General features: G+C 69.6%; 42 protein-coding genes. 23 read left to right on the forward strand and 19 right to left on the reverse strand.

Annotated features, from left to right (window positions below):
- From VFX14_19560 to VFX14_19595, 8 genes are all read right to left on the reverse strand, one after another.
- A partial coding sequence (locus VFX14_19560; protein HEU5191892.1) for a COX15/CtaA family protein occupies positions 1–1,042 on the reverse strand: 1,042 nt, incomplete at its 3' end.
- A complete protein-coding gene (locus VFX14_19565; GenBank protein HEU5191893.1) occupies positions 1,032–1,910 on the reverse strand; it encodes a cytochrome c oxidase assembly protein in 879 nt (292 codons plus the stop codon). The genes VFX14_19565 and VFX14_19560, both read right to left, overlap by 11 nt.
- A 13-nt stretch (positions 1,911–1,923) precedes the next feature.
- On the reverse strand, positions 1,924–2,286 hold the full coding sequence (locus VFX14_19570; protein ID HEU5191894.1) for a cytochrome C oxidase subunit IV family protein: 363 nt from the start codon (positions 2,284–2,286) through the stop codon (positions 1,924–1,926).
- Between the two features lie 10 nt (positions 2,287–2,296).
- Positions 2,297–2,899, reverse strand: a complete 603-nt coding sequence (locus VFX14_19575) for a cytochrome c oxidase subunit 3 (GenBank protein HEU5191895.1) — start codon at positions 2,897–2,899, stop codon at positions 2,297–2,299.
- On the reverse strand, positions 2,899–4,755 hold the full coding sequence (gene ctaD, locus VFX14_19580; protein ID HEU5191896.1) for a cytochrome c oxidase subunit I: 1,857 nt from the start codon (positions 4,753–4,755) through the stop codon (positions 2,899–2,901). Before ctaD ends, VFX14_19575 begins: the two co-directional genes overlap by 1 nt.
- A 9-nt stretch (positions 4,756–4,764) precedes the next feature.
- Entirely contained in the window at positions 4,765–5,784 is a 1,020-nt protein-coding gene (gene coxB, locus VFX14_19585) for a cytochrome c oxidase subunit II (GenBank protein ID HEU5191897.1), read from the reverse strand.
- 8 nt (positions 5,785–5,792) lie between these two features.
- Positions 5,793–6,074, reverse strand: a complete 282-nt coding sequence (locus VFX14_19590; protein ID HEU5191898.1) for a hypothetical protein — start codon at positions 6,072–6,074, stop codon at positions 5,793–5,795.
- Between the two features lie 126 nt (positions 6,075–6,200).
- Entirely contained in the window at positions 6,201–7,430 is a 1,230-nt protein-coding gene (locus VFX14_19595; GenBank protein HEU5191899.1) for a Zn-dependent hydrolase, read from the reverse strand.
- Between the two features lie 125 nt (positions 7,431–7,555).
- On the opposite strand from VFX14_19595, the gene VFX14_19600 reads away from it, so the two are divergent.
- From VFX14_19600 to VFX14_19660, 13 genes are all read left to right on the forward strand, one after another.
- Positions 7,556–8,752, forward strand: a complete 1,197-nt coding sequence (locus tag VFX14_19600; GenBank protein ID HEU5191900.1) for an acyl-CoA dehydrogenase — start codon at positions 7,556–7,558, stop codon at positions 8,750–8,752.
- Between the two features lie 4 nt (positions 8,753–8,756).
- Positions 8,757–9,893 carry an acyl-CoA dehydrogenase gene (locus VFX14_19605; protein ID HEU5191901.1) on the forward strand — a complete coding sequence of 379 codons (1,137 nt, stop codon included), beginning with the start codon at positions 8,757–8,759 and terminating at the stop codon, positions 9,891–9,893.
- 8 nt (positions 9,894–9,901) lie between these two features.
- Positions 9,902–11,227 carry a response regulator gene (locus tag VFX14_19610; GenBank protein ID HEU5191902.1) on the forward strand — a complete coding sequence of 442 codons (1,326 nt, stop codon included), beginning with the start codon at positions 9,902–9,904 and terminating at the stop codon, positions 11,225–11,227.
- Entirely contained in the window at positions 11,224–12,048 is an 825-nt protein-coding gene (locus VFX14_19615) for a hypothetical protein (GenBank protein HEU5191903.1), read from the forward strand. Before VFX14_19610 ends, VFX14_19615 begins: the two co-directional genes overlap by 4 nt.
- Before the next feature lie 12 nt (positions 12,049–12,060).
- The gene (locus tag VFX14_19620) at positions 12,061–13,569 is read left to right on the forward strand and encodes a benzoate-CoA ligase family protein (protein ID HEU5191904.1); all 1,509 of its coding nucleotides are present in this window, start codon (positions 12,061–12,063) and stop codon (positions 13,567–13,569) included.
- Positions 13,570–13,596: 27 nt separating this feature from the next.
- Positions 13,597–14,031: a thioesterase family protein gene (locus VFX14_19625; GenBank protein ID HEU5191905.1), complete on the forward strand. Its 435-nt coding sequence runs from the start codon at positions 13,597–13,599 to the stop codon at positions 14,029–14,031.
- A gap of 51 nt (positions 14,032–14,082) precedes the next feature.
- Complete coding sequence (locus tag VFX14_19630; GenBank protein HEU5191906.1) at positions 14,083–14,922, forward strand: extradiol ring-cleavage dioxygenase; 840 nt, start codon at positions 14,083–14,085, stop codon at positions 14,920–14,922.
- 110 nt (positions 14,923–15,032) lie between these two features.
- Entirely contained in the window at positions 15,033–16,247 is a 1,215-nt protein-coding gene (locus VFX14_19635; GenBank protein ID HEU5191907.1) for an ABC transporter substrate-binding protein, read from the forward strand.
- 63 nt (positions 16,248–16,310) lie between these two features.
- Positions 16,311–17,180, forward strand: coding sequence for a branched-chain amino acid ABC transporter permease (locus tag VFX14_19640; protein HEU5191908.1), 870 nt, complete (start codon positions 16,311–16,313; stop codon positions 17,178–17,180).
- Positions 17,177–18,100 (forward strand): branched-chain amino acid ABC transporter permease, encoded by a 924-nt coding sequence (locus tag VFX14_19645; protein HEU5191909.1) that lies wholly within the window; start codon positions 17,177–17,179, stop codon positions 18,098–18,100. The genes VFX14_19640 and VFX14_19645 overlap by 4 nt, the downstream gene beginning before the upstream one ends.
- Entirely contained in the window at positions 18,097–18,846 is a 750-nt protein-coding gene (locus VFX14_19650) for an ABC transporter ATP-binding protein (protein ID HEU5191910.1), read from the forward strand. Before VFX14_19645 ends, VFX14_19650 begins: the two co-directional genes overlap by 4 nt.
- Positions 18,843–19,541, forward strand: a complete 699-nt coding sequence (locus VFX14_19655; GenBank protein ID HEU5191911.1) for an ABC transporter ATP-binding protein — start codon at positions 18,843–18,845, stop codon at positions 19,539–19,541. Before VFX14_19650 ends, VFX14_19655 begins: the two co-directional genes overlap by 4 nt.
- A gap of 24 nt (positions 19,542–19,565) precedes the next feature.
- Positions 19,566–20,417 (forward strand): MBL fold metallo-hydrolase, encoded by an 852-nt coding sequence (locus tag VFX14_19660; protein ID HEU5191912.1) that lies wholly within the window; start codon positions 19,566–19,568, stop codon positions 20,415–20,417.
- Between the two features lie 44 nt (positions 20,418–20,461).
- Here the strand turns inward: VFX14_19660 and VFX14_19665 are convergent, their stop codons facing one another.
- Positions 20,462–21,991 carry an ABC transporter substrate-binding protein gene (locus VFX14_19665; GenBank protein HEU5191913.1) on the reverse strand — a complete coding sequence of 510 codons (1,530 nt, stop codon included), beginning with the start codon at positions 21,989–21,991 and terminating at the stop codon, positions 20,462–20,464.
- A gap of 137 nt (positions 21,992–22,128) precedes the next feature.
- Between VFX14_19665 and VFX14_19670 the strand changes: the two genes are divergently transcribed.
- On the forward strand, positions 22,129–22,383 hold the full coding sequence (locus tag VFX14_19670) for an alcohol dehydrogenase catalytic domain-containing protein (protein HEU5191914.1): 255 nt from the start codon (positions 22,129–22,131) through the stop codon (positions 22,381–22,383).
- On the opposite strand, the gene fabG is transcribed toward VFX14_19670, so the two are convergent.
- On the reverse strand, positions 22,380–23,120 hold the full coding sequence (gene fabG / locus VFX14_19675) for a 3-oxoacyl-[acyl-carrier-protein] reductase (protein HEU5191915.1): 741 nt from the start codon (positions 23,118–23,120) through the stop codon (positions 22,380–22,382). The genes VFX14_19670 and fabG overlap by 4 nt on opposite strands.
- Before the next feature lie 70 nt (positions 23,121–23,190).
- Here fabG and VFX14_19680 point away from each other — a divergent pair, with 70 nt between their 5' ends.
- From VFX14_19680 to VFX14_19690, 3 genes are read left to right on the forward strand one after another with little or no spacing between them, the layout of a single operon-like run.
- A complete protein-coding gene (locus VFX14_19680) occupies positions 23,191–24,117 on the forward strand; it encodes a lysophospholipid acyltransferase family protein (GenBank protein HEU5191916.1) in 927 nt (308 codons plus the stop codon).
- Between the two features lie 15 nt (positions 24,118–24,132).
- Positions 24,133–24,408, forward strand: a complete 276-nt coding sequence (locus tag VFX14_19685; protein HEU5191917.1) for a phosphopantetheine-binding protein — start codon at positions 24,133–24,135, stop codon at positions 24,406–24,408.
- A 1-nt stretch (position 24,409) separates the two neighbouring features.
- The gene (locus VFX14_19690; GenBank protein ID HEU5191918.1) at positions 24,410–25,615 is read left to right on the forward strand and encodes a class I SAM-dependent methyltransferase; all 1,206 of its coding nucleotides are present in this window, start codon (positions 24,410–24,412) and stop codon (positions 25,613–25,615) included.
- Positions 25,616–25,636: 21 nt separating this feature from the next.
- Here VFX14_19690 and VFX14_19695 read toward each other — a convergent pair whose 3' ends face one another.
- From VFX14_19695 to VFX14_19705, 3 genes are read right to left on the reverse strand one after another with little or no spacing between them, the layout of a single operon-like run.
- Positions 25,637–26,893, reverse strand: coding sequence for a hypothetical protein (locus tag VFX14_19695; protein ID HEU5191919.1), 1,257 nt, complete (start codon positions 26,891–26,893; stop codon positions 25,637–25,639).
- A 10-nt stretch (positions 26,894–26,903) separates the two neighbouring features.
- Entirely contained in the window at positions 26,904–27,578 is a 675-nt protein-coding gene (locus VFX14_19700; protein HEU5191920.1) for a hypothetical protein, read from the reverse strand.
- A 43-nt stretch (positions 27,579–27,621) separates the two neighbouring features.
- Entirely contained in the window at positions 27,622–28,338 is a 717-nt protein-coding gene (locus VFX14_19705; protein ID HEU5191921.1) for a gamma-glutamyl-gamma-aminobutyrate hydrolase family protein, read from the reverse strand.
- Between VFX14_19705 and VFX14_19710 the strand changes: the two genes are divergently transcribed.
- The 3 genes from VFX14_19710 to VFX14_19720 are packed head-to-tail and all read left to right on the forward strand — an operon-like array spanning position 28,301 to position 30,961.
- Positions 28,301–30,121: a gamma-glutamyltransferase family protein gene (locus VFX14_19710; GenBank protein HEU5191922.1), complete on the forward strand. Its 1,821-nt coding sequence runs from the start codon at positions 28,301–28,303 to the stop codon at positions 30,119–30,121. The two genes, VFX14_19705 and VFX14_19710, sit on opposite strands and share 38 nt — an antisense overlap.
- A gap of 16 nt (positions 30,122–30,137) precedes the next feature.
- Positions 30,138–30,641 carry a cupin domain-containing protein gene (locus VFX14_19715; GenBank protein ID HEU5191923.1) on the forward strand — a complete coding sequence of 168 codons (504 nt, stop codon included), beginning with the start codon at positions 30,138–30,140 and terminating at the stop codon, positions 30,639–30,641.
- A complete protein-coding gene (locus tag VFX14_19720; GenBank protein ID HEU5191924.1) occupies positions 30,638–30,961 on the forward strand; it encodes a cupin domain-containing protein in 324 nt (107 codons plus the stop codon). The genes VFX14_19715 and VFX14_19720 overlap by 4 nt, the downstream gene beginning before the upstream one ends.
- Here the strand turns inward: VFX14_19720 and VFX14_19725 are convergent.
- From VFX14_19725 to VFX14_19740, 4 genes are all read right to left on the reverse strand, one after another.
- The gene (locus VFX14_19725) at positions 30,958–32,250 is read right to left on the reverse strand and encodes an MFS transporter (GenBank protein ID HEU5191925.1); all 1,293 of its coding nucleotides are present in this window, start codon (positions 32,248–32,250) and stop codon (positions 30,958–30,960) included. The two genes, VFX14_19720 and VFX14_19725, sit on opposite strands and share 4 nt — an antisense overlap.
- Before the next feature lie 142 nt (positions 32,251–32,392).
- The gene (gene clpB, locus VFX14_19730) at positions 32,393–34,987 is read right to left on the reverse strand and encodes an ATP-dependent chaperone ClpB (protein HEU5191926.1); all 2,595 of its coding nucleotides are present in this window, start codon (positions 34,985–34,987) and stop codon (positions 32,393–32,395) included.
- Position 34,988: 1 nt separating this feature from the next.
- Positions 34,989–36,059, reverse strand: a complete 1,071-nt coding sequence (locus VFX14_19735; protein HEU5191927.1) for a DnaJ C-terminal domain-containing protein — start codon at positions 36,057–36,059, stop codon at positions 34,989–34,991.
- 118 nt (positions 36,060–36,177) lie between these two features.
- Complete coding sequence (locus VFX14_19740) at positions 36,178–37,383, reverse strand: O-antigen ligase family protein (GenBank protein ID HEU5191928.1); 1,206 nt, start codon at positions 37,381–37,383, stop codon at positions 36,178–36,180.
- Positions 37,384–37,483: 100 nt separating this feature from the next.
- Here VFX14_19740 and VFX14_19745 point away from each other — a divergent pair, with 100 nt between their 5' ends.
- Together VFX14_19745 and VFX14_19750 are read left to right on the forward strand one after the other, a co-directional pair.
- Positions 37,484–38,593 (forward strand): glycosyltransferase family 1 protein, encoded by a 1,110-nt coding sequence (locus VFX14_19745; protein ID HEU5191929.1) that lies wholly within the window; start codon positions 37,484–37,486, stop codon positions 38,591–38,593.
- A gap of 10 nt (positions 38,594–38,603) precedes the next feature.
- Positions 38,604–39,371, forward strand: coding sequence for a methyltransferase domain-containing protein (locus tag VFX14_19750; GenBank protein ID HEU5191930.1), 768 nt, complete (start codon positions 38,604–38,606; stop codon positions 39,369–39,371).
- 16 nt (positions 39,372–39,387) lie between these two features.
- On the opposite strand, the gene VFX14_19755 is transcribed toward VFX14_19750, so the two are convergent.
- The gene (locus VFX14_19755) at positions 39,388–40,542 is read right to left on the reverse strand and encodes a DegT/DnrJ/EryC1/StrS family aminotransferase (protein ID HEU5191931.1); all 1,155 of its coding nucleotides are present in this window, start codon (positions 40,540–40,542) and stop codon (positions 39,388–39,390) included.
- Between the two features lie 194 nt (positions 40,543–40,736).
- Here VFX14_19755 and VFX14_19760 point away from each other — a divergent pair, with 194 nt between their 5' ends.
- On the forward strand, positions 40,737–42,902 hold the full coding sequence (locus VFX14_19760; GenBank protein ID HEU5191932.1) for an LmeA family phospholipid-binding protein: 2,166 nt from the start codon (positions 40,737–40,739) through the stop codon (positions 42,900–42,902).
- A gap of 14 nt (positions 42,903–42,916) precedes the next feature.
- Here VFX14_19760 and VFX14_19765 read toward each other — a convergent pair whose 3' ends face one another.
- Positions 42,917–43,054 (reverse strand): hypothetical protein, encoded by a 138-nt coding sequence (locus tag VFX14_19765; protein HEU5191933.1) that lies wholly within the window; start codon positions 43,052–43,054, stop codon positions 42,917–42,919.
- Positions 43,055–43,504: the final 450 nt, after the last annotated feature.

The raw sequence follows: 43,504 nt of genomic DNA on the forward strand, positions 1-43,504 counted from the left end.
GGCGCTCGCCGTCTGGATCGCCGTGCGCGCGACCGCGGGCTCGGCGGGCCGCGCTCCGGTGGAGTCGAGCGCCGCCGCGGCCTCCGCCCGCGCCGGGATCGCACGGTGAGCTCGCCCGCCTCCCCGCGCCCGCCCGCCACACCCCGGTGCGCAGGGTCAGCCACACGAGGAGGCCCCACAAGGCATAACCGCCCGCGGCGTGGGCGGCCCGCACCGGCACGGGCAGACGCATCAGGACCGCGGCCACGCCCAGCGCCACCTGCAGCACCGCGACGGCGCCGAGCGCCGCGCCCACGCCGGCGAGCGGCGTACGCCGGCTGGCCATCGCCACGTGCAGGAAGAGACCGAGCAGCAGCACGCCCAGCCAGCGATGCACCCAGTGGATGAGCGGCGGCCCGGCGCCGGGCAGCACGTCGCCGCTGCAGAGGGGAAAGTCCGGGCAGGCGAGGCCCGCGCCGCTGTGGCGCACGTAGCCGCCGAGGGCGACCTGGACGAGGAGCACGGGCAGCCCCACTCGGGCCAATCGGGCCAGGGCAGTGGCTTGGCGAGGTGCAGCCGAAGGCGAGCCGAGCGGATCAGTGGCTTGGCGAGGTGCAGCCGAAGGCGAGCCGAGCGGATCAGTGATTCCGCCCGCCGCAATCGTGAGAAGGCCCGCCATGATCGTCAGCGCGGTGAGGAGATGTACCGTGCTCACCGGCGCGGACAGGCCGAGCTTCACGGTGATCCCGCCGAGGACGATCTGCACGGCGAGCAGGGCGAGGAGGGTGAGGGCCACGCGGCGGAGCAGGCGCGATTCCGCCCGGCGCAGCGTGACGACCGCCGTCGCGACCAGGAGGGCGGAGAAGAGCGGGACGCCGAGGCGATGGCGGAACTCGATCCAGATCTCGGTGCCGCCCGGCGGGATGAAGCGGCCGTGGCAGAGCGGCCAGTCGGGGCAGCCGAGACCCGAGCCGGTAGCGCTCACCACGTTGCCGAGCATCATCACCAGCGCCAGCGCCGCGAGGGCGAGCCAGGCGAGACGGCGAGGCGCGCTACCGGCCATGCGGGGCATTGGGCGCGACCTTGGACCCCGCCTCCACGGGGTGCACCGCGACGTCGTCGCCTCCCGCTGCCTGCCAGCGGAAGAAGACGACGGTGAGGGCCAGGAGGAAGATGAGGCCTCCCGGAACCCACATGATGAGGCCGCCCAGGTGCTGGTCCGCCCGCGGCGTCAGGGCCTCGATCACGCGCGGCGCCCGGGAATAGTACGGATAGAGGATGCCGTCGGCCATGCTGATGAAGATCGACACCACCACCATCGGCAGGCCGACCACGAACATGTACAGCATCTGCACGGGGTAGGGCGCGCGCGGCAGCTCGGGCAGCGGCGAGAGCAGCGGCCACCAGAGAATCACCGAGGCGGCCATGATCATGAGGTGCTCGACGATGTGGACCGGGTGCTGCTCCATCGCCAGGTTGTAGAGGGGCGGCAAGTGCCACGCCACCAGCACGAGGTTGAAGGTGGCGAAGGCCCCCGAGGGCCGGGTGAGCCGGCGCCCCAGGGCGAGCACACCCGGTCGCCGCACGAGCGGGCGCACCATCCAGCCCGGCACCCCGTGCAGGAGCAACGGCGGCATGGCGAAGGCCAGCATCATGTGCTGGATCATGTGCGCGCTGAAGAGGTAGTAGTCCGAGAGATCGTGAATGGGCCCGGTGAGGGCCACGAAGAGCACGACGAGGGCGCCAGCGAACGCCACGGCCTGATGCGGGGCCAGCCGCGCGTCGGGATCGAGCCGTCGGCGGTAGAGCACGGCGCCCGCATACGCGGCGCCGAGCACCGCCAGGCCCGCGACCACCGTGGGGTCGGCGTTCCAGGCGGTCCAGTCGAATCCCCCGGGCGGGAGGGGCGGTGGCCCGCCCGGCCCGGGCACTCCATGCGCCATGCTAGTGCGGGCGCGGGAGCAGGATGAAGGCGCTGAACAGCGCCATGAGGGCGAGGATGATGCAGATCGCGATGAAGAGCGGCCCGATGAAGAAACTCCGCATGATGTTGTGGTCGTACTTCAGGTGCATGAAGAAGCCCACCACGAGCGCGAACTTGATCGCGGACATGACGAGAAGGGACGTGACGAGGAGGGCATTGGGGATGCCCGGCACGTAGAGCGTGGCGACCTCCATGGCGGTGATGATCGCGAGGACGGCCGCGACCACGATGTAGGTCTTGACGGTGGCGTGCCCCCCGCCTCCGTGGGTCTCGGCGTGGCCGCCGTGGCTTCCGGGCGCGGCGGCGGCATGCGTGTCGGCCATGTCGGCGCTCCTACGGGATGAGGTAGACGATGGTGAAGATCGCGACCCAGACGATGTCGACGAAGTGCCAGTACAGGCCCGCGATCTCGACCTTGGTGTAGTCCCGCGCGTCGAGCCGCCGCCGCTTGAGCTGCCACCAGAGGGCCATGAGCCAGATCACGCCGCCGCTGACGTGGGCGCCGTGGAATCCGGTGAGGGTGAAGAAGCTCGACCCGAAGAGATTGGTGCCGAGGGTGAGCCCGTCGTGGAGGGCGAACGTGGCGAACTCGTACACCTGGTTCCCCACGAAGTGCGCGCCGAGGAGCGCGGTGGCGAACAGCCAGCGGCCCGCCCACTTGAGATCGTTCTTCTGGAGCGCGGCGAGGGCCAGCACCATGGTGAGCGAGGAGGCGAGCAGCACCGCCGCGCTCTCCGAGGTGAGGGGGATGTTGAAGACGTCGTGCGGGCCGGGCCCGGCGAGGCTCTTGCCCTTGTAGGCCAGATAGGTCCCGATCAGGGACCCGAAGAACATGCAGTCCGAGCCCAGGAAGATCCACATGCCGACCTTGCGATTGTCCAGGCCGGTGGTGCCGATGTTCGGGTCGTGATGCGCGTGGGCATGCGCGTCGGCCACTAGTGCGCCTCCTGGGCGGGGCGATGGTACTCGAGCGCGAACTTGAACATGCAGTAGAGCGTGAGCAGACCGCCGACGACCAATTGGACGTAGCTGATCAGGAGACCCGAGAGCATGACGGTGAGCGCCAGCGCGAGGAGAATGGGCCAGTAGGACGGCGGCGGCATGTGGATGGCCGCGATGTCCTTGGCGGTGGGGGGCGCCGGCTTGGGCGTGGGAGCGCCCCCGTGCCCATCCCCGTGCTTCTGCAGCCAGAGCTCGTCACGGCCATGCACCGTCGGAATGGTGGCGAAGTTGTAGACGGGCGGCGGCGAGGGGATGGCCCACTCGAGCGTGCGGGCATCCCACGGGTCCGGGCCGGCGACGGGGCCGGAGCGGCGCGTCTTGATGACGTTGATGATGAACACGAGGATCGAGAGCGCGATGGTGAAGGCGCCGATGGTGGAGATGAGGTTCCAGAACCCCCAGTTGAGGTCGGCGGCGTAGGTGTAGATCCGCCGCGGCATCCCGATGAGGCCGAGATAGTGCTGGGGGAAGAAGGCCATGTTGAAGCCGATCATCATGAGCCAGAAGTGGATCTTGCCGAGCTTCTCGTCCAGGAGTCGCCCGGTCATCTTCGGCCACCAGTAGTAGAAGCCGGAGAAAATGCCGAAGATCGAGCCGCCGAACAGCACGTAGTGGAAGTGCGCCACCACGAAGTAGGAGTCGGTCTGCTGCAGGTCCACCGGCGGGGAAGCGTGCATGACGCCGCTGAGCCCGCCCATCGTGAACATGGCGATGAAGCCCAGGGAGAAGAGGAGCGCGCTCGTGAAGCGGATGGTGCCGCCCCAGAGCGTGCTGATCCAGTTGAGGATCTTCACCCCGGTGGGCACCGCGATCAGCATGGTGGCGATGGAGAAGGCGGAGTCGGCGACCGGCCCCATACCCACCGAGAACATGTGGTGGGACCACACCCCGAAGCCGAAGAAGCCGATCATGATCCCGGAGTAGATGACCACCGGCGCGCCGAAGAGCGGCTTGCGCGCGAAGGTCGGGAGCACCTCGGAGACGATGCCCATGGCGGGCAGGATGAGGATGTAGACCTCGGGGTGGCCGAAGATCCAGAAGAGGTGCTGCCACAGGAGCGGGTCGGCCCCGGCGGCGGGCGCGTAGAAGAGGGTGCCGAAGAAGCGGTCGAACATCAGGAGGATCAGCGCCACCGTGATGGCGGGGAACGCCAGCACCACCAGGAACTGCACGACCAGCGACATCCAGACGAACACCGGCATGCGCATGAGGGTCATGCCCGGCGCGCGCATGTTGATGATGGTCACGATGAAGTTGAAGCCGGCGAGCATCGACGCGATGCCGAGGATCTGTAGGCCCAGCATCCAGAAGTCGATGTGGTGGCCGGGCGAGAACTGCCGCGTGGTGAGGGTGGCGTAGCCGAACCAGCCGCCGTCGGGGGCCGATCCGAAGAGGAAGCTCGAATTGATGAAGAGGCCGCCGGACAGGAAGATCCAGTACGAGAGCGCGTTGAGCCGCGGGAAGGCCACGTCACGCGCCCCGATCTGGAGCGGGAGCATGTAATTGAAGAACGCGGCGCTGAGCGGCATGATCGCGAGGAACACCATGGTGGTGCCGTGCATGGTGAACAGCTCGTTGAAGGTCTGCGCGCTCACGAGGTCGTTGTCGGGACGGGCGAGCTGGGCGCGCATGATCAGCGCCTCGATCCCGCCCATCAGGAAGAAGAGGAACGCGGTGACGCCGTAGAGGATCCCGATCCGCTTGTGGTCGACGGTCGTGATCCAGGACCAGACGCCCGTGGTGGCCGTCTTGGCCTTCGCGCCGGGCATGAACGCCGCCTGTGTCGCCATGGGGCTCCTCTACTTGAGGCTCTGGAGGTAGGCGGTGACCGCCTTGATCTGCTCGTCACGCAGCCCCAGGGTGGGCATGAGCGCTCCGGGCTTCACGTGCGCCGGGTTCTCGATCCACCGCGCGATGTTCTCCGGTGTGTTCTTCATGATCCCGGCGGCCATCGTGGTGCGGCTGCCGAAGTGGGTGAGGTTCGGCCCGAGCACGCCGGCGGACACGCCGTCGATGGTGTGGCAGCCCACGCACGCGGACTGGCTGAACACTTCCTTGCCCTTGACCGCGAGGTCATCCTTCGGCTCCACCGGCGCCGCCTGCTGCGCGGCCACCCACTTCTCCCATCCCGCCTTGTCGTGCACGAAGACCCGGAAGCGCATGTTGGCGTGCGACATCCCGCAGTACTCGGCGCACTGGCCGAGGTACTCGCCGGGGACCTCGGGGGTGAGGATGATGCGGTTGACCCGCGCCGGCACCACGTCGCGCTTGCCGCCGAGCTGCGGCACCCAGAACGAGTGGATGACGTCGGGCCCGTGGAGATAGAAGGCGACGGTCTGACCGACGGGCAAATGCAGCTCGTTCGCGGTGTGGATCTTGAGGGTGGGGTACTGGAAGTCCCACCACCACTGCTTCCCCGTGACGTCCACGTGGAGCGTGGTCGCGGCGGGCGCCTCCTGCGTCTTGAAGATGACCCGGATGGTGGGGATGCCAATGATCACGAGAATGGCCGCGAAGGCCACCGTCCACGAGATCTCGAGAGGCGTGTGGCCGTGCGTCTGCTTGGGAATGGCCGCGCCCGGCCGGTCGCGGTAGCGGAAGCACACGTAGAGGAGTACCCCCTCCACCGCGATGAAGATCACCAGCGTGGTCCACGAGATCAGCATGAAGATCTCGTGGGTCATCTTGCCGAAATCGGACTTCGGCTGCACCGTGCTCATCGGGGTGTCCCACTCCCAGCCGACGAGGCCACAGCCCGCGCCGAGGACGACCACGGCGAGGAGGAGCAGGGAGGCGGTGACGCGCGCGCGCTTGGTCATGTTCTCCCTTAGCGAGTGGGGTCCACGGGCGCCGTCGCCGCCGTGGTGGTGTTCACGACCGAGGAGGCCACCGCGGGCCGCCCGAGGTCGAAGACCGCCACCCAGCTGCGGGCGGCGAGGAAGAGGACGAGTACGACCGGAATGGCGCTCCACAGGACCTCGGTGGCGCGGCGTCGCCGCCCGGGCGACAGCGCGCGGCGGGAGCGGAGGACGAAGACGAGGGCGCCGGCCTGGAAGGCGAGAAACATGGTCAGCGCGAGCGCCAGCAACAGGTGCACTATCGTGGACACAACATCCTCGTTGAAGAGGGTTTCCTCGTTTCCGCCGGAGTGTACTCGATGGCTCCGGCAATGCCAAGTGGAATCTTTCACATGGCGCCGGAACGGCGCTCAGAACGACCACTCGGGGCGGCCGGCTCAGCCGGCGAGCTGGAGCAGGGTACGGAGCAGCACGTTCCCGCCGCGCTCGATCGCCCTCCAGTCGCTGGTCTCGTCGGGGCGATGGCTGCGCCCACCGCGCGAGGGGATGAAGAGCATGCCCGAGTCGGTGACCGACGCGAGGTTCTGCGCGTCGTGTCCGGCGCCAGAGGGCATCCGCCGGTACGCGAGCCCCAGCTCGCCGCACGCCGCCTCCACCGCCCGCATCACGCGGGGTGAGCAGCGGACGGGCTGGCTCTGCGAGATCGTCTCCACCTTCACCCGCAGGCCGCGACGCTTGCCCACCGCCCGCGCGAGGGCGCGGCACTGCTCGTCGAGGCGGGCGAGGATGCGCGCGTCGAGCGAGCGCATCTCGTGGAGCAGGGTGGCGCGCGCGGGGACGATGTTGGACACGCCGGGCGCGATCTCGATGCGGCCGAAGTTTGTCACGCTCTTGCCGGCGCCGCGCTTGACCACCAGCTCGCGCGCGGCGAGCGCGTACTCCGCGGCGCCCAGGAAGGCGTCCTTGCGCCATGCCATCGGCGTGGTACCCGCATGGTCCGCCTGGCCGACGAAGGTCACCCACGCCCGGCGATTGCCCACGATGCCCTGCACCGAGCCGATGGGGATGCGTGCCACTTCCAGGTGCGGGCCCTGCTCGATGTGCAGCTCGACGTACGCCTCGAGGGTCTTGGGATCGCACTTGGCCTTGGGCGCCTCGAGCGGGTCGAAGCCCGCGCGGCTCATCGCTTCGACCAAGGGCTCGCCATCCGCGGCTCGGAAATGGGGGATCTGGCGCGCGTCGATCTTGCCCGTGAAGGCCCGCGACCCGAACAGCCCCGCGTAGCGGCCCTCCTCGTCGCTCCACGCCACCATGGTGAGCGGCCGGCGCGTCCGCGTGCCGGCCTCGCGCAGGGTCTGCAGGCACTCGAGCCCGGCCATCACCCCGAGGGCGCCGTCCAGGGAGCCGCCCTGGGGCACGGTGTCGATATGCGAGCCCGTCATGACGGTGGGGCCGCCCTCTCCGAGCTTCCCGAAGGTGTTCCCGGCCTCGTCGACCCAGGTCGTGAGCCCGGCCTCCTTCATCCGCGCCAGCAGCCAGGCCCGCGCTTCCTCGTGGGCCGGACTCCAGCAGGAGCGGGTGATGCCCTGGCCGTCAGAATTGCGGCCGAACCGGGACAGCGTCTCGAGGTTCGCGCGCAGGCGGGGCAGGGAGATGGCGGGCGCCATGGCAGCGGAAAGTATACAAGAGGCCGACCGTCTTGACACCGTCTCCGCCGGGCCCGTATGATGGCGCTGAACCGTCGTTCAGTCACGTCTAAGCGCGCCCCAAACCCGCCGAAGCAGGAGGGTGTATGGACTTCACGCTGACCCCCGAGCAACAGTCCTTCCGGGACGAGGTTCGCTCGTGGCTCAAGAAGAACCTCCCCAAGGACTGGACCAGCCGGGTGCAGGCGGCCTCGGACGTGCCGCGCGAGGAGGCCTACGACTTCCTGCGGCAGTGGCAGCGGAAGATGTACGAGGCGGGCTTCGTGGGGCTCACGTGGCCGAAGGAGTCGGGGGGGCGCGGGCTCACCTTCATGGAGGAGATGATTCTCCAGGAAGAGATGGCGCTGGCGAAGGCGCCGCCGGTGCTGAACATCCTCGCCGTCGGCATGGCCGGTCCCACCATCAATGCCTACGGCACCGAAGAGCAGAAGAAGCGCTATCCGCCCAAGATGCTCTCGTGCGAGGAGATCTGGTGCCAGGGCTACTCCGAGCCCAACTCCGGGTCGGACCTCGCCGCGCTGCAGACCCGCGCGGTGAAGGACGGCGAGTACTACGTGATCAACGGGCAGAAGGTGTGGACCTCGCTGGCCCATATTGCCGATTGGATGATGCTGTTGGCGCGGACGGATCCCGACGCGCCCAAGCACAAGGGCATCACGTACTTCCTACTCGACATGCACGCGCCCGGCGTCACCGTGAAGCCGCTCAAGCAGATCACCGGCGACGCCGAGTTCAACGAGGTGTACTTCGACAACGTCCGCATCCACGAGTCCCAGATCCTGGGCGGGCTCAACAACGGCTGGGCGGTGGGCCTGACCACGCTCATGTACGAGCGGCTCGCGCTGGGCTTCGGGCTGCAAGTGCGGCTGCGCATCGCCCTCGATGGCCTCGTCGACCTCGCGCGGCGGTCGTCGAAGAACGGGACGCCGGCGACGAAGGATCCCGTCACCCGCCAGAAGCTCGCGCAGCTCTGGATCGACACCGAGGTGTTCAAGTACACGGGGGCGCGGGCCATCACCAGGCTCCTCAAGGGGGAGCTGCCCGGTCCCGAGGCCTCCACCGGCAAAATGATGTGGGTGGAAGGCCATCAGCGCCTGCAGGAGATGGCGATGGAGCTCGAGGGCCCCTACTCCCAGCTCACCAGGGGCAGCCGCTGGGCCGTCGAGAACGGGCTCTGGCAGTACGGCTTCCTCCGCTCCCGCGCCAACTCCATCGAGGGCGGCACCACCGAGATCCAGAAGAACATCATCGGCGAGCGTGTGCTCGGTCTCCCGAAAGGCTAGGCTCATGAACTTCGGCTTCAGCGACGAGCAGGAGCTTCTCCGCAGCACCGCCCGGAAGTTCTTCGAGAACGAATGCCCCTCGGAGACGGTGCGCCGTCTCATGGACACCCCGGAGGGCATGAGCCCCGAGCTCTGGGGGAAGCTCGCCGAGCAGGGATGGCTCGGCCTCATCTACCCCGAGACCTACGACGGCATGGGGCTCGGCTTCGTCGATCTCACCGTGCTCATGGAGGAGATGGGGCGCGCGGTGGTGCCGGGCCCGTACGTCTCCACCGTGCTCCTGGGCGGCCTCGCGATCCTCGAGGCGGGGAACGAGGCGCAGAAGAAGGAGTGGCTGCCGAAGATCGCGGCGGGCAGCAAGCGCGCGACGCTCGGGTGGATGGAGCCGTCGGCCGTGCTCGGCCCGGCCGGCGTCACCCTGACCGCGAAGGCGGCCAGCGGCGGCCACACGCTGTCGGGGACCAAGCTCTTCGTGCCCGATGCCCACACCGCCGACGCCATCGTGGTGGCGGCGCGCACCGGCGGCGGCGCCGGCGAGGACGGCGTGAGCCTCTTCCTCGTGCCCCGCACCGCGCGCGGCGTCGAGGTGAAGCTTCTCCCGACCATGGACCAGACGCGGAAGCTCTGCGAGGTCACCCTCACGGACGTCACCCTCGGCCCCGAGGCGCTGCTCGGCGCGCCGGGCCTCGGCTGGAAGCCGCTCGAGCGTGTGCTCGAGCGCGCCTGCGTGGCGCTCTGCGCGGAGATGTGCGGCGGGGCCCAGAAGGTCCTCGACATGACGGTGGAGTACGCCAAGATCCGCCAGGCCTTCGGCAAGCCCATCGGCTCGTACCAAGGCGTGAAGCACAAGGCGGCCGACATGCTGGTGGACGTCGAGAACAGCAAGTCGATCACGTACTACGCGGCGTGGGCCATGGACGAGGGCTCATCCGAGGGGCCGCTGGCCGTCAGCATGGCCAAGGCCTACGTCTCCGATGCGTACCGCAAGGTGTCCGCCGCGGGCATCCAGCTCCACGGCGGCATCGGTTTCACCTGGGAGCACGATCTGCACCTCTACTTCAAGCGGGCGAAGGGGTCTGAGTTCACTTTCGGCGACGCCACCTACCATCGGGAGCGCGTGGCCCAGCTCGTCAACCTCTAGCGCCCTCGATGCTCGAGGCGGTCCGGCGAACCGTCAGCCGCTGGATCCAACGCGGGAGTGCCCGCGAGGCGCTCGCCGCGGATCATCCGCTCTTCGCCGATCACGAGGAGATCCGCGACATCGCCCGCCAGCTCGGCCGCTCCAAGGTCGAGCTGGACCGCACCGTGCTCACCCTGCGGAGCTGGGCGCGCGATCTCAACCGCCGCCTGGACGAGTCGCCCGAGAGCGTCGGCCGCTCGGTGGACCTGCGGACGCTCGGTGAGACGGTGGGGGGCCTCACCCACAACTTCAACAACTCGCTGGCCGCCATCCTCGCCTACACCGAGCTGCTCCTGAGGGAAGTTCAGACGGAGACGGCGCAGCGCCGCCTCACGGTGATCCGCGACGTGGCGATGGAGGCCTCGGCGTCCGTCCGGCGCTTCCAGGAGTTCGTCTCCCGCGAGCCGCAGGTGGCCTTCGGCCCGGTGGGCCTGCCCGCGGTGGTGGCGGAGGCGCTCGAGATGACGGCGCCCCGCTGGCGCGACGAGGCGCAGCGCCGGGGGGTGGTCATCGCGATCCACCAGGAGCTGGGCTCCATCCCGCCCGTCGAGGGCAACGGCTTCGAGCTGCGGGACGCCCTCGTGCATCTCATCCTCAACGCGGTGCAGGCGATGGCCCGCGGCGGCACCCTCACGATCCGCGCGGCGAGCGAGGAGTCGGGCTGGGTTGCCCTCGAGGTCTCGGACACGGGCGTGGGCATGCCGGAGCAGCTCCGCCGGACCCTCGCCGACTCCGCGTCGCGGCTGCGTGGGCGCGCGGGGGGACGCGGGCTCGGCGAGGTCGTGGACATCGTGGAGCGCCACGGCGGCAGCATCCAGATCGACAGCCACGAGGGCGAGGGGACCACGGTCCGGCTGCGGCTGCACGCCAGCCGCTTCCAGATCATCCCGCCGTCAGAGGAGCTGCCCTCGCCCGTGCAGCCCGAGCGGGCGGCGCACGTGCTCCTCGTGGACGACGACCAGCGCCTGCTCACCGTGCTCACCGACGTGCTGCGCTCGGGCGGCCATCAGGTGACGACGGCGGGCGACGGCGGCGAGGCGCTCGAGATCTTCGACCCCGAGCAGCACGATGTGGTCATCACCGATCTGGGCATGCCGCGCGTGAACGGCTGGCAGGTGGCCGAGCAGGTGAAGCTGCGCGCGCCGGCCACGCGCGTGTTCGTCCTCACCGGCTGGGGCGAGGGCGTCACCGCTCCGGAGGCCAGCAAGTACGTGGACCAGGTGCTGGCCAAGCCCATCTCCGCCGACGCTATCCTCGAGCAGCTGGCGGGCGGCCACGGGAGCCGGCCCGCGTGAGCTCGGCGCCGGCTGCGGATCCCGCGCGGCCCGCGGCCCCGCGGCCGGCGGCGTCCGTGCTCCTCGTCCGTCCGGGCGCGGCGGCGCCGATCGAGGTCTACATGATTCGCCGCCAGCAGAGCATGCGCTTCCTCGGCGGCTTCTACGCCTTCCCCGGCGGCAAGGTGGATCCCGCGGATGCCGACCCGCCACTCCTCGCGCGCTGCCGCGGGCTCGCCGCCGACGCGGTCGAGCGGATCTTTCCCGGCAAGGAGGGTACGCCCGCGCTCGCCTACTGGGTCACCGCCGCGCGCGAGCTCCTGGAGGAGACCGGCCTCCTCCTGGCGACGGATCGCGACGGCCGCGCCATCTCGGCCGCGGATCCCGCCGTCGCCGCCCTCGTAGCGGGCATGCGGCAGTCGCTGGTGGCGGAGTCGGGCCGGCTGCTCGATCTCCTCGCCGCCGTCGACTGGTATCTCGACGTCGCGCCGCTCCGCTACCTCTCGCACTTCATCACGCCGCCGTCGAGCCCCATCCGCTTCACCGCCCGCTTCTTCCTGGCGCCGCTACCCGACGGCCAGGCGCCGCGCCTCTTCACCGAGGAGACGTCGGAGGGGCTCTGGATCACGCCCACCGAGGGCGTCAAGCGCTACGAGACCGGCGACATGCCCATGGCCGAGCCCGCCGAATCCGGCCTGCGCTACCTCGCCGGCTTCCCCAGTCTCGACGCGCTGTGGGCGGCGCACGCGGACGGGCGCCACAAGTTCCACGGCATCCAGGACCGCATCGTCGCCGCCGGCGTGGCCGTGCAGCGGCCGCGCGGCGCGCCGCGTCCGCGGTAAGCTCGGGTCCTGATGGGCAACGCGACTGTCCGCCTGTTAGACGACGCTTTGCGTGAGGGGCATGGGGCCCGCGCGGCCCTGCGCACGTCCACGGGCGAGGTGAGCTATGCGGCGCTGCTCGCCGTGGTCGAGCGCGCGGCCGCGGGCTTGCGCGCACGCGGCGTGGGCCGCGAGGACCGCGTGGCCCTCCTGCTGCCCGATGGGCTCGCGTGGGCGGCGACCTTCCTGGGCGCGCTCCGGATCGGCGCGGTGGCCATGCCGCTGAATACGCGGCTGCCCGGCGCGGGCCTCTCCACCCTCTTCGCCGACGCGCGGCCGCGCGTGCTCGTGGCCGACCCGGCGCTGCTCGCGGGCGTGGTCGACACCGTCGGCGCCGCGGGAATTCCCCACGTGCTGCCCTTCGAGGCGCTGCTGGCGCCCGAGGGCGCGAAAGCCGCGCCGGAGCCGGTCGGTCCCGACGCCATGGCGGTGTGGATCTATACCTCGGGCACCACGGGCACGCCGAAGGCCGCGATGCACGTGCACCGCACCATGGTCGCGGGAGGTCACTACGCCGACAGCATCGTGGGTCTCCGTGCGGAGGACCGGATCCTCGCGACCTCGCGACTTTTCTTCGCCTATGCGCTCGGCAACGCGCTCCTGAACCCGCTGCTCGCGCGCGCCACCGCCTGCCTCGTGGAGGAATGGCCGACCGTGGACTCCCTCGGCGCGCTGCTCCGCGAGCACCGCCCCACGCTGCTTTTCTCGGTGCCGACGTTCTACGCGCGCGTGCTCGCCGGGGACCTCGCCGCCGACGCGCTCGGCTCGGTGCGCGTGTGCGTGTCGGCCGGCGAGCGCTTGCCCGCCGAGGTGTACCGGGCCTGGCGCGAGCGCTTCGGGCTGGAGATCCTGGACGGGATCGGCGCCACCGAGACCATCTTCATGGTGCTGTCGAGCCGCGCGGGCGCGAGCCGTCCCGGCACCACCGGCGGGCCCGTGCCGGGCAGCGAGGCGCGCCTTCTCGATGAGGAAGGGCGGCCCGTCGCGCCGGGACAGCAGGGCGTGCTGTGGGTGAGGACGCCCTCGGTCGCGGCGGGGTACTGGGGGCGGCCCGACGACACGCGACGCGCCTTCGACGGCGAGTGGTTCCGCTTCGGCGACGTCTACTACGTGGATACCGACGGCCACTGGGTGCACTGCGGACGCCAGGACGACCTCTTCAAGGTGGCGGGCCAGTGGGTGATCCCCGCCGACGTGGAAGCGGTCGCGCTGCGGCATCCCGACATCCTCGAGGCCGGGCTCATCGGCGCCGAGGAGGGCTCGGGGCTGATCAAGCCGTTTCTCTTCGTGGTGCCGCGACCCGAGGCTGGGGACGTCGCGCGGCTGACCGCCGAGCTGGGCGAGCGCCTGGCCCGCGACGTGCCGACCTACGCGCGGCCCCGCGAGGTGCGTGTGGTCGCGGAGCTCCCGCGCACGACCACCGGGAAGCTACAGCGGCACAAGCTGCGCGAGCTCCTCGTGTTTGGCGAGCTGCAGCCATAGGCGAGGCGAGCGGAACGACAATCTGAAATGACCGCCAAACATCGCTGGACGACGCGGGTGCGCTGGAGCGAGGTCGATCCGGCGGGCATCGTCTTCTACCCGCGCTTCTTCGAGTGGTTCGACCTCGCCACCGAATCCCTGTTCGAGTCGCGCGGCCAGCCGTGGCCGATCATCTTCCCGCTCTACGACATCGTGGGCGTGCCGATCGCCGAGTCGGGGGCGAAGTTCACCGCGCCCGTCCGCTACGGGGACGAGGTCTCCATCGACAGCGTGGTGGCCCAGGTGGAGGAAAAGACGTTTCGCGTGGAGCACGAGGTGAAGGTCGGCGACATCGTCTGCGCGCGGGGCTTCGAGCTGCGCGCGTGGGTGGGCCGGCCCGCGCAGCCGGGCGACCGGCTCCGCGCGCGCGCCATCCCCGAGGAGATCGTCAAGATGCTGAAGGATGGCGTGGAGAACGGATGAAACGCCCGCAGATCGACGCGATCGCGTGGATCCCGGAGTAAGGAGGCGCCCATGGGCTCCCTCGCTGGAGTGTTCCTGTCGGTGCACACGCCGCGCTACTGCACGCTCGAGGCCGCCTTCGAGGGCCGCCTCGCCTCCGAGGCGTTCCGCCCCGTGCGCGACGGCCTCGTCGCCCAGGGGCAGGACGTCGCGGAGGCGCGGCTCGACGTCATCGCGGTCAACTCCTGCCATCTCATCACCACGTTCCCCACCGTGATCGACGGGACGCCGCGGCATCAGGGCGTGCTCACCGCCCAGGAGGCGCCGGAGATCATCCACGGGGTGCCCTACGACTATCCGGGCGACTACGCCTTCGCCTCGACGCTGGCCGCGCGGGGCAAGGCCGAGGGGCGGCAGACCGTCCTCGCCAACGACGTGCACTACCCGCTCGACTACGGCACCGTGATGCCGATGGTGTGCTATCTGGACCGCGCCCAGCGCCTGCCCCTGGTGCCGATCTCGGTCTGCCTGGCCGCGAACCTCGACGAGTGCTTCGCGTGGGGTCGCACGCTGGCCCGCGTGGCGCGCGAGGGCGCCCAGCGAGTGGGCTTCGTGGCGAGCGGGAGCGTCTCGCACAAGCTCGTGCGTGGGCCGGACAAGGGGCCCCTGCCCGCGGAGGAGGCGCTCGACCACGAGTTCGCGCGGCTCCTCGCCGGCGGGGACTACGAGAAGCTGTGGAGCTGGCTGCCCGGGTACGTCACGAGCGTGGAAGCCGAGATGGGCGGCCGGCACCTCGCCATGATGGTGGGGGCCCTCGTCGAGTCCGGGGCCCGCTTCGAGACCCGGGTGCGCGCCTACGGCCCGTCGTCCGGCTCGGGCAACTACGTGATTTCGCTCCTCGCGGCGGCGTAAGCGCGGGGAGCCGCCGACCTTCGTCGCCAGTTTGTCTTGGTGTACCATCGGGTGGCTCATCGGTGGCCCATGACACCTTTTCAGACATGCATAGGGGGAGGCGCAACGTCATGACGGATCTCAGCAGGCGGACATTCCTCGGCGCCGCGGGCACGATGGCGGCCGGCGCGGCGGTCGGGCCATGGGTGCGTCGGGCGCACGCGCAGGGCGCGCCCCTCAAGATCGGCCTCGTGCTGCCGTACAGCGGCGTCTACGCCGTGCTCGGCGAGAGCATCACGCAGGCGATGGAGCTGGTCTTCGCGCGCGAGAACTGGACGGTGGCTGGCCGCAAGATCGAGATGATCAAGGAAGACGACGAGATGCAGCCGCCGGTGGGCATCCGCAAGACGGAGAAGCTCATCGACTCGGACAAGGTCGACATCCTGACCGGCCCCGTGCACTCCGGCATCCTCATGGGGATGCGCGACAAGGTACACAATAGCAAGACCATCCTGATCGTCTCCAACGCCGGCGCCGACGCGATCAGCCGCGAGCGCTGCTCGAAGTGGATCTTCCGCACCTCGTTCTCGAACTGGCAGCCGAATCAACCGATGGGCGCGTGGGTGGCGAAGAACGTCAGCAAGGACGTGTTCATCATGGCGCCCAACTACCAGGCCGGGAAGGATCAGCTCGGCGCCTTCAAGGAGACGTTCGTCCCCGCCGGCGGTAAGCTCGTCGGCGAGGACTATCCCAAGCTCGGCGAGACCGACTACGCCCCGTATCTCACCAAGGTGCGGCAGTCCGGCGCCAAGGCGGTCTACGCGTTCTTCTCCGGCACCGACGCGGTCAACTTCGTGAAGCAGTACGATCAGTTCGGCCTCAAGCAGACGATCAAGCTGACCGGCGCGGGCTTTCTCACGGAGCCGGACGTGCTGCCGGCGCAGGGCCGTTCCGCCCTGGGCGTGATCACCGGCCACTTCTACACGCCGCTGCTCGAGAACCCCACCAACCAGCAGTTCGTGAAGGACTTCCGCGCCAAATTCGGTGGCAAGATGCCCGACGGCTTCGCCTGTCAGGGCTACGATACCGCCGAGGTCATCGTGCGCGCGGTCAAGGCGGTGGGCGGCAACACGCAGGACAAGGACAAGCTGGTCGCGGCCATCGAGGCGACCACGTTCGAGAGCCCGCGCGGCACGTTCCGCTTCGATCCGAAGTCGCACAACGTGATCCAGCCCTTCATCTATATTCGCGAGGTGAAGGAAGTGGCGGGCGGCCTCAACAACGTCCCGTTCGACAAGGTCGCCAACGTGGCGGACCCCGGTACCGGGTGCACGCTTCCAGCCTGATCGCGATCGTCGTCTCCGCGGGGGTCGGGCGGTCACGCCCGGCCCCCGCGCTGCGCTAGCCCGATGTTCGGCCCCGACCTCTTCGCGCAGGCGTTGAACGGGCTCGCCTATGGCATGCTGCTCTTCCTGCTCTCCGTCGGGCTCACGCTGATCTTCGGGATGCTCGACGTCGTGAACCTCGCGCATGGGTCGTACTACATGCTGGGCGCCTATGCCGGGCTGGCTCTCGTCGCCGCGACGGGGAATTTCTGGCTGGCGCTCCTCGCCGCACCGCTGGTGGTGGCGGTGGTCGGCGCGGCGGTGGAGCGCTCCTGTCTCCGCCCGCTCTACCGGCGCGGGCCGCTGGACCAGGTGCTGCTGACCTTCGGGCTGATCTACGTGTTCGAGGACCTCGTGAAGTACATCTGGGGCGGCCGCATCCGCTCCATCCCCGGGCCCGAGCTCTTCTCGGGCTCGGTCAGTTTCTGGGGCGCGGTGATCCCGTCCTACCGGCTCTTCGTCATCGGCTTCGGCCTCGTGATGGCGCTGGGGCTCTGGCTCCTCATCGAGCGCACGCGGCTGGGCGCCATCATTCGCGCCGGCGTGTTCGACGCCGAGATGTCCGCGGGCATGGGCATCAACGTCTCGGGCGTGTTCACGCTGGTCTTCGCCTTCGGAGCCGGCCTCGCCGGCCTCTCCGGCGTGATTGCCGGGCCCATCCAGTCCGCCTATCCGCCCATGGGGGCGAGCATCCTCATCCCCGCGCTCATCGTGGTCGCGGTGGGCGGGCTCGGCAGCCTCAAGGGGTCGCTGGCGGGGAGCCTCCTCATCGGCCAGGCGGAGACCTTCGGCAAGGCCTGGCTGCCCGGCGCCTCGATGCTGATCATCTACGTGGTGATGGCGCTGATCCTGCTCTTCCGGCCCCAGGGCCTGTTCGGCCGGGCGCTCAAGTGATCGCGCGCGCCGCCGGGCTCGCGGTGATGGTGGCGGTGGTTGCCGCCTTCCCCCTCTTCATGGGCCCGTACCCGGTGAAGCTCCTCCAGGAGATCCTGATCTTCGGCATCTTCGCGATGAGTCTCGACCTCCTCATGGGCTACACGGGCATGGTGTCGTTCGGACACTCCGCGTTCTTCGGGATCGGCGCCTACGTGGCCGCGCTCACGCTCGGGAAGTGGCCGGGGCTCACCAGCGCGCTGCTCCTGCCCGCGGCGGCCGCCGCGCTGGGCGCGCTCGTCATCGGCTTCTTCTCGATCCGCGTGAGCGGCGTGTACTTCATCATGCTCACGCTCGCCTTCTCGCAGATGTTCCACGCAGTGGCCTTCCAGAACGCGTTCCTCGGGGCGGAGGACGGGCTCGTGGGCGTGCCGCGGCCGCCCGTGTTCGGGCTCTCCATCGGGAGCCTCGGCCGCTTCCACGCCTACCTGCTGGTGATCGTGGGGCTCCTCGTGCTCTTCCTCTGGCGCGTGACCCGCTCGCCGTTCGGGCGCGTGCTGCGCGGCATCCACGAGAACGAGGCGCGCATGCAGGCGGTGGGCTATCCGGTGCGCCGCTACAAGCTCGCCGCCTTCGTCATCGCGGGCACGGTGGCGGGCATCGCGGGCGCCCTCTACGCCCAGTTCCAGGGCTCGGTATCGCCCGACGCCTTCTTCTGGACCACGTCGGGCCAGGCGCTCCTCATGGTGATCATCGGCGGCACCGGCACCCTCGGCGGCGCCATGCTCGGCGCGGCCGCCTTCATCCTGCTCCAGAGCCTGGTCTCCTCCTATACCGAGCGCTGGATGCTCATCCTCGGCCTCACCTTCGTCCTGCTCGTGCTGTTCGCGCCCGGCGGCATCGTGGGCACGCTGCGCGGGCGCGTGGGACTTCGCGTGTGAGCGAGGCGCCGCTCCTCGCCCTCGACCGCCTGTCGCGTCACTTCGGCGCGCTCGCCGCGGTGAACGGCGTCACGCTGGCGATCGCCCCGCGCGAGCGGCGGGCCATCATCGGGCCCAACGGCGCGGGCAAGACCACGCTGTTCAACCTGATCACCGGCCACCTGGCGCCCAGCGCTGGGCGCGTGCTGCTGGGCGGCGAGGCGGTGGGCGGCCTCGCGCCGCACGCCATCGCCCGGCGCGGCCTCTCGCGGTCGTTCCAGCGCAACAACCTGTTCCCGCGATTGAAAGTGCTGGAGAATTTGCGCTTGGCGGCCGCCGCGGATGGGAAGGGGAGCTGGAGCCTGCTCGGCGGCGCGAGCCGGCTCGGCCCCTCGCTGGCCCGCGCGCGCGAGACGGCGGACGCGGTGGGCCTGGCCGGGCGCCTGGAGGTGGCGGCCGGCGCCCTGTCCTACGGTGAGCAGCGGCAGCTCGAGGTGGGGCTGGCCCTGGCCACGCGCCCGCGTATCCTGCTCCTCGACGAGCCCACCGCGGGCATGTCGCCGGAGGAGACGGCGCGGATGACGCGCATGCTCGAGGGGCTCCCGCGCGAGGTCACGCTGCTCATCATCGAGCACGACATGGACGTGGTGGGCTCCCTCGCCGACCGCGTGACGGTGCTGCACTACGGCGAGGTGCTCACCGAGGGCTCCTTCGACCACGTGAAGGCCGATCCCCGCGTCTACGAGATCTATCTGGGCTCGGCATGAGCGCGCTCCTCGAGGTCGCGGACATCCAGACCTACTACGGCGAGAGCCACGTGCTCCACGGCGTGTCGCTGCGCGTGGAGCCCGGCGAGGCGGTGGCGCTGCTCGGCCGCAACGGGGCCGGGAAGACCACGGTGATCCGCAGCATCGTGGGCTTCACGCCGCCACGGGAGGGCCGCATCCTGCTCGAGGGCCAGCCCATCCAGGCGCTGTCGCCCCACCGGATCGCGCGGCGCGGGATCGCGCTGGTACCGCAGGGCCGGCGCATCTTCGCGCCGCTCAGCGTGCGCGAGAACCTCCTGATCGGCGCGCGGGCGTCGGGCTGGACGATCGACCGCGTGTTCGCGCTGTTCCCGCGCCTGCGCGAGCGCGCCGAGCAGGCCGGCGGTACACTGTCGGGCGGCGAGCAGCAGATGCTGGCGATCGGCCGCGCGCTCCTGACCAACGGGCGGCTGCTCCTCCTCGACGAGCCGTCGGAGGGCCTGGCGCCCATCGTCGTGCGGGAGATCGGGCAGATCGTGCGGCGGCTCAAGGACGAGCGGCTGTCGATCCTGCTCGTGGAGCAGAACTATCACCTGGCCCTCCGGGTCGCGGACCGGGTGTACGTGATGAACAAGGGGCAGATCGTGTACGAGGGAACCCCGGCCGGCCTCGAGGCGGCCGAGGACGTGAAGCGGCGCTATCTCGGCGTGGCCTGAGCCGGCAAGAGAGGAAGACGCGCGATGCCCTGGATCGATCCGAATTTTCCCAAGTCGGCCACGCCCGCGGACTGGGTGGGGCGCGTGCTCGGGCTGAACCCCGGCATGATGACGGGGCCCGGCACAAACACCTATCTCGTGGGGGACCGCGCGCCCATCCTCATCGATACCGGCGCGGGCGTGCCCGGCTGGATGCCGCTGCTCGAGACCTACATGGCCGAGCGGGGCTGGCGCGCGCCCGCGCGCGTGCTCATCACGCACCGGCACAAGGATCACCTCGGCGGGGTGAAGGATCTGCTCCAGCAATATCCCGGGACGCCGGTGTCCAAGATGATACACAAGGATACGGACCTGCCTGCCGGCATCTCCGACCTTCGCGACGGGCAGGCGGTCAAGGGCGACGGGGTGACCCTCGTGCCCGTTCACACGCCCGGGCACGCCTCCGACCATCTCTGCTACTTCGTGCCGGAGACGAAGTCGCTCTTCACCGGCGACCTCGTGCTGGGCGGCTCCACCACCGTCATTCCCGACGAGGACGGCGACCTCACCCAGTACATGGACTCCCTTCGCCGTATCCTGCGCCTGGACGTCGCCACCATCTACCCGGCGCACGGGCCGGTAATCGAGAACGCGAAGGCGCTGATCAAGGAGTACATCGCGCATCGGCTGGAGCGAGAGAAGCAGATCCTCGCCGCAGTGGGGGACGGGAAGAAGACCATCCCCGAGATGGTGAAGGTGATCTACGTGGGCGTGCCGGAGGCTCTACACGGCTACGCGGGGCAGTCGGTGCACTCGCATCTCAAGAAGCTCAAGGCGGAGAAGCGGGTGCAGGAAGAGACGGTGAGCGGCCAGCCGTCGCGGTGGACGCTGACCTAGCGAGCCAGCCCAGCGTCCACCGCCTGCCCTCCGGCGCCGAGTGCTTACTTGAGCTTCAGCTCCTCGGCCGGGCCCGCGTAGGGGAAGCCCTGGATGAGGCCCAGGGTGCTCTCCGCCACGCGCGAGCCCACCGCGCAGAGGAAGCCCTGCTGAAAGATGGGTGCGGCCAGCACCTGGTCGTGAACGATCTGCTGGATCTGGTGAAGCTGCGCTTCCCGGCGCTTGCGATCCGTCTCCCGGGCCTGGCTCTGGAACAGCTCGTCGATCTGGGGTAGCGAGCCGTAGGCATAGAAGCCGGCCTTGGTGAAGAAGGGCTCGATCCGGGCGGCGGCGTTGCCCGCGGCGCCGGTGGCGCCGACGAGGAGGCCCCGGAGCTTCTTCTCGCGCCACGACGTCAGGAAGGTGGCGCGCTCCATCGTGCGCACGCGGCTCTTGATGCCGATGGCCTGGAGCATGCCCGACACCGTCTCACCCAGCGTGGTGTAGGGGGGCAGCGGCGTGATGTCGCCGGCGTCGAAGCCGTTGGCATGGCCGGCCTCGGCGAGGAGCTGCTTGGCGCGCTTGGGATCGAAGGGCGTGGCCTCGAACTTCATGGCGAAGTCGAACTCCGGCGGCACGAACGCGCTCGTCACCTTGCCCAGCCCCAGCATCTCCGCCTGGTTGATGGCGGCGCGGTCGATGGCAAGGCTCGCCGCCTGGCGCACGCGCTTGTCGTGCCACGGTGACTTCGGGTCCCACTGGTCCAGGAAGTCCAGCCAGTACACGCCGTAGAGCAGCGGCGCCTGGATGCGGATGCCGGGCGAGCGCTTGAGGTCCTCCGCCACCGGCCCCCCGAAGAGGAAGGCCATGTCCACCTCGCCCGACTTCACCGCGGCGGCGCGCGTGGTCTCATCCGGAATCGACCGCATGACCACGCGCTTCACCGACGGGGCCTTGCGCCAGTAGTCGGGGAAGGCCTCGGTGACCAGCTCGATGCCCGGGTTGAACGAGATGATCTTGTAGGGACCCGCGCCCACCGGCGCCTTCTTGTAGGCTTCCTCGCCCACTTTCTCGATGTACTTCTTCGGCACGATCCAGGACGCGCCGGTGGCGGAGGTGCCGTAGAACGCCATGAAGTCCGGCCACGGCTCCTTGAGGACGATGCGCACCCGGTTCGGTGCGGGCGTCTGGATCTCCTTCACCTTCTCCTTGAGGAGGCCGGCGCTGGCGCCCTTGTAGCGCTCGAACGTGAACTTCACGTCCTCGGCGGTGACGGGATCGCCATTGTGGAACTTCGCATTCTTTCGGATCACGAATTCGTAGGTGACGCCGTCCTTGGCCAGCGACCACGACTCGGCCAGGCTGGGCGTCATGATGCCGCCCGGCATGGGCTTCACGAGCGCGTCGTGGATCAGGTACAGGACCATGAAGGGTGTGATCAGCGCCTCGGTCTCGCCGGGGTCCAGCCAGCGGGAGACCAGGGTGACGTGCACGCCGATGGCGAGGGTGCCGTCGGGCGGCGCGGCGTACGCCGTGACCGCTCCGCCGAGGAGCGCCACGACGAGAAGGATGACAATGGTGGTCCGGACACGCATCGGTCACCTCCGGGTGAATGGGCCGGGTGAAGGAGCGAAACGAGCCGATGAAGGGTCCCGCAGACCCTACCACGACTGCCGCCTCCTCGCGCGCGCGTGTTACGCTCGCGGCACGCGATGGCGTGAAAGGAGTCCGCATGCCGGTGCCCACGCCGGGCCCCGAGGACGTGCTGATCCGCGTGCGCGCCTGCGGTATCTGCGGCACCGATCTCGCCGTGGACGCGACCGTCGATGAGTTCAAGGTGAGCGATCGGGTGGTGGTCGAGGCCCACATGGGCTGCCGGCGGTGCGAGAACTGCATCCGCGGGCTCTACACGGCGTGGTCGCGCCGCTGGCCGGCGCGTTCCGCCGCCGCAGCAAGGCGCCGGCGTGACCTGCTGCAGGCCGGCTAGGTCAGTCCGCCGTCCACCGCGATGACCTGGCCCGTGATATAGCTCGCTTCGTCGGACGCGAGGAACGCCACCACATTGGCGACTTCCTCGACCGACCCGATCCGGCCGAGCGCGGTGAGCCGCACGAGGGCGTCCTTGACCTCCTGGGGCAGCCCGGCGGTCAGATCGGTGGGGATGAGGCCCGGCGAGACCGCATTGACCGCGATGTTCCGGCCGCCATACTCTTTCGCCATCGCCTTGGTGAAGCCGACGATGCCGGCCTTCGCCGCGGCGTAGTTGGTCTGGCCGGGGATGCCGATCAGCCCGCCCATCGACGTCATGTTGACGATGCGCCCGTAGCGCTGCCCGATCATCTGACGCACCGCCGCCCGGCAGCAGTTAAACACGCTCTTGAGGTTCTGCTGGATGATGGCGTCGAAGTCGTCTTCCTTCATGGTGGCGAGCAGGGCATCGCGCGTCGTCCCCGCGTTGTTGACCAGGATATCCAGACGCCCATAGGTGCTCATAGTCGCGCCGACGACCTGCTGCGCCACGGTGAACTGGCTCACGTCGCCCTGGATGGCGCTGGCGTCGCCGCCGCTCGACTTGATTTCGCGCACCACCTCGTCGGCCGCGCTCGCGCGCATGTGGTAGTTCACCGCGACCCGCGCGCCGAGCAAGGCCAGCTTGATGGCGCACGCGCGGCCGATGCCACGCGATGCGCCCGTCACGAGTCCGACCTTGCCGTTGAGATTCATCGTCGCCGTGTCCCTCGAGACCGTGTCCGGGCCTTCCCCACTGGTATAGTATCGTGGTCGGAACCCCACCATGACGGACAGATCCCTCGCGGCGTCACTCACCCGCACCGACACGAGTGGCCGCGCCATCCCGCGCTGGCATTCGCACGCGTACAATCGCGCCGAGCTCTACCGAATCGCCGCCTCGATGGGCTGGCTGCCCCGTCCCGCCCGGCTCGGGCTCGCGCGGGCGGTTGGAAGGGCCGCGCGGCGGCTCTTCCCGGCCGAGTGTGCCGTCATCCGCGACACCCTCGACGTGATGACGGGGGCGACGGGCGCGCGGTTGGACGCGCTGACCGTCGGCGTCTTCCGCGATTTCGCCATGTGCTTCAGCGACCTCGTCACCACCAACCGTCAGCCTCCGGCGCGGCTGAGCGCGCACGTGAGCCGGGCGCGCAGCACCGAGCGGCTCGACGAGCTCAAGGGCGGCATGATCTCGCTGACTGCGCATGTCGGCAACTGGGAAATGGCCGGCCGCCTCCTCGCCCTCCGCTCGGCGCGAGCGACCCACGTGGTGGTGGCCCCGGAGGAACTCCAGGCGCTCGAGCGCTGGGTGCGCCGCGATGGCGATGGCGTACGGTTCGTACCTCGCACGGCGCCGACCGTCTCGCTCCAGCTGGTCGCGGCGCTTCGGCGGGGTGAGGTGGTCGCGGTGCAGGGGGACCGTGCCCTGGGTACCCGTGGGGATGCCCTCGTGCCGTTCTTCGGGCGCCCGGCGCCATTTCCCCTGGGACCGTTCATCTTGGCGCGCGCCCTCCGGGTTCCGCTCGCTCCCGCGTTCTGCATGATGGGTCCCGACTATCGCTACACGGTCACCATGCCGGAGCCGCTCACCGTCCGCGCGGGAGGCGAAGAGGACGCCCTCCGCGCCTGGGTGGAGCTTCTCGAGGAGACCGTGCGGCTGCACCCGACGCAGTGGTTCAACTTCTTCGACATCTGGAATCCTCTCCGTGACTGACCAACGGGACCTTTCGTGAAGCCCCAAGAGATTCTGGACGCAATCAAGGCCCTCCTGGTGGAGCGGTTGAAGTTCGACCCCACCCGGGCCGCCGCGGTCACCTTCGACACTGCCTTGCCCAAGGGGATCGAGGAATCGCTGGGGCTGGACTCGCTGGACTTCATCGAGCTGGCGATGGGGATCGAGGAGCGGTGTGGCGTCATGATCGACGATCAAGAAGACCTGGCGCCCCATTTCAAGTCGGTTGGCGCTCTCGTCGACTTCATCAACTCACGACAGATCGGAACGTGACATGGGCCCTTCCGCGATCGCACTCACCGAGACAGCCGCCCTCGCCGCGGGGCTTCAGCAGGCCCTTCCCGCCTCGCTGCGTCCCCTCTTCGACGGCGCGTTCCTCCGCTCCTGGGACCTCTACGACGAGTTCGTCTACCGGCTCGCGCTCGGTGTCTTCCAGCGCGCCGGGCTGGAGGCCGTCACGCGCGAGACCGGCACCAGCGCGGAGATCGCGTCCCGCGCAGGCTTCGACCCCAAGCACGCCCTCGTCCCGCTCGAGTGGATTCTCCATCAGCTCGCCGCGCGGCAGCTTCTCGAGGAGATGACCGACGCCGCCGGGGCCCGGTGGCGGCGGAGTCGCGAGCCGCTCCCCGCCCTCGATCCCGACCCGATCCGCGAGGCGCAGGCCGAGCTCGATCGATCGTGGCTTCCCTCCTACACTCTCGCGGAGACGGTGGCGCGAGACTACGTGCGCTTCCTGCGCGGCGAGATCAGCGGCGAGGCCGTCCTCTTCTCCCCCGCGCGATTCCGCCTGTGGATCGACTACTTCTCCAATGCCCACGGTCTCTACTCCGTGAACAACCGTCTCGCCGCCATCGCCGTCGAGGAGTGGCTACCCTCGTCCGCGCCGGCGATCCTGGAGCTGGGGGGCGGGCTGGCGAGCGCCGCCTGTGCGGTCCTCGAGCGGCTCGAAGAAGGGGGCCGTCTCCCCGCGATCCGGGAGTATCGCTTCACGGAGCTCGTCCCCGCGTTTCTCCGGCGCGGGCAGCAGACGCTGCAGTCGCGGTTCCCCCGTCTGCCCGCGCTCCAGTTCGCGCTCCTGGACATGGACCGTGGGTTCGAGGGGCAGGGAGTGGCGCCGGGCAGTCAGTCCGTCGTCTTCGCCGTCAACACGCTCCATGTAGCGCATGATCTCGCGTTCACGCTCGGCGAGATCCTCCGCGTGCTCGAACCAGGCGGGCGCCTCATCATGTCCGAGTGCGTCCGAATCTTGCCCGGGCAGCCGCTCACTCCGGAGTTCATCTTCAATCTGATGGCGACCTTCCGGTCGCGGCGCCCCGACGCGCCCGGCCAGCCTCCCGCAGGCTTCCTGCTGCCGACGCAATGGAAGGCGGCGCTGGAAGCCGTCGGCTTCGCCGACGTTCGCTTCTTGCCGGACGTGCCGAGCTGGGGTGACCGCTTCACCCGGTTCCACGTGGCGGTCATCGGCGCGAGGCGCCCGTGAGAGAGTCGCGCCGCGGGCGTGTCAGGGCGCCGGCGTGACCTGCAGCAGGAGCGGGCGCTGGCCGCCCTTGCCATTCGACGCCCAGCCACCGAGGTAGAAGCGGCCCGCGTTGTCCCGGGCCATCGAGCCGTAGAGCAGCACGTCCTTGTGGCCCTTGGTGTCGACCGGGTAGGCGACCGACTTCTTCGTCTGCGTGTCGAAGGTCACCCACTCGAAGCGCTGGCCGCGCTGGGTCACGCCGGCGAGAAAGCGCTTGCCATCCACCGCGAAGAGCGACGGAGCGTACCGCTCGCCGCTCGGATGGAACCAGCCCAGCGCGGTGACCTTGGCGGGCCCGTCGGCGCGCGGCTCGATCAGGTAGACGTGGCCGCGGTGCGTGCTGAAGGCCAGACGCCCGTCGCTGAAGTAGGCGAGGCCCGTGATGCCGTGGTTCTCGTTTATGGAGCCCTGGCGCACATAGTACTCGAGCGGCGTCGCCGCCACCTCGCGGAGGCCGGCGTCGTACTCCACCAGCGCGGCGGTGATCTTGTTGCCGCTCTGCGCAACGCGCGGCACGTAGGCGTGGCCGTTGGCGTCCGAGACGAAGTTGCGCGAGACGTGCCCACGCACCGACCCCACGGACACGCCCTTGAACGTGCCCGCAACCGTGTCAAACTGGATCAGCACGTGCCCCCAGTACCCCAGCACGTAGACGTAGCGACCCACGCCGCTCAACGCCACCAGCCCCTGGGTCGTGGTGATGAGGTGCTGCCAGACGCCGGAGTCGGGATCGAGCCGCCAGAGATGGCCGCCCCACTGGGGTGGCGCGCTCCCGTCCTCGACCTCGCCATCCTCGTCGGTGGACGCGAAGTAGATCCAGCCGTCCTCCGCGGTGACGATGCGCGAGTGAATCTTGATCTGTCCCTCGCCCTGGCGCAGCACGTTGGCTTCGCGCAGCCGGTCGAGCACGCCGCCCCAGTCCTTCCACGTGTCGGTCTCGGGGTCGTACTCCATGAGATGCGCGCTCATGCGCGAGGCGCTCGCCGAGACGCCGTACCAGATGTGGCCGTCGAGACCGCGTCCGGTGGAGCCCCACACGGCATTGGCATCGCGGAAGCCGGGCGGCGTGAGCTCCTTCGTCGCCGGCGCCTCGGACGGCAGCGCGGTGATCGGGGTGACGAGGAGGCCGGCGCGCTCCTCATACGTGGCGGGCTTCCGCGCGGGATCCGCGGCGCTCGCCTGGCCGAGCAGCACGAAGGCGGTGAGGAGGGCGAGGCCGGCTGTCCGCAGCCCGCGCACGCCGCGCCTCCTACACCGGGTCCGGGTAGATGCGCTTGAACACCGCCGGCGAGCCCGCATCGAGCCGCATGAACGGCCGGATGCGATGCGTCCAGGGATTGAGGTCGCGGACGCGGTTCCACGCCTCGCTCTTCGGCACGTCGGCCCGCTCGAACTCATAGACGGTGAGGTACTTGGGCTGGCCGTCCACCACCATGTAGCGGCGCGCGCGGATGACTCCCGGGACGCCCAGGTAGTCGGGGACGTACACGCTGTTGTACCAGGCGTTCCACTCTTCCTCGAACGCCGCGGGGATGTCCATGCGGCCCATCTGGAGATACGGCGACGGGCCCATCGTCAGCTCGAGGGGATTGGTGCGCGCGGGGAAGATCTGGCGGTAGCCCTGGACCAGATAGTTGCGGCCGACGTGGCCGCCCGAGGCCTTGGTCCGCCACGGCGAGGGGCGGAAGCGCACCTCATCGAGGAACGCGGAGGTGCGCAGCGCGCTCACGTCCTCCAGCTCGTACATCGCGAGGTACTTGGGTCCGCCCGAGATCGCCTCGTAGCGTCCCGCGGAAAGGAAGCCGGGGACTTTCAGCAGGTGATGCAGATGCTCTTCGTTGTACCAGCGGTTGAACTCCGCCTCGTGCGCGGCGTCCACGTCCGTCCACAGCATCAGGAGACCGGTACCGCGGGTCTTGGGCATGGAATCCTCCGGAGCCCCGGGCCGGGGCGAGGCGCGCGGCGTGTTACCTGCGGGCGTTCGTCACGAGGGCGGCGAAGAGGCGGCGCGCGGCGTCCGAGTGGCCGATCAGCTCCTCGGGATGCCACTGGACTCCCAGGACGCTCGGCTGTTCGGGCATCTCCACGCCTTCCACGAGCTGATCGGGCGCCCACGCCGTGGCGACGAGGCCGCGGCCCAGGGCCTTGAGCGCCTGATGATGCATGCTGTTGACGTCGACTTCCTCGGCGCCCATCACGTCGGCGAGCCGGCTCCCCGGCGCGACCTTCACCTTATGGGTGGGCTGATCGCGCGGCTCCTTCTGGCTGTGAGTGAGCGGAGTGCCGGGCTCCGTGCCGACGTCCTGATAGAGGCTCCCCCCCAGCGCCACGTTGAGCACCTGGATCCCACGACAGATACACAGGAGAGGAATTCGATGCTCGAGGGCCCAGCGCGCGGCATTGGCCTCGAAGGTGTCGCGGATCGGCGCCACGTCGTAGAGCTTCGGGTGCGGGGCCTCGCCGAACAGCGCAGGATCGATGTCGCCGCCGCCGGTGAGGAGCAGGCCGTCGAGCCCCGCGGCCAGCCGCTTCCACGAGCGGCTGGAGATCTGCGGGGGCAGGGGCAGGGGCACGCCGCCCGCCTGCTGAATCGCATCGAGGTACGTCGAGTTCACGTACGCGCGCTCGGGTGAGGTGCCGACGGTGATGGATGTGCTGACGCCGATCAGCGGGAACGTCGACATGACGCTATGTTACCATGCCGTCATGAGCCTCGACTCGGTGCAGAGCCAGAAGCAGGGAGCGGGCGCCTCCGGACTCATGAACCAGGTGATGGGCCGCCGCTGGATGGTGGCAGCGGGGCACCCGCTGGCCGCCCAGGCGGCCGCGCGCATCCTCGAGGCGGGTGGCAACGCCATCGACGCGGGCGCGGCGGCGGGCATGATGCTCGGCACCGTGCACCCGGACATGGTGAGCTTCGCCGGAGTCGGTCCCACGCTCGTCCACATCGCGCGCTCGAAGAAGACCTACGAGGTGAGCGGCGTCGGCCCGTACCCGCGCCTGGCTTCGTCCGAATTCTATCGGAGTCAGTGCGGCGGCGAGATCCCCGCGGGGCTCCTGCGGACGGTGGTGCCGGCGACGCCCGACGCCTGGTGCACCGCGCTCGCGCGCTGGGGTACCAAGAGCTTCGCCGAGATCGCCGCCCCCAGCTACGAGTGCGCCAAGCACGGCTATCCGGTGTCCACGTTCAGCGCCGCGATGTTCGCGCGCAGCGCGGACAAGATGGCGCGCTGGAAGTCCTCCGCCGAGCTCTATCTGCCGGGCGGCAAGGCGCCCGCTCCGGGCCAGATCCTGGTCCAGCGCGAGCTGGCCGGCACCATCAAGACCATGATGGACGCCGAGGCGCGGGCGAAGCGCCAGGGCCGCGTGAAGGCGCTCCGCGCCGCGCGCGACGCCTTCTACAAGGGGGCGATCGCCCGGCGCATCGCCGCCTATCACGAGAAGGAGGGCGGGCTCCTCCGCTACGAGGACCTTGCCGGCTTCCACGTCGAGGTGGCGCCCGCGCTCCGCACCGCGTTCCACGGCTACGAGGTGGCGGCCTGCGGCTTCTCCTGCCAGGGGCCGGTGCTGCTGCAGATGCTGAATCTCCTCGAGGCGTACGACTTCACCGCGCTCGGGCACAACACGCCGCGGGCGCTGCACGTGATGCTCGAGGCGATGAAGCTGGCCTTCGCCGACCGCGAGGCCTACTACGGCGACCCGAAGCACGTGAAGGTGCCGATGGACGGCCTCCTCTCCAAGGTGTACGCGAAGGCGCGCCGCGGCCTCATTCACGAGGACCGCGCGTGGCCCGAGATGCCGCCCGCCGGCGACCCCTACGGGCTCGCCCCGGCCAAGAACGGCACGATGCGCACGCCGCCCGTCCCCACGGGCGTGAGCGCCGCCCTCGATACCTCGTACGTGGCGGTGGTGGACGAGGAGGGGAACGCCTTCTCCTCGACGCCCAGCGATCCGTGCGTGGACTCGCCGGTGATTCCCGGCGTGGGCTGTGTCGTGTCCCCGCGGGGCTCGCAAGGCTGGCTCGTGCCCGGGCATCCGAGCGAGGTCGCGCCCGGCAAGCGGCCGCGGCTCACGCCCGCGCCGTCGATGGCGTTCAAGAACGGGCGTCTCTTCATGGCGTTCGGCACTCCGGGCGGCGACGTGCAGCAGCAGGCCATGCTTCAGGTGTTCCTGAACGTCACCGCCCACGGGATGCCGCTCCAGCGGGCCATCGAGGCGCCGCGGCTCGCCACGCGCTCGTTCCCCGACTCCTTCTGGCCGCACCCCAACGCCCCGGGCGTGGTCGAGGTCGAGAAGCGGGTGCCCGCGGAGACGCGGCAGGCACTGGCCGCGCTGGGCCACAAGGTCAGCGACTGGCCGGAGTGGGACTGGCGCGCAGGCGCGGTGTGCGCGGTCATGGTGGGGGGCGACGGCGCCCGCCTGGGCGGCGCCGATCCCCGGCGCGGCGCGCACGCCATCGGCTGGTAGCACGCCCCCCGCGCGCGTGCACCCCGACGCCGCGCGCTGGATCGAGCTTCTCGGCCTCACGCCGCATCCCGAGGGCGGGTTCTTCCGCGAGACCTACCGCGCCGAGGAGACCATCGCCTCCGCGCATCTGCCCGCGCGCTTCGCGGGCGCGCGGGCCTTCGCCACCGCGATCTACTTTCTCCTCGAAGGGCGCCAGGTGTCTCGGCTGCATCGGCTCCGCTCGGACGAGCTGTGGCACTTCCACGCCGGCGGGCCGCTGGTGATCGAGTCGATCGCACCCGATGGCGCCGCCGGTCGCGCCGTGCTGGGGCCCGGCGCGGAGGCGGGGCAGGTGTTCCAGCACGTGGTGCCCGCCGGACACTGGTTCGGCGCGGTCCTCGAGCGACCGGACGCCTACGCGCTGGTCGGCTGCACGGTGGCCCCGGGCTTCGACTTCGCCGAGCTCGAGCTCGCCCGCCGCGACGAGCTCATCGCCCGCTTTCCCCAGCACCGCGGGCTCATCGAGCGCCTGACGCCGTGACGGGCGGCAACCTTTTCGCCGCGCTGCCCGGCGCGTCCCGGGACGAGGTGATCGACGCGCTTGTTCAGGCGCCAGGAATCCGAATCGAGCGCATCGTCTCCACGGGGCAGGCGACTCCGCCGGGCCAGTGGTACGACGGCGGGCGCGACGAGTGGGTGGCCCTGCTCGCGGGCGCCGCGCGGCTGCGCTTCGAAAGTGAGCCGCGGGAGCGGACGCTCGCCCCCGGCGACTGGCTGCGCATCCCCGCGCACGCGCGGCATCGCGTCGAGTGGACGGATCCGGCGCGCCCCACCGTCTGGCTCGCCGTGCACTTCGACTAGGCCGCGGGGACGGCGACTCCCGCGGGCGCCGGGCTCGGGGTCGGCGTCTTCGCCACGTTCTCCTCCTTGATGATCAGCGAGAGGCCGGAGGCGACGAAGGCCAGGATCGCCGAGGAGATGAACGCCCACGAGTAGGAGCCGGTGTAGTCGAAGATCCACCCTCCCGTCGCCGCGCCGAGCGCCGAGCCCACCTGGTGCGCGAAGTAGATCCAGCCCGAGAGCACGCCGACCGAGAAGCGGCCGAAGATGTTGGCGGTGAGCGTGGTGGTGGGCGGCACCGTGGAGATGTAGTTGAGCCCGAAGATGGCGGCGAAGAGGTGGAGCGACGGCACGTTCCAGACATACAGCAAGAAGATGAGCGATAGCCCGCGCACGCCGTAGTAAAAGGCCAGCGGCCCCTTGCGGCCGAAGCGGTCGCAGATCCAGCCGGACATGATGGTGCCCAGCATGGTCATCGCGCCCATCACGCCGAGGGCCTGCGCGGCGTGCATTTCCGAGAACCCGTGCTCGGCCGCGTGGGGCACGAGATGGGTGAGCACCATGCCGTTCGAGGTATAGCCGCAGATGAAGAACGTGCCGGCGAGGAGCCAGAACGCCGGATACGTCATCGCCTCGCTCACCGCGATGCGCGCCTCCGCGGGCGCCGGGGCGGCGCCCCCCTGCGAGCTGCCCTTCTCCGCGCCGTACGCGGCCATGCCCTCGAGCTTGGGGTCGTCGCGGACGAACAGGAGCGCGAGGGGAATGGCGGTGAGGAAGACGAGGCCGCCCAGCCAGAGGAACGCCGACCGCCAGCCGTAGTGCGTGGTCATCCACACCGCGGTCGGGATGACCACGAGCTGGCCTGCCGACATCCCGGCGCCCAGGATGCCGATGACGAGGCCGCGCCGTGCCACGAACCACCGCGCGGCGATGGTGGACGCGGTGGCCATGCCCATGCCACCGGCGCCCACGGCCATGATCACGCCCGCGGTCAGCGTGATCTGCCAGAGATTGGTGATTCTCGAGGACAGGATCGCGCCCACCGCCAGGATGGCGAGGAAGAGCGCCATGACGTTGCGGGGCCCCCAGCGGTCGGCCAGCCAGCCCACGAAGGGCCCCATCGCGCCCACGAGGAGCAGGGAGATCGCCGCGACCTGCGACATGGCCGAGCGGTCCCAGCCGAATTCGGCTTCCATGGGCTTGATGAACACGCCGAGCATGGCGCGCAGCCCCGACGCGGTCAGCATGATGAGGAAGACGGCGCCCAGGACGATCCAGCCGTAGTGAATCCGGGTCCGCGTCGCGGTCATAGCTCCTCCCCGAGGATCATGCCTTCAGACGAGGCAGCGAGACCAGCGGATTCGGGACCCCTCCCCCTGACCCTCTCCCCTGGGGGGAGAGGGTGGGAGGTCGGGGTTCGGAGGAGCGGAATCGAACTCGGACCCGAGTGTTCTAGACGGCGTGGGCCTCGACGCGCTTCTCGAACAGGATGCGCCCGCCCTGGGCGCCCACCACGATGGTGTCGCCGTCGTGGTACTCGCCGTTGAGGAGGGCCAGGGCCAGCGGATCCTGGATCAGCCGCTGGATAGACCGCTTGAGCGGCCGCGCCCCGTAGGTCGGATCGTAACCCTCCCGTGCCAGGAGGTCTTCCGCCGCGGGCGTGAGCTCGAGCGTGATGCGCCGCTGCGTCAGCCGCTCGCGCAGCCGGGCGAGCTGGATCTTCACGATCTCGGCGATCTCCTCCCGGCCCAGCGGATGGAAGATCACGATCTCGTCGATGCGGTTCAGGAATTCCGGCCGCAGTGACTCGCGGAGCGTCTGCATGATGCGCGCGCGCACCTTGTCGGCCGGGTCCCCCTCGATGAAGAGGTGGCTCCCGAGGTTGGAGGTCATGATCACCACGGTGTTGCGGAAGTCCACCGTGCGCCCCTGGCCGTCGGTGAGGCGTCCGTCGTCGAGCACCTGGAGGAGCACGTTGAACACGTCACCGTGCGCCTTCTCGATCTCGTCGAAGAGGATCACCGAGTAGGGGCGCCGCCGCACCGCCTCGGTGAGCTGGCCGCCCTCGTCGTAGCCCACGTAGCCCGGGGGCGCGCCGATGAGCCGGGCCACCGTGTGCTTTTCCATGTATTCCGACATGTCGATGCGGATCATTGCGCGCTCGTCGTCGAACAGGAACTGGGCGAGCGCCCGCGCCAGCTCGGTCTTGCCCACGCCGGTGGGGCCGAGGAAGAGGAACGAGCCGATGGGGCGGTTGGGATCGGAGAGGCCGGATCGCGCCCGCCGCACCGCGTTCGACACCGCCACGATGGCCTCCCGCTGCCCGATCACCCGCTGGGACAGCCGCTCCTCCATCTTCACGAGCTTCTGGACCTCGGCCTCGAGGAGGCGCGAGACGGGAATGCCCGTCCACTTCGCCACCGTCTGGGCGATGTCCTCCTCGTCGACTTCCTCCTTCAGCATGCGGCCGTGCTTGCGCAGCTCCTCGAGCCGCGCGTTCTCCGCCTCCACCCGCTGCTCGAGCTGATGCAGGGTGCCGTAGCGCAGCTCGGCCGCCTTCTGGAGATCGCCCCGGCGCTCCGCCTCCGCCATGCCCTGCCGGGCCGCGTCCATCTCCTCCTTGATCTTCGCGATGGCGAGGATGGCTTCCTTCTCCGCGCCCCAGCGGACCTTCAGGGCGTCGAGCTTCTCCTTGAGCTCGGCCAGCTCCGCGTCGATGCGGGCGAGCCGCTCTTGGGACACCGCGTCGCTCTCGCGCGCCACCGACACCCGCTCGATGCCGAGCTGCATGATGCGGCGCTGGATCTCGTCGATCTCCTGCGGCACGGAGTCGATCTCCATGCGCAGCCGCGAGGCCGCCTCGTCGATGAGGTCGATGGCCTTGTCGGGCAGGAAGCGGTCGGCGATGTAGCGGTGGGACAGCACCGCCGCGGCGACGAGGGCGGCGTCCTTGATCTTCACCTTGTGGTGGAGCTCGTACTTCTCCTTGAGGCCGCGCAGGATCGCAATGGTGTCCTCGACGGACGGCTCCTTCACCATCACCGGCTGGAAGCGGCGCTCGAGCGCGGGGTCCTTCTCGATGTGCTTGCGGTACTCGTCGAGCGTGGTCGCGCCCACGCAGCGGAGCTCGCCCCGGGCCAGCGCCGGCTTGAGCATGTTGGCCGCGTCCACCGCGCCTTCCGCGGCGCCCGCCCCCACCAGGGTGTGGAGCTCGTCGATGAAGCAGATGATCTCGCCGCTCGACTCGGTGATCTCGCGCAGCACCGCCTTCAAGCGGTCCTCGAACTCCCCGCGGTACTTGGAGCCCGCGACCATCGACCCGATGTCGAGGGCGACGAGCCGCTTGTTCTTGAGGCTCTCCGGCACGTCGCCGGCGACGATGCGCTGGGCGAGGCCTTCCACGATGGCGGTCTTGCCCACGCCGGGCTCGCCGATGAGGACGGGGTTGTTCTTGGTACGGCGGGAGAGCACCTGGATGACCCGACGGATTTCTTCGTCGCGCCCGATGACGGGGTCGAGCTTGCCGGTGCGGGCCAGCTCGGTGAGGTCCTTCGAGTAGCGTTGGAGCGCCTGGTACTTCTCCTCGGGATTCACGTCGGTCACGCGCTGGGTCCCGCGCACCTCGACGAGCGCGCGGTAGATGGACTCCGGCGTCACCCCCTGCGCGGCGAGGATGCGGGCGGCAGGCCCGGACTTGTCCTGGGCGATGCCGATGAGCAGGTGCTCGGTCGAGCAGTACTCGTCCTTCAGGCGCTGCGCCTCGTCCCATGCCACGTTGAGCGCCTTCTCGAGGCGCGGGCCGATGTACTGGCGCCCGGCCCCGCTCACCTTGGGCAGCCGGGCGAGCTCGGCCTTGATCTCGCGCGTGATGATCTCGGGCCGCGCGCCGAGCTTTGCGAGCAGCGGCCCCACCACGCCTTCTTGCTGCTCCACGAGGGCGAGGAGCAGATGCTCGGGCTCCAGCGACTGCTGGTTCCCCTGGTCGGCCAGCGACTGCGCCGCCTGGACTGCTTCCTGTGCCTTCACCGTCAGCTTGTCGAACCGCATCTCATGTCCTCTCCGGCCGAAGCTTCTTCAGCTCCGCCAACAGCTCCTTCTCCTTGGCGGTGAGCCCCGAAGGGATCGTCACCTGCACCCGCACGTACTGATCGCCCTGACCGCCGCCCTTGAGACGCGGCATTCCGTAGCCGGGGATCCGGAACACGCGGCCCGTCGACGTCTCCGGCGGGATCTTCATCGACACCCCGCCCTTGAGCGTCGGCACCTGCATCTCCCCGCCCAGCGCGGCGTCCGCGAACGGCACCGGCAGATCCACGTAGAGATGATCGCCCTTGCGCTCGAAGCGCGGGTCGGCCTTCACGGTCACGCGGAGGTAGAGGTCGCCCTTCTTGCCCCCGGTGCCCGCCATGCCCTCACCGGCCACGCGCACCCGCGCCCCCGTGTCCACGCCGGCGGGGATCTTCACCTCGAGCCGCCGCTGCGTCTTCTTCCACCCGCTCCCGCGGCAGGTCTCGCAGGGCTTGCCGCCGACGTGCCCGGCGCCGCCGCAGGTCGGGCACACCTCGTCCATCTCGAGGGCGATCGGCTTGCGGACGCCGCTGAATGCCTCCTCGAGCGTGAGCTCGATGGCGGCCTCGGCGTCGCCGCCCGCCTGCGGCGCCTCCGTGGAGCGCCCGTCGCCGAGATCGCCCAGGTCGCCGAAGTCGATGTTCGCGAACCCGCCACGGCGGAAGTCACGCACGCGCCCGCTTCGGCCGCCCGCGCGGCGGCCGAGATCGCCGAAGATGCTCTGGAAGAAGTCCGAGAACCCGCCGAGGTCGCCTTCGGTCTCGAACCGGACCTCGCCCTGCGGTCCCCAGGTGGTGCGCCCCGCCGCGCCGGCGCCCTGCGCCGCCTGCCGCTCCCAGTCGGGTCCGAGCGTGTCGTAGCGGCGTCGCTTCTCCGGGTCGGACAAGACCTCGTACGCCTCGTTGACCTCCTGGAAGCGGCCGACGCTCGACTTGTCCTTGGCGACATCGGGGTGGTACTTCCGGGCGAGCTTCCGGTAGGCGGTCTTGATGACCTTGTCGTCGGCCGACCGCTCCACGCCGAGTATCTTGTAGTAGTCCTTGAATTCCATGTGGTTAGACGAGCAAGCGGCGCCCATCCCTGCGAGGCCCGGTGGGCGCCGCCTCGAACTGAGTGTAGCAGACGAGCGGAATGCCTGCCGGGAGGGCCGGCTCGCGCGCTACGGGGGACTACCTGGTGTGGACACGCAACGCCTGGCTGGCCACCCACGGCAGCGCCATCAGGGCCCAGGCGACCATCACGACCTCCGAGTCGCCGAAGTTGTACTCGGAGAGACCGGCGACGAGAAAGCCCACGATCGCGGCCAGGCTTCCGACCACGAGCGCGCGCTCACGCGGCGCCTCGTCGGGTAGCCGCCGCAGCAGGCTGAGGCTCCGGGCGATGAACGCGGCCCAGATCCAGAGCCATGCCGCCAGACCCAGCAGCCCCCGCTCTACCAGGATTTGCAGCGGGGTGTTGTGCAGGTGTCCCGTGCGCTTCTTGACGGCCTCCGGCAGGGCGTAGCCCGCGTATTCACGCTTGACGCCCCCGGGGCCCAGCCCGAGCACCGGGTGCTGGCGCCACATCGCGAGCCCGCTGCGCCACATGTAGACCCGCTCCTTCACCGTAGGATCGTCGGGATCGCCCATCGTCATGAAGCGTTGGCGCAGGTGTTGGGGGCCGGCCAGTGCGGTGAGCGCGAGCACGATGAGACCTCCGAGGAGGAGCCACCGCCCCTTGCGGGTCATGGGAACCAAGGAGAGCACGCCCGCCGCGAATCCCATCCAGGCGCCGCGTGTGTAGGTCGCCAGCAAGCCGACGAGTGAGACCAGCCAAGGCAGCGTCGGCCAGCGGGGAAGCGCAGCGCCTGGTAGCAGCCGAGGCAAGCTGGCCAGGAGAACCAGGCTCAGCACGCCGGCCAGGGTCATGTAGATGCTGAAGAACCCACGGGCGCGGGAGCAGCGGTGATAGAGCCATGCCGGGGAGCCGTAGTCGGCGGCCTGCCCGGGGCACACGACAGTCTGCACGAGCCCGAGGGCCGCCGCGACCGTCACCACCACGAGCAGAGCGGAGAGAAACCGGTGGCCGTCCGCGGGCCCGGATAGTACGTCGGCGGTCACGTACAGGGCGGCGACCAGTAGGAGCCCCTTGCTCGCACCCAAGGCGGTGAGGGGATGGCCGGAGGCGAGCGCCGAGACCAGGCTCACCGCGCTGAACGCGAGAATGGGTTGCCAGAGCGGCCAGCGCGCCGCCGCGCGCGCCTCGGGCTCGCGGAGGCGCCAGAGCCACAGGAGCGTCAGCAGGACCAATGCCGACTGGGACAGCGTGATGGAGAGGCCGAGGCCGAGGACGAACGCCCCGAAGACGGCGCGGCGTAGCGGTGGCCTCATGGTCATGGAATCTGGCTTTTCTTTCTCTCATGCTCTATGCTGCCCCTCCAAGCTCAATCCGGGTAGTCCATGGCCCGGATCGGATCTCGAGGGCTTCTTCCGAGCGATGACTCTACAGCCTCGTGTCGCCGTGAACGCTTCGATCCTGGGGTCCGTCCCGACCGGGCTGGGCCACTACGCCCTTGGCCTCGTTCGGGCGCTCGATTCGCTCCGGGAGGGCCTGATCGTCTACACCTCGTGCCCTGAGGCGCTCTCGGGTCTGCGGGCGACGGTTCGCCGGACATCGCAGCTGACGAGGCCAGAGCGGGGTCTGCGGGGCCATGGGGCTCGGCTCTTGTGGACTCAGACCGCCTTGCGAGCCCGAGTGCGCGTGGACCGGCCGGGCGCGCTGCTCAACGCGCTGCCGGAAGCGATACTGGGTTGTCGGGTACCCCAGGTCAGCGTGGTTCATGACCTGATCCCGCTCGCCTTCCCGAGTCAGTATCCTCGCCAGCAGTTCTACTTCCGCCGACTGGTCCCCGCTGCCCTGCGCGGGTCACGCGCCGTCATCGCCGTCTCCGAGGCGACGAGGCGTGACGTGATCGCCGCGTATGGCTTGAGCCCGGACCGCGTCCACGTCGTTCTCAATGGCTACGACGCCGCCAAGTATGTGCCCGCCGGCCCGGCCAACGATGACGGCGGCGTGCCCTACGTGCTCTACGTCGGCAGCCTCCTGCCACACAAGAACTTGCCTCGGCTCGTCGAGGCCGTGGCCCGCGTCGCCCGTGATACCCCCGTGCGGCTCGTCATCGCCGGCAGCGGAAGGCCCGCGCGCGTCGCGGAGCTCCGCCGGCTGGCCGAGAGCGCCGGGAGCCCGCTGGAGATGTTGCCATACGTGGATCAGTGGAAGCTGCCGACTCTCTACCGAGGGGCCCGCCTCCTCGCGATGCCGTCGCTCGCGGAGGGGTTCGGCCTGCCTGCGCTCGAGGCGATGGCCTGCGGCACCCCCGTGGTCGTCGGGAACACCTCCGCGATGCCGGAGGTCGTGGGCGACGCGGGACTGCTCGTCGACCCCGGGGACACGAGCGCCCTCGCGGATGCCATCTCGTGTCTGCTCACTCAGGATCGGTTACGCAAGGAACTGATCGGCCGAGGTCTCGCGAGGGCCGCGACCTTCTCATGGGAGCGCGCCGCGCGCCAGGTGCTCGCCGTCCTGGACGGGGCGGCCGCCTCCTGAATGCCGCCTCGTGAATCCGTCGCTCCGGCGGCATCAGCGCGACTGGGAAGACCTCGGTGAGCTCGATCCATACTGGGCCATTCTCGCGTACCCGGAGCGCCGTTTCGGTCGGTGGGATCTGGACGAATTCTTCCGTACCGGAGCGGAAGAGATCGCACGCCTGGAGGCGGAGATGCAGCGCCTGGGCTACCCGGCTCGGCGCGAGCGCGCGCTCGACTTCGGCTGCGGTGTCGGCCGGCTGACCCGCGCGCTGGCGACCCACTTCCGACGCTCCGTCGGCGTCGACGTCTCGGCGCCCATGGTCGCCACCGCCAGGAAGCTCAACGCGGCGTTTCCCAATTGCGAGTTCGTCGTCAACGGACATCCCGATCTTCGGATGTTCCCGGACGACCACTTCGACCTGATCTACAGCGTCCTCGTGCTGCAGCATCTCCCCACTCGGGCCGCCATCGTTGGCTATCTCGCCGACTTTGCCCGGGTCCTCGCGCCGGGTGGGCTGCTCGTGTGTCAGATCCCGAGCCATATCCCGTTACGACGACGCCTGCAGCCGCGGCGCCGGCTCTACGCCATCCTGAGAAGCTTCGGACTCGGTCCGCGCGTCCTCTACCACCGTCTGGGCCTGTTTCCGATGAGGATGACGGCACTGGCCGAGCAGGAGGTGCGGGATCGTTTGAGCGCCACGGGGGCCCGGGTCCTCGAGGTCCGCGCGGACACGATGGCGTCCACCGCGATCGAGAGCCGGACCTATATCGTCACGAAGCCCGCGGGGGGCGCGTGACGCACGCCGTACCGCCCTACCCGACCTTGTGGAACGCAGCGATCTGCTCCACGACGTATGCCTGTTGCGTCGGCGCCAGCTCCGGATACACGGGCAGCGCCAAGGTCTCATGTGCGGCCCGCTCCGACTCGGGGAAGTCGCCCGCCTTGTGCCCCAGGTCCCGGAAGCACTCCTGCAGGTGGAAGGGCACCGGATAGTAGACCTCGGTGCCGATCCCTTGCGCGGTGAGGAACTCCCGCAGCGCATCTCGTTTCGGCGTACGGATGACGAACTGGTTGTAGATGTGGGACCGAACCCCCGGCGTGGGATCCACGACCTCGGGCAGGCCCACCGTGCCGGCGAGCCCCGCTTGCCGGAACAGCTCCCGGTAGAGATCGGCGTGCTTCTGGCGGGCCTCGTGCCAGGCGTCCAGGTGGCGGAGCTTGACGAGCAACGCCGCGGCCTGGATGGTGTCGAGCCGGAAGTTGCCGCCGACGATCTTGTGGTAGTACTTCGCCTTGGCGCCGTGGTTACGCAGCAGCCGCAGCCGCTCGGCCAGCCCGTCGTCGCTGGTGACGACCATGCCGCCATCCCCGATCCCGCCCAGGTTCTTCGAGGGGAAGAAGGAAAAGCAGCCCATGGTCCCGAGGGTGCCGGCGAACCGACCATCTCGGAAGATCGTGCCGATGGACTGGGCAGCGTCTTCGACGACGGGACCGTGGATTCTGTCGCCGACCTCGAGGATGCGGGCCATGTCGGCACACTGGCCATAGAGGTGCACGGGGACGATCGCCTTCACCCGTGGCTGGACGCTGCGGTCGAGGCGGTCCCAGACCCGCTCGAGCGAGGACGGGCTCAGATTGTAGCTGGCCGCGTCGACGTCCACGAGCACCGGCACCGCGTGGAGCCGGGCGATGACGCCGGCGGTGGCGAAGAAAGAGTAGGCCGGGGTGATGACCCGGTCACCGGGGCCCACGTCATAGGCCATGAGTGCGGCGAGGAGCGCGTCCGTGCCCGAGGACATTCCGATCCCGTGTCGCGCCCCGACGTAGTCGGCCACCGCCTTCTCGAGCGCCGCCACCTCCGGCCCCATGATGAATTGCTGGGCCTCGAGGACCCGGTCGACGGCCTCGCGCATCTCGTCCCGGATCGTCGCGTACTGCGCCTTGAGATCGAGCAGCGGCACTTTCATCGGGTTGTCCCACCCTCCTCGAGCGGCTTCACCGGCGTTCATAAATTGAACGTCGCGACCAGTGGGAGGTCAAGGAAAAACGGGCTGGGTCATGGGGCCGGTGACTCGCGGGTGCGGCGCATCGTGGCCCTATAATCGCGCGAGGCCATCACTGCGAATGCCATGACCTTGTGGGGCGTCACCCGGGCTTCCCGATGAGCCGGCATCCGTGGCTCCTGCTCGCCTCGCTGATAGCCGGGCTCGGACTCGTCGTGACTGTCTGGACCTCCATCGACCGGCGACCGCCCGAGTGGGACTATGCCAATCATCTGGAGCGGGCCCTCCACTGCTACCAGATCCTGACGCAGCCCGGTCACGATCGGCTCCGCGAGATCCTGGACGCGACCGCCTTCTATCCCCCCATGGCCCCCTGCGCGGCGGGTCTGCTCTACTTCCTGTTTCCGGTGTCGCCGCTCACCGCTCAGGTCGTGATGTTGGGGTTCCTCGGCCTCGGTGCGGTGAGTGTCTTTCTCCTCGGGCGGTACCTGCTGGACACCGCAGCCGGGCTGCTCGCGGCTTTTCTGCTCGCGACGGCGCCATTCGTGATCTTCTCCCTGACGAACTTCCAGCTGGATCTCCCGCTGACCGGGATGGTGGCGTGCTGCTTGTACGTGCTGGCGCGAACCGAGGGCTTCTCGCGGACCGGCTGGTCGCTGGCTGCCGGCATCGTCGCGGGCATTGGTCTGCTCACGAAGCCGCCGTTCGCAGTGTATCTGCTGCCGCCGCTCCTCTGTGTCATCTGGAAGACCGCGACGGTTTCGTCCGAGAGAGGGCACCTGGCGTGGGTCGGGCGCTTCGCCGCCGCGCTGGGGGCCGCCACGGCACTGGCGCTGCCATGGTACGGACCGCGGCTCCTCGGCTTGCCGCTGCAGGTGATGAACCGCTCCTTCAAGAACGCGGTCATCGAGCAGAAATCCCCGACGTTCTCCGCGGAAGGGCTTCTGTACTACCCGACGATGTTTCCGACCCAGTTTGGCCTGCTGGCGGTTGCCCTGTTTCTCTGGGGCCTCTGGGCGCTCAAGCGGGAGCGCGCAGCCCGCGCCTTCCTCTGGCTCGCCGCCCTGGGACCGCTCGTCGTCTTCACCGTGATTCAGAACAAGAACCTTCGCTACACCCTGCCGATTCTTCCCGCCGCGGCCTTGGTGGCCGCGGCGGGAGCCCGCAGTCTGCGTCCGGTGCTGCGCCACGGCGTGACATGGGCGTGCGTCGCGCTGGGCGGGCTCCAGGTGTCCATGACGGCCTTCGCGCTGCCCGCGCCGCCTCTCCTCCCCGGAACCGGTCTCCCGATGGTGTTCGTCCGGCGCCCCGAGCCCGCCGACTGGCCGCACGCGCGAATCCTCGGGGACATCGAGCGCGAAAGCGGCAAGACGCCGGTGACCGTGGCGATTGTGCCCAATCACGAATTCTTCTCCCTCTCGAATTTCAGCTACGAAGCCGCGCGCCTGGGACTTCCCTTCCGGATGGTCCGCGCGTGGCGAGGACCGCCCTTCGGCGTGGACTTCGTCATCGTGAAGACGGGGTCCCAAGGGCCCCCATGGACGGCTCCGCGGCTCGAGCAGATCACCCACGCCGTGGAAGGCGCGGACCCCTACTTGGCCGAAGTCTTTCCGATGATCGGCCGCTATGACCTGCCGGACGGCAGCGTCGCAAGCCTCCACCGACGCCGCATTCCGCCCACGCGCGTCGCCGCGCCGCTGGCCGGGGCGCCGGCCTCGTTGCTCCGCGCCTACCTACGCGATCCGAAGGGGCTCCAGGTGGCGCTCGACTACCGTCCGGACGGCATACTGCGAGGTGAGGTGGAGCACGTGCTGGTGACGGCCGAGAGTGCCACGGTGGGGGATCTGGCCCTGCACGACCGTTCGCCGCTCACCATTCGTGAAGTCCGGGTCGCCGTGGAGGGTCTCGTATTCAACTCCCGTCGGCTCCTGGAGACGGGCGAGCTCGAGGTGCTGGATGTCAGCACGCTCCGGCTCGAGCACGCGGTCGTGACCCAGGCCGATCTCGACCAGCTCCTGCGGGGTCAGCCGGCCGGGGTCGGGGTAGAGGTCAGCCTCGGAGACGGCGTTGCCGACGTGCGGGTGACCCGGCTCGGCCCCGCGATCACCGCGCGCGTCAGGCTTGATCCCTCGCCCGGGGATCGCCCCCTCGCGCTCATGGTTGACCGCGTGCGCGTCTCCGGGATCCCGATCCCCGATCTCCTTGCGGGCTGGATCATGAGGCAGTTCGACCCCACCCTTGCCCTTCGACGCCTGCCCGCGCTCGTCACGGTGGCCTCGGTCCGCATCGAGCCCGGGCGCATCGAGATCGGAACGCGGCAGTGAATCCGAGCTCCCGACTAGCCCCGCGCCACCGTGAACGCGACGTAGAGGGCCTGGGCGCCGCGCTGAAGGAGCACGGTGACGCGATCGCCCTCCTTCACGTCGCGGGTGATGCGCTCGAACTCCTGGAGCGAGCGCACCCGTTGGCGGTTCACCTCGCGGATCTGGTAGCTGCTTCGTACAAAACGAGAATCCTGGCCAAAGGCGGCTCCCTCTCCGTCGTGGGGCGATTCCCCGGCCGGTCAGCTCAATGACCGGCAAGGGTTGGGCGAGGCCGGTGGCCGCCACCATGCCTCGGCCGGGCGCGCTGACTTATAGTAATTTTATTGATGATGCTTAGGGCCTATAGCCAGTTGCGACGGGCAGCACGGCATATTCTGCCGAAGTTGCCCTTCTTCCGCGGAAGAGTCGTCCCGGTCGTCATTCCGGATCTCCCCGAGGTGAGACTCGAGGCCAGTGCGAAAGCCGCCCTAGCTCCGACGGACTGTACCCTCTGTGGACCCGGCACGTCGGCGACCTTTCTCGAGCCGTCACCTGTGGCACTCGATGCCCGGCTTCGCCTCGTGCGCTGCGACAAATGCGGGCATGTCCGCCTCTCCCACCGG

It is taken from the genome of Candidatus Methylomirabilota bacterium, from assembly GCA_035764725.1.
Lineage (GTDB): Bacteria > Methylomirabilota > Methylomirabilia > Rokubacteriales > CSP1-6 > DASRWT01.

Bases quoted from the DNA above. Each gene is read 5' to 3' on its own strand.
- VFX14_19570 (HEU5191894.1), bottom strand. From the start codon at position 2,286: ATGGCCGACACGCATGCCGCCGCCGCGCCCGGAAGCCACGGCGGCCAC.
- ctaD (HEU5191896.1), bottom strand. From the start codon at position 4,755: ATGGCGACACAGGCGGCGTTCATGCCCGGCGCGAAGGCCAAGACGGCC.
- coxB (HEU5191897.1), bottom strand. From the start codon at position 5,784: ATGACCAAGCGCGCGCGCGTCACCGCCTCCCTGCTCCTCCTCGCCGTG.
- VFX14_19595 (HEU5191899.1), bottom strand. From the start codon at position 7,430: ATGGCGCCCGCCATCTCCCTGCCCCGCCTGCGCGCGAACCTCGAGACG.
- VFX14_19600 (HEU5191900.1), top strand. From the start codon at position 7,556: ATGGACTTCACGCTGACCCCCGAGCAACAGTCCTTCCGGGACGAGGTT.
- VFX14_19605 (HEU5191901.1), top strand. From the start codon at position 8,757: ATGAACTTCGGCTTCAGCGACGAGCAGGAGCTTCTCCGCAGCACCGCC.
- VFX14_19610 (HEU5191902.1), top strand. From the start codon at position 9,902: ATGCTCGAGGCGGTCCGGCGAACCGTCAGCCGCTGGATCCAACGCGGG.
- VFX14_19620 (HEU5191904.1), top strand. From the start codon at position 12,061: ATGGGCAACGCGACTGTCCGCCTGTTAGACGACGCTTTGCGTGAGGGG.
- VFX14_19625 (HEU5191905.1), top strand. From the start codon at position 13,597: ATGACCGCCAAACATCGCTGGACGACGCGGGTGCGCTGGAGCGAGGTC.
- VFX14_19630 (HEU5191906.1), top strand. From the start codon at position 14,083: ATGGGCTCCCTCGCTGGAGTGTTCCTGTCGGTGCACACGCCGCGCTAC.
- VFX14_19635 (HEU5191907.1), top strand. From the start codon at position 15,033: ATGACGGATCTCAGCAGGCGGACATTCCTCGGCGCCGCGGGCACGATG.
- VFX14_19640 (HEU5191908.1), top strand. From the start codon at position 16,311: ATGTTCGGCCCCGACCTCTTCGCGCAGGCGTTGAACGGGCTCGCCTAT.
- VFX14_19655 (HEU5191911.1), top strand. From the start codon at position 18,843: ATGAGCGCGCTCCTCGAGGTCGCGGACATCCAGACCTACTACGGCGAG.
- VFX14_19660 (HEU5191912.1), top strand. From the start codon at position 19,566: ATGCCCTGGATCGATCCGAATTTTCCCAAGTCGGCCACGCCCGCGGAC.
- VFX14_19665 (HEU5191913.1), bottom strand. From the start codon at position 21,991: ATGCGTGTCCGGACCACCATTGTCATCCTTCTCGTCGTGGCGCTCCTC.
- VFX14_19670 (HEU5191914.1), top strand. From the start codon at position 22,129: ATGCCGGTGCCCACGCCGGGCCCCGAGGACGTGCTGATCCGCGTGCGC.
- fabG (HEU5191915.1), bottom strand. From the start codon at position 23,120: ATGAATCTCAACGGCAAGGTCGGACTCGTGACGGGCGCATCGCGTGGC.
- VFX14_19680 (HEU5191916.1), top strand. From the start codon at position 23,191: ATGACGGACAGATCCCTCGCGGCGTCACTCACCCGCACCGACACGAGT.
- VFX14_19690 (HEU5191918.1), top strand. From the start codon at position 24,410: ATGGGCCCTTCCGCGATCGCACTCACCGAGACAGCCGCCCTCGCCGCG.
- VFX14_19700 (HEU5191920.1), bottom strand. From the start codon at position 27,578: ATGCCCAAGACCCGCGGTACCGGTCTCCTGATGCTGTGGACGGACGTG.
- VFX14_19710 (HEU5191922.1), top strand. From the start codon at position 28,301: ATGGATGTGCTGACGCCGATCAGCGGGAACGTCGACATGACGCTATGT.
- VFX14_19705 (HEU5191921.1), bottom strand. From the start codon at position 28,338: ATGTCGACGTTCCCGCTGATCGGCGTCAGCACATCCATCACCGTCGGC.
- VFX14_19725 (HEU5191925.1), bottom strand. From the start codon at position 32,250: ATGACCGCGACGCGGACCCGGATTCACTACGGCTGGATCGTCCTGGGC.
- clpB (HEU5191926.1), bottom strand. From the start codon at position 34,987: ATGCGGTTCGACAAGCTGACGGTGAAGGCACAGGAAGCAGTCCAGGCG.
- VFX14_19735 (HEU5191927.1), bottom strand. From the start codon at position 36,059: ATGGAATTCAAGGACTACTACAAGATACTCGGCGTGGAGCGGTCGGCC.
- VFX14_19740 (HEU5191928.1), bottom strand. From the start codon at position 37,383: ATGACCATGAGGCCACCGCTACGCCGCGCCGTCTTCGGGGCGTTCGTC.
- VFX14_19745 (HEU5191929.1), top strand. From the start codon at position 37,484: ATGACTCTACAGCCTCGTGTCGCCGTGAACGCTTCGATCCTGGGGTCC.
- VFX14_19755 (HEU5191931.1), bottom strand. From the start codon at position 40,542: ATGAAAGTGCCGCTGCTCGATCTCAAGGCGCAGTACGCGACGATCCGG.
- VFX14_19760 (HEU5191932.1), top strand. From the start codon at position 40,737: ATGAGCCGGCATCCGTGGCTCCTGCTCGCCTCGCTGATAGCCGGGCTC.